Origin of the sequence: Uliginosibacterium flavum (assembly GCF_040566545.1) — a bacterium.
Taxonomy (GTDB): domain Bacteria; phylum Pseudomonadota; class Gammaproteobacteria; order Burkholderiales; family Rhodocyclaceae; genus Uliginosibacterium; species Uliginosibacterium flavum.
Map to the genome: position 1 here is coordinate 1 of NZ_JBEWZI010000025.1, position 52,384 is coordinate 52,384.

The window sequence follows — 52,384 nt, forward strand, 5'->3', positions numbered from 1 at the left end:
GCTCAGTGGTTTTTCGACAACTCCACTTTGGCACTTCGATGCCGTTGCAGGTAGGGGCGTCCATGTCATTACCCTACACAAACCCCCTCCCATCCTGCCTCTCCACGCACCCTGCTCGAATAACCAATCCAGACGCGGTTCTTCAGCCTGCCGGGGTAAGCGGCGCTAGCAGTTAGATATGCACTTCCAGCCCGCCAGCGCTGCAGCTGCGGGCGACCATGCGTCCGCGTGAGCTTCGATGGCGCGCGGGGCAATGCTCAGGCCGAGGCCTTCGCCGCCTGCTCGTCCCGTCAGGGCCCCGCACTCCCGGCGACGAGGCTCGGTTGAGTCAGGCCGACGAAAGTTTGGACGCGCGCAGACTTGCGTGTCAGGATGTTCCGTCCTGCCATCCGCTGACGAGGAATCCCCATGCAAACACTCTTCCATTGTCCCGGCACCTGCTCGCTGGCTTCGCTGATCGCCCTTGAATACGCGGGCGCCGACTATACGGTTCACAAAGTTGATTTATCGCGCAACGAGCAGCGCAGTGCGGACTTTCTGGTGCTCAATCCCAATGGCCGCGTACCGGCCCTGAAAAGCGAGCGCGGCGTGATCACCGAGACGCCGGCCATCCTGCTCTATATCGCGCAGAGCTATCCCGCTGCGGCACTGGCGCCGCTGGCCGATCCCTTTGCACTGGCCCAGGTGCAAGCCTTCAACAGCTATATCTGCTCGACTTTGCACGTGGCCCATGCCCACCGTTTCCGCGGCAGCCGCTGGGCTGACGACCCGGCCGCCATTGAGGCAATGCAGCGCAAGGTGCCGCAGAGCGTGGGCGCCTGCTTTGCGCTGATCGAAGCGCAATTGCGACCTGATGCCTGGGTTTTCGGCGACCAGCCGGGCATCAGCGACTTCTATCTGTTTACCGTAGCGCAATGGCTGGAAGGCGACGGCGTGGATCCTGCTGCCTATCCCAAAGTCATCGCGCTGCGCGAACGCGTCCGCGCTTTGCCTGCCGCGCAGAAGGCTCTGGCGGTCTGAGGGTCTGAGGCGGGGCAAGCGCGCTGCTTTTCAGGCTGCGATGAAAAGCATCCGTGCCGCGCGGATAGTGAAGAAACCCGTGGCGCAGCCCCGAAGGCCTGCCTGAAGAAGTCTGCCAGATGGACCTCTTCAGGCAGGCGCGGTTTTCCGTTGCACCGATTGAATCCCGGGCGGAGTGAAACATGGCGGTGTCAGCATCCCGTCCAGTGTCCGTCCGCGTGATTACGCCGCCAGGCCGGCAAAGGCCTAAACTTCCGGTTTCATGTTAGCTGCAGGAGTTCCCGGGCATGTTCTACGGAGTGACGGATATCTGGACCTACGCGCTCGGCGCACTATTCATCATCCTGCTACCGGGGCCGAATTCGCTGTACGTCATGGCGGTGGCCTCGCGCGAAGGCGTGGCGGCGGGCTATCGCGGCGCCTGCGGGATCTTCCTGGGCGACACTGTGTTGATGATCCTCTCGGCGGCCGGCGCAGCCTCGCTGCTGAAAACGCATCCGGCACTGTTCATGATCGTGAAGTACGCGGGGGCCGCCTACCTCGGCTGGGTCGGGCTGAGTCTGCTGCGTCAGGCGCTGGCAAACTGGCGCGGACAAGCTGGCGGCTGCGGCGCGCCGCTGGCCGAGGCCTCAAAGCCCTTCCGTCGCGCGCTGCTCATCAGCCTGATGAACCCGAAGGCCATCCTTTTCTTCGTCTCCTTCTTCATCCAGTTCGTCGATCCGCAGGCCGCGCAACCGGCGCTGGCCTTCCTGATTCTGGGCGTGATCGTGCAGGTGCTCAGCGCCCTGTATCTGTCGGCGCTGATCTTCGCCGGCGCCTATCTGGCGGCGCAGTTCCGCCGCCGCCAGCGTCTGGCCGCAGCGGGCACGGCCAGCGTGGGCGGAGTGTTCTTGGGCTTTGGCGTGAAGCTGGCCACGGCCAGTTTGGGGTGAGTGGCGCCGACACCCTTCCATCGTTCATGCCACGACTTAAATTGGCGACCATATTGGATATGTCATAACGGGCAAAGAGCGAGGGCTTTGCCGTCTCGGCGAAACGTTTGAATGCCAGAACTACCCGGCTTTCAACGGCAATCAGGGCAACTCAATGCGGGGTAACGCGCTGCGTTTTACGTGGTAAAGCCAAGCGACTCCCGCTACGCTGAATTGAGTTTTGTATGCATTGCTGGTGTGCAAAGGATGCCTTGAATGAGGAAGCACTTTCCCTGTCTTCACGTCTTGCACGCAGTGAGCAAGCTCAGCGTATGTCTGGCCTTGTTGCTTCCCCTGGCTGCCGAGGCAGCTCAGGCGGGGAAAAAGGGCCAGCTGGTTCTGGTCGCCGCGAACAGCATGCCGACAGCCTATTTCGACAATGGGCAGCTGACCGGTGTGCTGGTGGACGTTATCAGCGAGGCCTTTTTACGCGCGGGATATACGGTCACTATCAAACTGGAACCTTGGGCGCGCTGTATCGAAGATGCGCGTCAGGGCGAGGTCGACGGCATATTCTCCATTTTCAAGACGCCGGAACGCCAAGCCTTCCTTGATTACACCTCACAACCCATCATCACCCAGACGGTTTCGTTCTTTGTCCTGAAAAACGCCCCAATCCGCTTCGATGGAAACTTTGCCTCAATTTCCCATCAATCCATCGCTTTCATTAACCAGACGAGTTACGGCCCGCGTCTGGATGAGGCCTTGAAGAAAAACGTGTTTGCCAAGCAGCATCATGCCAATTCAGCCGAAAGTGTGGTCAGAATGCTCATGGCCGGGCGTGTGGAAGTCATTCCTTCCTATCGTCATGTGGTGCTGTTTACCGCGAAATCGCTGGGCGCACAGGACCAGATCCGGGAACTGTCACCGGAAGTCGAATCCATCCCAAGCTACCTGGCCTTCAACCGCAAGCGAGATTACAGACAGGTGATGGCGGATTACGACAAGGCGCTGAAGTCAATGCAGCAGGACGGTAGCTATGACCGGATTTTTGATCGCTACCTGCGCTAGACGAGTTCAGTCCCCAGACAGCGCGACCAACGTGGCCGGAGTATTCCTGAGCTTTGGCGTGAAAGCTGGCGCTGGCGAGCCTGGGGTCAGCAGCTTGAAGGCATGCGCCTGACGAGTGATCCCGATCGCCGCCAGAGAATGCAGGGTTTCGATGAGTGCAGCGCATTGAAACTTCACCAGCCTCCCCCATATCAGGGTGAAGAGTGCTTGCCCGGCCGTCTGGCTGGGGAATCTTTTGGCGGATTCGCGTTCTGACAATTCTCTTTCCCCTGCACGCGGCCAGCCAAGCTGGCGGCAAGGATCATCCACCATGGTTTCACCCCTTTATATCCGTATCGCGTCTTCACGCTCGCGCGCCCCGTCCAGCTTCCTGACTCGGGTAGTGGCCGGGCTGTTCACGCTGCTACTCATCGTGGCCTTCGTGATGTTCTCTGTGGTCGCGCTCGGCGTGCTGCTGGTCGGCGGCGCCGTTTTTCTGGGCTATTTGTGGTGGAAGACCCGCTCCCTGCGTCGTGCCCTGCGCGAGCGGCCGCCGATGCAGCAGGAGCCCTTTGCGCAGCGCAGACCGGCTGAAAGTTCCGATGACATGGTGATCGAAGGCGAGAGCATCCGCGAAGTGCCCGAGCATGAGGTAGGTGCCCGGCACCGGTGAACGCAGGGAGAGTTTGCGAAGCAAGCCACCACGCCTCGTCGATTGCCAACAGTGGGTTGTCGCTGCGCTCCGAACCCACCCTACGAAAAGGCCTCGCGTTATGCGAGGCCTTTGTCATTCCAAACAACCCAACTCAATCCCAGCTCAGCGCCCCACCCGTTTGATATTCCGTCACGCGGGTTTCGAAAAAATTCTTCTCCTTGCGCAGGTTGGCCTGCTCGTCCAGCCAGGGCAGCACGTTCTCCGCGCCGGGAAAGGGCTCGGCCAGGCCCAGCTGGCGTGCGCGGCGGTTGGCGACGAAGCGGAACTGGGCTGAGTGCAGCTCTGCGTTGTAGCCCAGAATCGGCTCGCGAAGAATGTATTTCGCATACTCAGATTCGGCGGCTTCGGCGTCTTCCCACAGCTGTTTGACCTGTACCGGGTCGAGGGTGAGGTTTTCTTCCTTGAGCAGTTCGCGCACCACGCGGATGCCGAAGGCGCAGTGCAGCACTTCGTCGCGCATGATGTATTGCAGCTGCTCGGCGGTGCCTTTCATGAGCCCCCGGCGCTGCAGGGCGAAGATCGGCGTGAAGCCGTTGTAGAACCAGCAGCCTTCGAAAATGCCAGCGAAGAACATGTAGGACAGCGCGAATTCGTGCAGGTTGTCGCGATTGCGCAGGTCGAAGTCCGAACGCATGACGCGCTCCATGCGCCGGTTCGCCAGCGCGATCTTGCCGTGAATGGCCGGCACGACACGGTAGCGGTTGTAGATCTCCTGCTGGTCGATGCCCAGGGTTTCGATGCAGTGCTGGTAGGTCCAGGTGTGCAGGGCTTCTTCATAGACCTGGCGGGCCTGATAGATCTGCAGTTCGGGCGCGCTCATCTTTTCCATCACCGCCAGGCCGATGTTGCGCATGGCGAGGATGTCGGAGGTGGTCAGGTAGGCCAGCACGTTTTCGAACACATGGCGTTCGGCCGGCGTGAGCTTGTGCTGGTAGTCGTGCACGTCCTGCGCCATCGACACTTCCAGCGGCGTCCAGTGGTTCTTGTTGGCGTTGAGGAAGAATTCCCAGGCCCAGGGATACTTGAAAGGGGCGAGCTGGTTGATGTCGGCCTTGCCGTTGACGATGCGTTTGTCCTGCGCATTGATCGGCGCCAGCGCGGCACCGGCTGTGGCGGCGCTGAGCGTCGTCGCAAAGGCCGTGCTTGCAGGAGCCGCACCGGACGGACTTGCTGGCAGGGCATGCTCGGCGAGCCGCGCGGCGCGGACTTCTTCATTGCCGATGCCTGCAGAGGCAAGCGCAGAGCGGTTCTCTGGCAAGGTGGCGGTAGGCGTGGCCGGGCTGTCCCAGTCGTCGAAGTTGAGGTTGGCGCTCATTGACAAGACTCGCAATCCGGATTGTCGATGGAGCAGAACTTGGGCGCGGCTTCAATCGGCGCGCTGGTTTTTTCCATGGCAGTGGCCCCCAGGGTGCGCAGGTAGTAAGTGGTTTTCAGGCCGCGTACCCAAGCGAGTTTGTAGACTTCATCCAGCTTCTTGCCGGACGGCGCGGCAAGGAAGAGGTTCAGCGACTGCGCCTGATCGATCCACTTCTGGCGGCGCGAGGCAGCTTCGATCAGCCAGCTCGGGTCGATCTCGAAGGAGGTGGCGTAGCGTGCATTGATCTCGGCCGGGATGCGGTCGATGGCGGCCAGCGAGCCATCGAAATACTTCAGGTCGGCGATCATCACTTCGTCCCACAGGCCCAGCGCTTTCAGATCCTTCACCAGATCGGCATTGACCACGGTGAACTCGCCGGAGAGGTTGGATTTCACATACAGGTTCTGGTAATCCGGCTCGATGCAGGCCGACACGCCGATGATGTTGGAGATGGTGGCGGTCGGCGCGATGGCTACGCAATTGGAATTGCGCATGCCGTGCTGCTGGATGCGGGCTCTCAATGCGTCCCAGTCCAGCGTGCTGCTGCGGTCGACTTCCAGATAGCCGCCACGGGCTTCTTCGAGCAGGCGCAGCGAGTCCAGTGGCAGGATGCCCTGATCCCACAGGCTGCCACGGTAGCTGGAATACACGCCGCGCTCTTCGGCCAGCGCGCTGGAGGCGGCATAAGCCTGATAGCAGACGGCTTCCATCGAGCGGTCGGCGAATTCCACTGCGTCCATTGAGGCGAAAGCCAGACCCATGCGGTGCAGGCAGTCGCCATAACCCATGATGCCCAGGCCCACCGGACGGTGGCGCAGGTTGGAATTGCGCGCCTTGGGAGTGGCGTAAAAATTGATGTCGACCACGTTATCCAGCATGCGCATGGCGCTGCGGATGGTGCGCGCCAGTTTGGCCTGATCAATGATCCACTGGCCATCCACCTGTACGAGGTGCGCCGGCAGATTGACCGAGCCGAGGTTGCACACGGCGGTCTCGGTGTCCGACGTATTCAGCGTGATCTCGGTACACAGATTGGAACTATGCACGACACCGGCATGCTGTTGCGGCGAACGCAGGTTGCAGGCATCCTTGAAGGTGACCCAGGGATGGCCGGTTTCAAAGAGCATGGTCAGCATCTTGCGCCACAGTTGTACGGCGGGAATGCGCTTATGCAGCTTGAGTTCGCCGCGATCGGCCTTGGCCTCGTAGGCGAGGTAGGCGGTCTCGAAAGCCTTGCCGAATTTCTCGTGCAGGTCTGGTGTGTCGTTCGGCGAGAACAGGCTCCACTGGCCGCCTTCCATCACGCGGCGCATGAACAGGTCCGGAATCCAGTTGGCGGTGTTCATGTCGTGGGTGCGGCGGCGCTCGTCGCCGGTGTTCTTGCGCAGCTCAAGGAATTCTTCGATATCGAGGTGCCAACTTTCCAGATAGGCGCACACCGCGCCCTTGCGCTTGCCGCCCTGATTCACGGCCAGTGCGGTGTCGTTCACCACCTTCAGGAAGGGAATCACGCCCTGGCTTTTGCCATTGGTGCCCTTGATGCGCGCGCCCAGCGAGCGCACCGGGGTCCAGTCGTTGCCAAGACCTCCGGCATACTTCTGCAGCAGGGCGTTTTCCTTGACGGCCTGGTAGATGCCTTCCAGATCGTCCTCCACCGTGGTCAGGTAGCAGGAGGAAAGCTGCGAGTGGCGCGTGCCGCTGTTGAACAGCGTCGGCGTGCTGCTCATGAAATCGAAGCTGGAGAGCAGATGGTAGAACTCGATGGCGCGGTCTTCGCGGTCGATCTCGTTGAGCGCCAGGCCCATCGCCACGCGCATGAAGAAGGTCTGCGGCAGCTCGATGCGCACGTCTTCGATGTGCAGGAAGTAGCGGTCGTAGAGGGTCTGCAGGCCGAGGTAGTCGAACTGCAGGTCGCGATCGGCGGTGAGTGCGGCGGCGAGCTTCTCCAAGTCGTAATCCTTCATGCGCGCATCGAGCAGCTCGGCTTCCACGCCGCGCTTGATCAGCTTGGGAAAGGCCTCGGCGTAGCGCGTGGCCATGTCGGCGTGGTCCAGCTCTTCGCCCAGCACTTCGAGGCGCAGGCTGCGCTGCAGCAGGCGGGCGGCGACCTTGGAGTAGTCCGGTTCGCGTTCGATCAGGGTGCGCGCCGAGAGCACCAGCGACTGGCGCACGGCGGCCATCGGCACGCCGTCGTAGAGGTTGTGCAGGGCGTGTTCCAGCACGCTGTCGGCCGACACGTCGGTCAGGCCGAGGCAGGCTTCGCGGCACTGGGCGAGCAGCGCGGCACGGTCCAGCGGCAGGCGGCGCTCGCCATCGAGCACGTGCATCACCGGTGCGTCGGCCGCGGCTTCGGCTTCCTCCGGGGCAGTGGCGGCACGTTCGGCGCTGCGTTTTTCGCGGTACAGCACATAGGCGCGGGCCACATCGTGTTCGCCGGAGCGCATCAAGGCCAGCTCGACCTGATCCTGGATGTCTTCGATATGCAGGGTGCCGCCGGCCGGCAGGCGCCGTGTGAAGGCCTGCACCACCGACTCGGTGAGGCGTGCGACCAGATCACGCTGGCGCGCCGAGGCTGCGCCCTGACTGCCTTCCACGGCGAGGAAGGCCTTGCCCAGCGCGGTGGCGATCTTGTCCGGGCTGAAGCGCACGACGGCGCTGTTGCGGCGGATCACCTCGAAGGCGTTGGCCAAATCGGCGGTTTGCGGTGTGGAAGGCGCGGCGGGCGTGACAAGGCTGTCGACAAGCATGGCGGGTTCTCTCTCGTTGGTTTTTGTTGTGAGGAGAGACGCGCCGGCCGGCCCGCGGGGGCGCAATTCACAGGGAAAGCGCTGCCGCGATCCGCCCAAGGCACCCCGCCTCTGGCTGAACATATTCGTGCGACGGCAGGTCTCCTGGCTGGCGGATCAGCATTGCCAGCGGACCTTCCCGGATCTTTCGTCCAGTGGTCAGCGTGCTGGCAACTCATCGCCTTCAGTTGCGGGGGCAGCTCCGGATGGGGCGTTTCATGCGCCTTGCCGGATTCCCTTTTCATCCCTTGCGGGGAACCGTCACGGGGCGAACTTTAACCCGGCGGAATTGGCGCTGACAAGCAAAACAAGACCTGTATATAGGTGTGGTTTTGCTTTTTCCTACTATATCTAGTTGTTTTCAGAATTTCGGCGCCGTGCCGGAAAACTTGCCGATGCGCTGCTGCAGGGCTTCGATGCCGGCGCTCAAGTCGGCCAGTTCCTGCTGGAAGGCTGCGTGTTCGGCGCTGCTGACGATTAGCTGTGCCTCGTCGCGGATCAGGCTGAGGGTGGTGTTGCCAACTTTCTGCGCCGCATTCAGCGCGCTGCTGTGGAGCGTGTGCGCGCCCTGGGCGATGCGGCTGGCGACGACATCACCCAGATACGGAGCAAGCCAGGCGGCCAGATCCGGGCGCAGGTGTTTGAGCAGTTTGGCGAGGGTCTCGGCGAAAGCCGCGTTGCCCTCGATGTGGGCGTGCTGACTGAGGTTTTCCGGGCCGTCGAGCAGGCTGGCGAGCGCTTCGGGCGGCACCCGGATCGTCACTGCTGTGGCGTCGTCGTCTTTGGCGCTGACGAGACGCAGATCGTCGCTGATGGTGAAGCGCAGGCGCGCACCGGCCAGCTCCAGCAGGGCGGTCTGGCCGACATGCGGGCGCAGCAACTCGGCAGCCCAGGCTTCGGCGGCGAGCAGGCGGTTGATGAAAAACTGGGGCAGGTCAGCGAACATCAAGGCTCCGGGTGATCGAGAAACAACAAGGCCGCCGGATTTTAGCCCGGCGGCCTTGTTGTGGGTGAGTGAAGGTTCAGAGCCTGAGCGTTATTCTCAATGGTGCGATCTATCTTCGTAGGTGCGACTTCAGTCGCACGCCACGCGTGGGTGGCCGACTGAAGTCGGCCCAACAAAAACCTTGCTTCGACGATACAAGGATCTGGCCGAAAATTTACACCCAGCCGTTCAGTTGTACTGCTGAATGCCGGACAGCACCCAGCCGCGATTGCCGTCGACCGGCTTGGAGAGGTGCCACAGTTCCGAGAAGGGCTGCGGGGCAGCGCCTTCTTCTTCGCGCAGGCTGCCGGAGCAGTGCACGCTGGCGATGTACTGGCCGTTTTCCTCGACAACTTCCACAACATCGACATCGAGCATGATCACGTCGGTGCGCTGCGTCTTGCCGCCACGCTCGTCAATGGCCAGCTTGATCTCGGCGAACATTTCCGGCGAGGTGAAATCGCGGATGTCGCTCAGATTGCAGGCATCGTTGGCGGCCTGCAGGCGGATGAAGTTCAGCTTGGCCTGACGCGTAAAAGTTTCTGCATCAAAGCCGGCTGGAAAGCGGCTGGCAGCGTCGCTCTGCGAAGCACCACCGCCAAAAGCGGCTTGCGGCGCGGCTTCGCGGGCATAGGCATTGGGAACGCCCGCCAATGCTGGTTCTGCAGTCTGGTTTCGACTCATGAATTTGCGGATCAGCATGAAGGCAACCAGACCGCCGATCACCAGCAGCATGATGCCGGCGAAATCACCGCCCATGCCGAAGTGCGAGAGCAGAGAGGCCAGACCGATTGCGGCGGCGATGCCGGCGAGTGGGCCAGCAAATTTACGCCAGCCGCTCTGGGCTGGGGCGGCGGGGGTATTCGGGGCGGCAGCCGGGCGCGCAGCTTGCTGCGGCTGGGTGGCCTGACGCGGAGCGATGGAGCGTTGGCTGCCGATGGAGCGGCCACCGCCAATGCGCGCGGCTTCGGCGGCATTGATGGTAAGGGTCAGCGTCGAGGTCAGGACAACGACGGCCAGGAGCAGTTTTTTCAGCATGGTTTGTTTCCTCAAGTCGCGCAAAATGTGCGGCAGGGGATTAGATGGTGTTAGGCGTGAAAGGTTTCAAGGGCGGCATGAAATGTTTGGCGATGCAGGTCGAGCGGTAGATCGTTCCCGCGCTCCGCGTGGGAACGCCTCTATCGGCGCTCTGCGCCTGGGTTTTACCGCTCGTCTCACCCGCAAAACCGGACGCAGGAGCGTCCAGAACGACGTTCCCAAGCAGAGCGTGGGAACGATCTGTGCCGGGCCACAAAACCGGGCTGCGTCAGGCCGCTCGACAAGCTCAGAGCTTGTAGCCGCGATGCAGCGCAACCGCGCCTGCCGCCAGATTGAAAAATTCCACGCGCTTGAGGCCGGCGGTCTCCAGCATGCCAGCCAGGGTCGGCTGATCGGGGTGCATGCGGATCGATTCGGCCAGATACTGATAGCTGGCCGCATCATTGGCGATCTTCTTGCCCAGCCAGGGCAGGACCTTGAAGGAGTACACGTCGTAGGCCTTGGACAGTGGTTTCCAGATGTGCGAGAACTCCAGCACCATCAGGCGGCCACCGGGCTTGAGGACGCGGCGCATCTCGGCCAGCGCAACGTCCTTGTGGGTCATGTTGCGCAGGCCGAAGGCGACGGTGACCAGATCGAAATGGTTGTCCGGGAAAGGCAGTTTTTCGGCATCGCACTGCGCCACCGGCAGCAGGAAACCCTTGTCGATGGTGCGATCACGGCCGACGCTGAGCATGGCGTGATTGATGTCGGTGAGCCAGACCTGACCGGTCTTGCCGGCGCGTTTGGCGAAGGCCAGCGACAGGTCGGCGGTGCCGCCAGCCACGTCCAGCACGCGCTCGCCCGGGCGCACATTCGCCAGCTCGATGGTGAAGGCTTTCCACAGGCGGTGCATGCCGGCGGACATCAAATCGTTCATCACGTCGTACTTCTGCGCGACGGAAGAAAAGACGCCGCGCACGCGGCTGGCTTTTTCATCTTCGGCAACCTGTTCGAAGCCGAAGTGGGTGATTTTGTCGTTCATGTCCGGACTTTCAGTGATTGCCGCAGGCTTTGGCGGCAGGCTTGGGACGCAGGGCTTCGGGAATCGGCGCGGCCGGATCGCGACTGGCGCCGGCATCCTGCAGGCGACGCAGGTATTCGCCCCACAGGCTTTCGTGTTCGCACGCCAGCTGATACAGGTAATCCCAGGAATACAGGCCGCTGTCGTGACCGTCGGAGAAGATCAACTTGACCGCGTAATTGCCGACCGGTTCGATCTCGCGCAGCTCGACATCCTGTTTGCCGAATTGCAGCACTTCCTGGCCGCGGCCATGCCCGCGCACCTCGGCGGATGGCGAATACACGCGTAGCAGCTCGTGGCTGAGGTTTGCCGTGACGCCATCTTCAAAGCTGATTTCAAGCGTGCGCGCCCGCTGGTGCAAGGTGATCGCGGTGGGAATCGGCGTATCGGGGTTCAGGCCAGCCATGGTGGGTGCGAAGGATGCGTTGGGGGAAGCGCGATTATCCTTGAAAAGCAGTTCTGAGTACCGAGTTCTGAGTGCTGAGTGGGGCGGCTTGTAGAGCCGCGCCCGTATTGCTTCTGCGGACAGGCATGCTGAAGAGGTAATGCGGGTGCGGCTCTTGGGGAGGGTGACGTAGGAGCTAGCGCAGCTGGCGATTGGACGCGTGGATCGCCAGCTGCGCTAGCTCCTACGGGCATGCTTGCAGAACCACGCCCGTATTGCTTTTGTGGGTAGGGGTGTTGGAAAGGCCTGACAGGCGCGGCTCTCGGGACGCACGTACTCAGTCCTCATTGCTCAGTACTTCGCCCTTCGATGTATTGCACAATAGTTACCTGTCACAAAATCGTCACGCTTCGGCAATAGACTGTGCTCCACTGACCGATATAGGTGATTCAAATGGCTGCAAACATTCTGCTGGTGGAAGACGAGCCGGCGATCCAGGAGTTGATCGCTGCAAATCTGACGCGCGCCGGACATATGGTGATGCGGGCGGCGGATGCCGAAACAGGCCAGCGCATCGTGCGCGAGGCTTTGCCGGATCTGATTTTGCTGGACTGGATGCTGCCCGGCATGTCGGGCGTGGAGTTCGCCCGGCGTTTGCGCGCCGATGAGCGCACCCGTGGCATCCCGATCATCATGCTGACCGCGCGCAGCGAGGAACAGGACAAGGTGCTGGGTCTGGAAACCGGTGCCGATGATTACATCACCAAGCCTTTCTCGCCGCGCGAGCTGGTGGCGCGCATCAAGGCGGTGCTGCGCCGGCGCGCGCCACAGGCGACCGAGGATGCGGTGGAAATGGGCGGACTGCGTCTCGACCCGGCGACGCACCGCGTCAGCGCGGGCGGCGAGGCCGTGACCTTGGGGCCGACAGAATTTCGTTTGCTGCATTTTCTGATGACCCATGCCGAACGGGTACACTCACGTTCGCAGCTGCTGGATCAGGTGTGGGGCGATCACGTTTTCGTGGAAGAGCGCACCGTGGATGTGCACATCCGCCGCCTGCGCAGCGCGCTGGAGCCGAGTCTGCATGATCGTCTGGTGCAAACGGTGCGCGGCAGCGGTTATCGTTTCTCGACCGAGATCGAAGCCGCCGCAGCTAACTGAATCGGGAGCAGGCTAAATTCTTTCGAGTCGTTATATCTGGCTGGCCTCCGCGGCCACGCTGCTGACCCTGCTGTGCATTGCCGGGCTGTGTTGGGCGGTCTTCGATCTGGAGACGGGCCTGGCCGTGCTGTGCGTATTGCTCTTCGGCCTGGCGCTGCATTATCTGCGCAACATGGTCAGGGTGGTGCGCTGGGCGCAGCAACCACTGGGCACGCCGGTGCCAGTGTCGACCGGCGTATGGGATTACATTTTCGCCAACCTCAGCCGACGCTCGCGCGTGGCGCTGGAGCAGCGCGAGCAGTTGGCACGCAGCCTGGCGCGCTTTCGCGAAGCCAGTCAGGCCATGCCGGATGGCGTGATTTACCTCTCGCGTCACCACACCATCGAGTGGATGAATGCGGCAGCAGCCGAGTATTTCGGTCTGAATCCGGAGCGCGATCTGGGCCGGGCAATCACGACCCTGGTGCGCGAGCCGGACTTCGTGCGTTTCATGAAAGAGCGCGATGGCGACCTTGCGCCCGAGCCCCTGATTCTGCACAGCCAGCGTCAGGATGGCTTGAGCCTGGCGATCCAGCGCGTGCCCTTTGGCGAAGATCTGGAAATGCTGCTGGCACGTGATATCACCCAGCTGGAGCGGCTGGATGCGATGCGCCGCGACTTCGTGGCGAATGTATCGCACGAACTGAAAACGCCGCTCACCGTGGTGAACGGCTTCGTTGAAACTTTACTGGACGCCGGTGACGAGATCGGACCGGCGGATCGGCAGCGCTATCTGGGCATGGCGCTGGATCAGTCATTACGCATGCAGCATCTGATCGAGGATCTGCTGACCCTGTCGGCGCTGCAAGCCGGATCGGAGCCGGACGAGGATGAGCCGGTCAATGTACAGGCGCTGCTGGGCACGGTGTTGCACGAAGCGCAGGTGTTATCCGGTGGGCGGCATCAGATCAGCCTGGATCCCGGTACGCCGGCCAGCCTGTTGGGCAGCCAGAAGGAGTTGCACAGTGCCTTCTCGAATCTGGCCAGCAATGCCGTGCGCTACACGCCCGAGGGCGGCAACATTCACTTGCGCTGGGGTGTGAAGGAAGATGGCGGAGCTGAATTCGCAGTAGAAGACAGCGGCATCGGCATCGGCGCCGAGCATATCGGGCGCCTGACCGAGCGTTTCTATCGAGTGGATCGTGGCCGCTCGCGCGAGACCGGCGGCACGGGCCTCGGCCTGGCCATCGTCAAGCACATCCTGACGCGTCATCAGGCGCATCTGGATGTGCGCAGCGAACCCGGCAAAGGGAGCTGTTTTACCGCACGATTTTCGGCGAAGCGATTGCTTCTTCGCGCGCAAAGCTGATCCGGTCGAAATTCGCGCCGCGTGTCAGCAGGTGCGTCATGCGCGCCTTCCACAGGCTTTCGCCCTGCACTTCCAGCTGGCGACCCGATACATACCAGCCGGCCGGGATGATCAGACTCGGTTCGGTTTTCAGGGACGGCACGCCCGGAATCAGGAAACCCAGACGGAAACGCTCGCGCACATTGGAACGCTCCGGCACGATCAGGCGCACCGGCAGCACAATCGGCGGGCCGGGCATCAGCGAAATGCCCGCGCACAGACAGCCATCCTGTTGAAATTGCAGCCAGCTGATTTCCGCCAGCAGCATGCGTTCATTGGGGTGCGGGCGCACCCCAATGAGCTGGCGGTGATCTATGCGTGACTCGCCCTCCTGGCGCATCAGGCGGAAACCGGCCACAGACTGATCCAGTACACCCCAGGACTCCTGGATATATCCCAGGGCCAGCGCACGCGCCTCCAGCTGCTCATCGGAGGGGTCGGACTCCTCTGCCCGCTCGCCCAGCGTGAGCATGGCTTCAGTGCGGGTGAAATCGTTGTAGTGGATCTGCTGGTCTTCCGGCTGCTCGAACTTCTTGCCGGTCAGAAAATAGGCCACCGCAACCGGATCGGTGCACACCTGCACCTGACCGTGAATCAGCCGGCGCGGGAACTTGCGTCCCGATGAAGCCAGACCCCAGGGGCGGTATAGCGAGACCAACAGACGCGCGCAGGCCGGCTGCACGCAGTCCTCACCCAAGCCCAGCGAGGCCGCGCTGACGCCGGTTTTAAGCTGAGCGACGACGGCCTGGATATGGCTGGCGAGTTTACTGGTATCCAGACTGCGCACCGTTGCGCCGGGTGGCACGGAGACTGCCGGACGCAGGCCGTGATCGGCGTCGGATTCGAGCAGATACAGATTGACGCTTTCGCGCACCGCGCCTTCCTGCAGCGTGCAGTAGGGCGCGAAGCGTTGAGCCCAGCGCACCACCCAGATGAATTCGCGCGGGGTGCGGCTGTAGGGGCTGGCCGCATCGGTCAGGAGCATGGCGACGTAGCATTCCAGCGGACTCTGCGCGCCCCATGTTTCGTTCAGCGCATCCGGCACGCGCGTCTGCGCCACGCCGGCGCGTTCGGCCGACAAATAGAGTTTGTGCAGATCCAGCCACAGGTTTTCGGGCATTTCCTGACGGGCCCGAAAATATTCCGTCATCGCCAGGGTGTGATAACGCAGGCGGCGCTGCAGCAGCAGGCTGCGGTGCTCGTTGAGCCCATCACCGCCTTCGAGCGCGTAGCGTTGCGCGACAAAGCCGTAATTGGTGGCCATCAGCGACCACAAGCGCACCACCTGACGCAGGGTTTCCTCCTCGACGCCGGAGGGGGGCAACGGACGTGAAGCATAGCGTTTCGCAACCTCGCCAAGCACGTAATCGAGAGTTGGACGCGCTTCTTCCAGCACCTGAAGCTGCCCTTGCGGAGGCGGCGAGGCTACGGCCATGCCTTCGAGCAAGCAAGCCAGCGTACGGCCGGATTCCTCCAGATCCGTCACGCTGATACTCTGAAGCATTGCGTGACACTGTGCAGGATGGTTGAAATCCACGCTACTGTGAGCCTTCAAGGGCATGAAGTTCATATGCTGCCCATCCTGAAAAATATGCGATGTTTGCCTGCCGTGCGCCGAACCGGGCGCCTTGGACAGAATGATTGTTCAGTATGGTTGACGGCCAGCGCCTGGATAAATGAAGCCGCGCTCTGCTGCCCGTAAGGGCGCGCAAACGCAGGCCTGTCCTGCCATGTGACTCATCATGCCCCCGAAAAGCGGAGTGAGGCTGTGAATTAGTTCACAGTCAGGAGTAAGAGCTGAGGAAGTCGGCGTTACAGAGAGCCGCTACCCGCTTGCCTGAGCGGACTGGCAGGCTGCAGAAGCAGGCTGCGCGCGGCTCTACAGAGGGGTGGCGCCGCAAAAGGCGCTGAAGGCCTTGTCGAGTACGCTGCGCGGCAGATCGTTAACGATGAAGACCAGCCGGCTGCGATGGTCTTCGTCTGGCCAGGCGGCCAGCCAGGTGTCCGGATAGCGTTCGTGCTGCACGGCGTGGATCACTCGTGGCGCCGCTTCGCCCTGCACCGCGACGAGACCCTTGATGCGCAAGATCTGCGCGCCGACGACCGATTGCAGGGTGTCCAGCGCACGACTGAAATCACCCCAGGCGAAGGGCGCATCGAAATGCAGCACGTAGGTGCTGACGCTGGCGTTGTGCAGGGGTTCGGGCGCGGCGCCGAACACGCTGTGGCGGGCTTGCAGGCGCAGCTGTTCGCGAATTGCGGCTTCACCCAGCCAGCGCGCTACGTCTGGCGTCTTGCCTTCGGGCGCGTACAGACTCATTCCGCTGAGCAGGCCCGGCGGCAATTTCCCGGTTTCGGCCTGCCACAGCTCGGCGGCCGGGTTCAGCAGTTGCACGCGCTCCTCGGCCTCGGCAATCATCAGGCTGTCGGCCAGATCGCACTTGGTCAGTACGATGCGATCGGCCATCGCCACCTGTTTCACGGCTTCCGGGTGCTGAGCCAGTTGCCAGTGCACATGGCGCACGTCGACAGTGCTGACCACGCCTTCGAGGCGGAAACGCTCGGCGAGGAAGAAATCCTTGAGCAGGGTATGGATCACCGGCGCCGGATCGGCCAGTCCGGTGGTTTCGATCACCACGCGGTCCAGCGCACCGATCTCGCGACGCAGGCGGCGCATGAACAGATCGCGCAGGCTGCGTGACAGATCGCCGCGCACGGTGCAGCACAGGCAGCCAGACTCGAGCAGGGTGATGTCTTCCGACACCTGTTCAACCAGCAGATGGTCCAGCCCGACTGCGCCGACCTCGTTGATCAGCACCGCAGCGCCGGCCATGGACGGGTCGCGCAGGATGACGTTGAGCAGGGTGGTCTTGCCACTGCCCAGAAAACCGGTCAGCAGGGTGACCGGAATGCGCCGATCAATGTCCATGGCCCAGCGTGCTGATGGCGATCACCGCAATGCCGGCGAGCATGGCGCCGGTCTGCCACATCGACGTATGACGATGGCCTTCGCGGCGCAGCATCGGCAGCAGGTCGCAGATGGCGATGTACAGAAAGCTCGCCGCCGCGATGGTCAGGATGTAGGGCAGCAGGCTCTGCATCTGGCTCAGAGCGAAATAGCCGAGCAGGCCACCGGCAATCGCGGTGAGGCTGGAGATGCCGTTGAACAGCAGCGCCCGTTTTGTCGACATGCCTGCCGCGCGCAGGATGGCGAAATCGCCTGCCTCTTGTGGCACCTCGTGCGTCACTACCGCAAAGGTGGTGCTCCAGCCCAGCGTCGGGCTGACCATGAAGGCTGCGGCGATCAGCACACCATCGACGAAATTGTGAAAGCTGTCACCCACCAGCACCGACACCACGGTGTGGCGATCAATGCCGCCAGCGTGATGATGGTGATGACCGCCGCTCGGGCAATGATGATCGTGCCCCTCTTCGTCGACGTGGGCGTGCCGCCACAGGGCGATGCGCTCCAGTCCGTAGAAACCGAGCAAACCGGCGAGCAGCGTGGCGAACAGGGTGTGCGCCTCGACGCCGGATTCGAAGGCCTCTGGCAGCACATCAAGCAAGGCCACGGCCAACAGCACGCCGGTGGCAAAACCCACCAGACGCGGCAGCCAGCGCTGCGGGAAGCCGGCGATCAGCAGCGCGGCCGCCAGCAAACTGAGGATGCCACCGGCCAGCGTGGCCAGCAGGATATAAAACAATGTCATGAGTGATCCTTGTCGTCACAGCGGGCACATTGCCCGGTAATGCAGTATTCGACGGTCTTGCCGGAAAAGCCGGCGGGCAGGGTCGGCGCGGGCACCGGAATATCGGCCAGACAGAACACCTTGCCGCAGCCCTCGCAGCGAAAGTGCGCGTGCTCCTTGTGCGCCGCGTTGGCGGGCGAGGTCAGACTGAAACGAAAGACGCGATCCGTATCGGTGACGCGGTGGCCCAGGCCTGTTTCGACCAGCCAGTCCAGCACCCGATACAGAGTCACGCGGTCAAAACCGGTTGCCAGCGCCTCCTCGATTTCGCGATGACTCAGCGCCTGTTCCGCACTTTCAAGCAGGCGCAGAACGGCAATGCGCGCCGGCGTGGCACGCGCGCCGAGGGCGTGAATGCGTTCAATCTGGGGAGAAGTGTTGGTTTGCGCGGCAGGCATGGCACGGATTGGAACATAAGCGCCCGCCTGTTGCAACTTGGTTGCACGTGGGCTGCCTGCGGCAGAGTGCTGAGTAACGAGGACTGAGTGCTGAGTAAACCCGGGTTCGGGCAGGAGTGGGGCAATGAGCGGTTTCCGCCGCCCTGATCAAGTCGAGGGCATGCTTGCAGAGCCCGGCGGGCACTAGTTCTTCGGCATGCCTGCCCGAAGAGCCTTGGCGGGAGCGCCTCTTCAAGCATGCCCACTCAGTCCTCAGCACTCATTGCTCAGCACATCGCTGCAGGCGATATCAGCCCAGCGCCGTGTCCAGCACCATCATCAGCGCGAAACCGGCCATCAGGCCCAGCGTGGCCGGGGTCTGGTGACCGTTGCGATGGGTTTCCGGAATCACCTCGTGCGAGACCACGAAGATCATCGCGCCAGCGGCCAGACCCAGACCGATCGGATACGCCAGCGCGAACCCGCCCGCCAGACCGAGGCCCAGCAGCGCGCCCAGTGGCTCCATCAAACCCGACGCGGCCGCCAGCAGCACCGCCTGCAGATTGCGCATGCCTGTCGCGCGCAGCGCCATCACCACCGCCAGACCTTCCGGGATGTCCTGGATCGCAATGGCCGTGGCCAGTGGCAGGCCGACCGCCAGATCGCCCTGCGCAAAACTCACCCCCATGGCCATGCCCTCGGGCAGGTTGTGCAGGGTGATCGCCAGCACGAACAGCCACACCCGGTTGAGCCGCTCGGCGCCCGGGCCGCAGTCGCCACAACTCTCGTGGGTGTGCGGCACGAACTGATCCATGCCCAGCATCAGCATCACGCCCAGCGCCAGACCCAACACCACTGTCAGCGCACCGAGCAGGCCGCTGCCGGTCAGGCCTTTGGCCGCTTCAATGCCCGGCAGGATCAGCGAGAAAGAGCTGGCCGCCAGCATCATCCCGGCGGCAAAGCCGAGCATGCTGTCTTCGGCTTTCTGCCCGACATTGCGCAGCACGATTCCGGCCGATGCGCCCAGCGCCGTGGCGCCAAACCCGGCCGCACCGGCCAGCAGGCCGTGAGTCAGGCCGCTGCTGACTCCGCCGGCCGCAAGGCTGGCAAGGCTTTGCAGCAACAGGGTCAGCAAAGCCAGCAGCGACAGCCCGAGGCCGCTTGCGGCCAGAGGATGCAGGCGCGCCTGAGCGATCCAGGCGTCGAGAATGCTGGGGTTTGCGGTGCTGACCTGATTCATGGCAAAAACTCTCGTGATCGGATGAGGCAGATTCTGGCCTGAAATGCCACAGAGCGGGGCTATCGTGATCATTGATTGCCTATTGCCCTGCCTGTACAGCCGCACCCCGCCTTCCTCTCCAGCCTGCCGGCCCTGACAGCCTTGCTGCACGCGACTTCCCGGGCATCGCCTGAATATGTTTCAAATCCACGAATACCGCACACATTCATCAAAAACAGCAATTCCGATCAAGCGTGGCGCAGTGCTTCTCCCTAACGTGTTACCGGTCACCATGCGTTGTGTGTGGGTGGGTAATAATATCGAGGAGCAAAAAATGAAAAAATTTACAGCCTTGCTGTCGGCAGCCCTGCTGTCGGCGTTGCTGGTCGCCTGTGGCGGCGGCGGAGGTGGGTCGAGCGACAGCTCCGGCGCGACGGGCGTCAGTTCAAGCAGCAGTAGCTCAAGTTCCAGCAGTTCAAGCAGCTCGGGTTCAAGCAGTTCGAGTTCGAGCAGCTCCAGTTCGAGCGGCGGCACGGCAGCCGTCACCATCCACATGGTGGGTGATTCAACCATGACGACCTATGCCGCAGACCGTCGCCCGCAGATGGGTTGGGGCGAACGCATCGGGCTGCACTTCAACAGCAATGTCACGATCAAGAACTGGGCCGCAGGCGGCCGCAGCTCGCGCAGCTTTTATTACGAATCCGCGATGTGGCCAACGGCCAAGGCAGCGATCCTGCCGGGCGATTACGTGATCATTCAGTTCGGTCACAACGATCAGAAATATGGTCCTGACGATGCGACGACACCCAGCGCGGACACTTCAACCGGCCCTTACTCCAAGTACGGTACTTATGCCGTCTGTAGTGACCCGGCAATCACCGATGGCGAAGCCTGCACGGGCGGTAGCGATGTGGTCGACACGGCGGCGGCCAAGGACGAACACTCCTACTATCAGTTCCTCAAACGTTATGTCGCTGAAGTGCGCGCCAAGGGTGCCACCCCGATCCTGATGACACCGATGGTGCGTCGCGAGATGGCAAGTGGTGCAATTACCATCGCCGGGGCGCACGACTACAGCGCCACCAAGAAAGGCGCGGAAGCGAATCCCCGTGGAAATTACCCCGCAGCAATGAAATCCGTGGCCACCAAGTATGACGTGCCACTGATTGATATCACCGCCGAAACCAAGGCTCTCGTCGAAATTTTCGGTAGCGATGCCGCCGCCGCATCCTTGTATGTCGCAGGTGATTCCACCCACCCGCAGATCATGTTTGCAGCACTGATTGCCAAGAAAGCCAGCGATGGCATGAAGGCTGACAGCCGCCTCGGCGCCCTCAGCAGCTACATGATTGCGGCGCCGAGCACGCTTGCCGACGCTTATCCCGTAGCGTTTGGCCCAGTGACCGTGGGCGCGAGCAGCAGCAAGACGACCGCCATTGCCGCTTTCGACCTCAGCCCGGCCATTGGCAACCTGAATGTAAGCGCCCCGGCCAATTTCCAAATTTCAACGGATAACGCCACCTGGAGCCAATCCCTGGATGTTGCCTATACCGGCGGCGCGGTGACCAAGGTGCTCTATGCCCGCTTTGCGCCAACGGCCGAGCAGACATACAGCGGCGCTTTCAACGTGGCTTTGGCTGGCAGTGCTGTGGCCAGCGTAACGGTCACCGGCAACGGCACGGCCGCCATCACTGACTATGCCAATTGGTTCGCGGCAGGTTCGGGCACGAGTGCAATCGTCACTGGCCGCCTGAATGGTTCGGCTGCCAACGCTGTTGGCCTGACCGCTGCGACGGCGCCTGACGCGGTCGCCTGGGCAGTGAATGGCCAAAGCGTTGCGGTACAGCGCTACATCGTGGATACCTGGATTGCCAATGATCCGGCCAAATATGTGGAATTCACCACCACGCCCACCGCAGCGTTGAACATCACCAGCTTCTCGATGTACTTTGCTTCGTACGGCGGCTCAAACCTGCGCGCGGATATGGCCTACTCGTTGAACGCGGATTTCAGCAGTCCGGTGACGCTCAATGCTACGACGCCGCTGACCTCCGCGAAGGAAATCCTGACCCAGGCCAAGTACAGCGTAGCGTCTATTCCGCTGGCGGCAGGCGCGACGATCTACGTGCGGGTATTCCCATGGCAGAAAACCGCTACAGGCGCGACCAAAGGCATTGCCCTCTACAACGTGACGGTCGGCGGCATCGGCCAGTAAGCGCTGTTGCTGCGCTAGCAAGGCCAGAACGCAAGTTCTGGCCTTTTTTCGTGCCTGCCCGTAGAGCCGCATCGGGCGGACTTCTACAGGCATGCCCTGTGGACAGGAGCGCCCCTAGCGGCTTTCCAGCCGGCATGGATTTCACTCACCTGTGACCCACCTCAAAATTTTGCGCGCTCAATCTCTCAGCCGCAGGCTAAGATGCAGGCAGTGCGCTAACGCTAAAAACAAGGAGACCTTGAATGTCCTACACGTCCGATCTGGTTCTTGAAATGAACACCCTGTTGCGCTTTGATCTGGCAACAGACCAGCAAGGCATCAAGATCCACACTACAGCCGATATCGGTGTGATCGGCGCCACCCAGCGCCTGTTCGCGAAGGGCCTGATTACCCAGGTCGATGGCGGCTACCTGACCAGCCTCGGCCGCGATGCTGCGGAACACGCCCAGACCTTGTTGAGCATTCTGACCACGGTTCCGGCACGTGCCATTCCGGTCGGATCGGAAGTGCGCGCAGCCTGATTTCCCCGGTTAACGCAAAACGCCGCAAGCATCGCTGCTTGCGGCGTTTTGCGTTAACCGGCGATGGATTACAGTTTTCGCTCGCTCGGCAGGGCGAAGTAAAACCACTCATTGCCGGCCAGCGATTTCGGATTCGGGAAGACGATGAAGCCGGCGCCGGGCGCAGTGACTGGCGTGCCGTCATGACGCGTGCCGATAAGTTCGCCGGCCTGCACCGGATCGAAGCTCTTCCACTCGCGGGTGAAGCTATCTGCCGGATGCAGGCGGTCGATCACTTCCGCGAGACGCAGCAGTTCCGGCGCTGGATGTGGCACTGGCACCGGCGCGTCGATCAGGCCAAGCAGCGCCAGGGTGTTGTGGATCGCCTGGTACGCCACCTGCGGTGCAGCCGGGTCTTCATGCTGACCGCATTCCAGCGTAATCGAGTAGCCGCCGTGGGCGCGCATGTATTCGGTGGTGCCGACGCCATAGCTCGGGTCGGTGGACAGCATCTGCGCGCGCAGGCTGGCGTCGCCGTAAGCCAGACGCTTCGCTACGCCGCGCGCATAGGTGTCGAGCCAGCCTTCAACGATGCGGCGCACACCCAGACGCACGGCCAGCGTCTGTTCCTTGTCGGCCTGGGAAAAAGGCTCCAGCGTGCCCGAGTTGTTCTGCGGGCCGAGCATGGCGAAAGGCTCGCCGGCGGTGTGGAAGGAATGCAGATCTAGCAGCGCGTCGTGCGCTTCGAGCAGCGGACACAGCGCGTTGGCGATGCGGTCTTCGTAGTCGAGCGGTGTGGCGTTCGGGCGCAGATTGCGGTTCAGATTGCGATCGCCCATGCGCTGCTTCAGGTGATAGGCCAGCGGATTGGTGATCGGCACGAAAGTGACCTGACCACACTGCAGCGTCAGTGCGCCGCTGTCGAATTCCGCGATGATCCGTTCGATGCCGCGCGTGCCACACACCTCGTTGCCATGCACCGCGCCCAGCACCAGCAGTTTTGGCCCTGGCTCCAGGCCGGCAAAACTGTGTACGCGTAGCGCGGTGGTGGAAGGCTGGGTATGCATGGGGTAAGTCATGATGGCTCCGGGACAGGGAACGAGGACTGGGCGCGTATTGTCGCAGAAGCCTGCAGATTCCAGCGCTGCGCTTCACAAATCCTGGCGCACCCCGTCGCCTCGCGTCTCACTGCGCTGTGCGCAGCGCCGGCTCGGCGGAAATCTCGGCAACCCAGTTGATGGCTTCGATCTGGCGTGCACTGACCTTGCTGGTGGTCAGGCCGAGCATCAGAGCGTATTTGATGATTTCCGAGGCGACACCGCGCTCGCAGGCGTCGGCCAGCGACAGGTACATGCCGTAGGGGCCTTCGCGTTTGAGCAGGGCCGTGTTCATCACTTCGGATAGGCGCAGCGGCTTGATCGCCTCGGCCAGCGGCACTTTCAGGGCCACATCAAGCATCGAGAAGAGGCCCAGCACGAACAGTTTTTCGCATTGCTCGGGCGGCAGGCGATAGGCGCCGATCAATTCAAGAAAGCGCCCACGGGTCAGGGCAACTTCAGTCAGGGCGGTGTCGCCGAGGCCACCGCCGGAGAGCAGGAGCAGGGTCAGCCAGCGATCGAGCTGATCCTGCCCAAGGATCAACAGGCCTTGTTCGATGGAGGAAATGTGCTGATTCAGGCCATGCGCAGCAGCATTCACATAGCGCAGCAGACGGTAGGACATAGCCATATCCTGCTTGAGCACCTGGGCTACGGCGCGCAGATTGGTTTCCTCGCGGATCTGATTGATCAGCCTGGCGACATTGAGCATCTGCGGTGACAGTATGTTGCCGCTCCAGTCTTCGCGGCGCGTCACGAAACTGCCGGAGAAGCGCGTGCAACGCAGCTTGCGGGCCATTTCGTAATCGTCGACGGTGCCCACATCCCAGGCGCCGAGTTTGAGGCCGGTGTATTGATCGCGTGCGGCCTTGAGCAGGTCGTTGAGCTCGAAGGGCGTACGCATGGCCAGACGCAAGGTGGCGCCATTGGCGATTTCGGCCAGGCTGGTGAACCAGGGCGTGCCGATGCAATCGTCCAGCCAGACTTCGTGACCGGCATCCTGCATCGTCGCTATTGCATCACGCGTGTCGGCATGCGCCTTGTGGTGGCTGTCTTCCGGCCAAAGCAGCACGCAGGCCTTGGGCGGCAATTTGCCGGTACCCAGACGCATCAGGCTCGCTTCGGACAACTGCACCCAGGCCTGACGCTGGCGCATCGGGATGCTGCGCAGGCTGGCCAACTGGTCAATCAGCATGCTGTCGAGAAAGCGCCGCATGCTGCTGCGTTGGGTGGCGACCTTGTTACGCAATTCGCCGCGAATGAAGAATTCGATACCGCGTACGGCAAGGCCTTCGTCCAGCACTTCGCGGTGCACCAGTACCGGGTCGGCTGGCGCAGGTTCAGAGGCGTCGGCTGGAGAGACAATGTGAACTTCACTCTCCGGGATGCCGGGCGGCGGATCAAGGTCCAGAGCGGCTTCCACGGCAGCAGGCGTGGAGGCCGGCTTCGGACGCGGCTTCGCAGGCATCTCGTCGTCGTGCCACCAGCTTTTGAATGCAGAGATCAGGGTGCCGAACATGGATGACAGGTCGCGCCGTAAAAGGGTACGTCCTGTTCTACGGCAGGAATGGGCTGGGGTTTAGCGCGCTACGCGCGCAGTTCTGAGCAATGAGTGCTGAGTGCTGAGTGGGCATACTTGTAGAGTCCCGCCCAGCAATGTTCTTCGGGCAGGTAGCTGAGCGCGAATCTCGGAGAGGGTGGCGTAGGAGCTAGCGAAGCTGGCGATTTGCCGACGTGGATCGCCAGCTTCGCTAGCTCCCCCGATCAAGTCGAGGGCAGGCTCCCCACTCAGTCCTCAGTCCTCAACACTCATTGCTCAGTCCTCTGCCGCAGGCAGCGGCGGCTATAGCCCCGGATCGCTGTCCCGCTTCGTCCCCGCCAGCGCGGCATCCACCACGTGCCGGGTCAGTTGCGGGGCGAACATTTCGATGAAGGCATAGGCGTAGCCACGCAGCCAGGTGTTTTTCGGCAGACCGATGCGAGTGGTGGAGGATTCGAACAGATGTGACGCATCCAGCGCACCAAGCTCCCGATCCACCAATGGATCGAAGGCCATGCTGGCGATGATGCCGATGCCCAGATCCATGTTGACGTAGGTCTTGATCACGTCCGAATCGATGGCCGTCAGCACCACATTCGGTTTCAGGCCGCGCGCCAGAAAGGCCTTGTTGGTCAGGCTGCGCCCGGCAAAGGCCGAGTCGTAGGTAATGATCGGGAAGCGGCTGATCGCCTCCAGCGTCAGCGGGGCCTCGCGCAGGATCGGGTGGCCCTTGCGTGCAATCACGCTGCGGTTCCATTGCTTGCAGGGCAGCAGGATCAGCTCGGGCAGGTCGGCGGCGGCCTCCGTGGCGATGGCCAGATCGGCTTCGCCTGCCAGCACCTGTTCGCACATCTGGCGCGGATTGCCTTGGTGGATGTGCAGTTGCACCTTGGGATAGCGGCGCATGAATTCGCCCACCACCTTGGGCAGGGCATAGCGCGCCTGGGTGTGGGTGGTGGCAATCACCAGCCGGCCGCTGTCCTCGTTCTGGAAATCCTGCCCCACCTGACGCAGGTTGTCGGCCTCGCGCAGCATGCGCTCGGCAATCGCCATGACTTGGCGCCCGGGTTCGGTGATCGCCGTCAGACGCTTGCCGTGACGCACGAAGATCTCGATGCCAAGCTCCTCTTCCAGCAGGCGCAGCTGTTTCGAAACACCGGGCTGAGAGGTAAACAATGCCTCGGCAGCGTCTGAAATCGAGAGCTTCTGTTTGCTGATCTCCAGCACATAGCGCATTTGTTGCAGGTTCATGGCAAGCAATCCGCAGGGGGCGAAGGACTCTATATTATCAAAAGTTCTAAGCGTATCAATCCGGACGGTTGTTTGCGGATAAGCCTGCTTATAAGATTCAAGCTCATCAGGATCTGCCCCTGACAATAATAGAGAGAAGCTTCATGGACTGGATGTATCCCCTGGCCGGATTTGCCGTAGGTGCCATCGTTGGCTTGACCGGTGTGGGCGGCGGTTCGCTGATGACGCCTCTGCTGGTGCTGCTGTTTGGCGTGTCGCCTTCGGTCGCCGTCGGCACTGATCTGCTCTACGCCGCAGTCACCAAGGCGGGCGGCACGGTCGCGCACAGCCTCAAGGGCACGGTGGATTGGGCGATTACCCGCGCGCTGGCCTACGGTTCGATTCCAGCGGCCGGCCTGACGCTGTGGCTGGTGCACCGCTTTCTGCCGGGCGGCCTCGGTGGTGCCGCAGGCCTGATTTCTTTTGCCCTGGGGATTGCCTTGATGCTGACCGCCATTTCACTGGTTTTCCGCAAGAAACTGCAGGCTTTTGCCCAGCGCCACGCGCCGGGCACGCCAAACCCGCGACGCACCTTCTGGCTCACCGTTTTGACCGGAGCGATCCTCGGTGCACTCGTATCGATCTCCTCCGTGGGCGCGGGCGCCTTGGGTGTGACGGCCTTGTTCTTCCTGTATCCTTCGCTGCCCGCGCACCGCATCGTTGGGTCGGATATTGCCCATGCCGTGCCCCTGACCCTCGTGGCCGGGATTGGTCACTGGATGCTGGGCAGTGTGGATTGGTACCTGCTGGGCAGTCTGCTGATTGGCTCGCTCCCCGGCATCTGGATCGGCAGTCATGTTTCGGCGAAAGTACCAGAGAGAGTCCTGCGCCCGATTCTGGCTGGCATGCTGGTGTTGATCGGCGGCAAGCTGATCTTCGCCTGAGAATAGCCCCCCCAAGAGAGAACACGATGTACAAGTACGATCAATACGACCAGCAACTCGTCAATGAGCGTGTCGCCCAATACCGCGACCAGACCCGCCGTTACCTTGCCGGCGAGCTGTCGGAAGACGAGTTCAAGCCGCTGCGCCTGCAGAACGGCCTCTACATCCAGCGCTATGCGCCGATGCTGCGCGTGGCGGTGCCCTATGGCCTGCTCAACGCCACACAGATCCGCAAGATCGCCCATATCGCGCGTGAATACGACAAGGGCTACGCTCACGTGTCCACGCGTCAGAATTTCCAGTTCAACTGGCCCGAGCTGAAGCGCGTGCCGGACATCCTCGCCGAACTGGCGACGGTCGAGATGCACGCCATCCAGACTTCCGGCAACTGCATCCGCAACGTGACCACCGACCAGTTCGCCGGCATCGCCCCGGACGAAGTCGTGGATCCGCGCCCGCTGGCCGAAATCGTTCGCCAGTGGAGCACCTTCCACCCCGAATTCGCCCTCCTGCCGCGCAAGTTCAAGTTCGCCGTGAGCGGATCGAGCAACGACCGCGCCGTGGTGCAGATGCATGACATCGGTCTGGAGTTCTATCGTGGCGCGGCGGGCGAACTGCTGATCAAGGTCTGGGTTGGCGGCGGTCTGGGCCGCACGCCAATTCTCGGTGATGTGATCGAAGCGGCCCTGCCCTGGCAACATCTGCTGACGTATTGCGACGCGATCATCCGCGTGTACAACCGCTATGGCCGCCGCGACAACGCCTACAAGGCGCGGATCAAGATTCTGGTCAAGGCGCTGGGCATCGAAGCCTTCAAGCAGCAGGTCGAAGCCGAGTGGGCGCACCACAAGGATGGCCCGAACACCCTGACCCAGGCCGAGCTGGACCGCGTGGGCAAATTCTTCACTGCGCCGGCCTACGAAACCCTGAGCAATACCGATGCGATGATCGACGCCAAGGCGGCTGAAGAAAAAGCCTTTGCCAACTGGATCAAGCGCAATGTGCACGGCCACAAAGTGCCGGGCTACCGCGCCGTGACCCTGTCGCTGAAACCCACCGGTATTGCCCCGGGCGACGTCACCGACAAGCAGCTCGATGTGGTGGCCGATCTGGCCGACCAGTACAGCTTCGGTGAGCTGCGCAATTCACACGAGCAGAACATCATCCTTTCGGACGTGAAGCTGGGCAATCTGTATGCGCTGTGGCAAGAAGCCAAGGCCGCAGGTCTGGCCACGCCGAACATTGGCCTGATCACCGACATCATCTGCTGCCCCGGCGGCGATTTCTGCGATCTGGCCAACGCCAAGAGTATCCCGATTGCCGAATCCATCCAGCAGCTGTTTGACGATCTGGATTACCAGCACGACATCGGCGATCTGGAACTGAATATCTCGGGCTGCATGAATTCCTGCGGTCACCATCACGTCGGTCACATCGGTGTGCTGGGCGTGGATAAGAACGAGAGCGAGTGGTATCAGATCAGCATCGGCGGCAAGCAGGGCAATGACGCCAGCCTCGGCTCGGTGATCGGCCCGTCCTTCGCCGCCGACGAAGTGGCCGGCGTGGTCAAGCGTTTGATCGATGTCTATGTCGATAACCGTACGCCGGAAGAGCGTTTCATCGACACCGTGCGCCGTCTGGGTGTGGCCCCGTTCAAGGAACGCGTGTATGCCGATCGCCAGCCGGGCAAGCAGAAAGTGGAGGCCTGAGCCATGAGCAATCTGATCAAACTGAACGCCGGCGCGGCCAGCATTGTGGCTGAGGACAGCTGGCAGCTCGTGCGTTTGCCGGCCGTGCAGGAAGAAGTCAAAAAACTCGCCGGCAAGGTCGTGCTGTTCAAGCTGACCGGCGTCGACAGCGCCAGCGCCGAGCAGATCGCCGCGACTGTTGTGCCAGCGGGCAAGGTGCTGCTGCCGCTTTCCGTATGGCTGGCGCGCAAGGCCGAATTCGCTGCGCGCCTCGCCGCCGGTGAAGTCGGCGTGTGGCTGGAAACCCACGAGCTGGTCGAAACCCTGGCGGAAGATCAGCCGGATCTGAACGTGTTCCCGCTGATTGCCGTGTTCATCGAGCGTTTCGCCGATGGCCGCGCGTATTCCAGCGCCGCGCTGCTGCGCACGCGTTTTGGCTTCAAGAATGAACTGCGTGCGCTCGGCGACGTGCTGCGCGACCAGCTCTTCTTCCTCAAGCGCTGCGGCTTTGATGCGTTCGAGATTCGTGCGGATCGCTCGGCCGAAGATGCGCTGGCTTCGCTCAAGGATTTCAGCGAGCCCTATCAGGGCGCGACGGTGATCGATCAACCGCTGTGGCGCCGTCACGCACGAGCGTAGGGCGTCAATAAGCGAAGCGCATTGCGCCGGTTGTAAGCATGCGGACGCGCAGCGTCCGGAAATTTGATGGATCGGCGGGTTACGCCTTCGGCTAACCCACCCTACGAAAGACGACGGAGCCATGAGCGAAACGGTTTCATTCCTAAAGCCGAAAGCAACGAACCCGGCCACGAATCCGGTGGTCGACGAAGTCGTGCGCGCCAACATCGCCGTCAAGCGTGCCAACGCACTCGAATTGCTGCATGCGATTGCCGAAGAGCACGGTGAGGTGACGTTCGCGAACAGCTTCGGCGCCGAAGACATGGTTCTCACCGACCTGATCCTCGCCGAAGCGTTGCCGATCGAGATCTTCTCGCTCGACACCGGCCGCCTGCCTGCCGAGACCTACGCGCTGATGGGCGAAGTCGAGAAGCGTTACGACGCCAGGCTGAAGGTGTATTTCCCGGATGCCACCGCGGTTGAGACTTACGTTCGCAGCCAGGGCATCAATGCCTTTTACGAATCGGTTGAGCTGCGCAAACAATGCTGCGCGATCCGCAAGGTCGAGCCGCTCAAGCGCGCCCTGGCCGGCAAACAGGCCTGGATCACCGGCATGCGTGCGGCCCAGAGCGCCACGCGCACCGAGCTACCGGTGCGTCAGTTCGATGAAGCCAATGGGCTGGCGAAGTACAATCCGCTTTCCGACTGGAGTGAGCAGGAGGTGTGGGCGTATATCCGCATCCACGGCCTGCCGTACAACGCGCTCCACGATCAGTTCTACCCCAGCATCGGCTGCGCGCCTTGTACGCGTGCCATTGCCGTTGGCGAAGATGTGCGCGCCGGGCGCTGGTGGTGGGAGGATCCGGCCAATAAGGAATGCGGTCTCCACAAGAAATGAACGCCCGTCACCCCTGTGTGGCGGTGTGGCAAGTTTTCAGTATCCAAGATAGAAATCATGAATAAACAAACCCTGTCTCACCTCGACTGGCTCGAAGCCGAGGCCATCCACATCATGCGCGAGGTCGCCGGCCAGTGCGAACGCCCGGTGCTGCTGTTCTCCGGCGGCAAAGATTCCTTGTGCATGCTGCGTGTGGCCGAGAAGGCATTCCGCCCCGGCAAGTTCCCCTTCCCGCTGCTGCATATCGACACCGGTCACAACTATCAGGAAGTCATCGACTTCCGCGACCAGCGCGCCGCCGAGCTGGGTGAGCGCCTGATCGTGCGCTCGGTTGAAGACTCGATGAAACGAGGCACCGTGGTGCTGAAGACGCCGGACGAGTCGCGCAACAAGCATCAGGCCGTGACCCTGCTCGAAGCGATTGCCGAATTTGAATTCGACTGTGCGATCGGCGGCGCCCGCCGCGATGAAGAAAAAGCCCGCGCCAAAGAGCGCGTGATGAGCTTCCGCGACGAATTCGGTTCCTGGGACCCAAAGAACCAGCGCCCCGAGCTGTGGAGCCTGTACAACGCCCGCGTGCATCGCGGCGAAAACATCCGCGCCTTCCCGATCAGCAACTGGACCGAGATGGATGTGTGGCAATACATCGAGCGCGAAAAGCTCGAACTGCCCTCGATCTACTTCGCCCACAATCGCCCGGTGGTGATGCGCCAGGGCGCCATCGTGCCGATCAACGTGCCGGTGGCTGGCGGCGAATTGCTCAACCAGCCCAAGGCCGGTGAAGAGATCATCGACATGCAGGTGCGCTTCCGCACCGTCGGTGACATTCCCTGTACCGCCCCGGTGATTTCGGATGCCGATTCGGTCGAGAAAATTGTCATCGAAACCGCCACCACCACGATTACTGAGCGCGGCGCCACGCGCCTCGATGATCAGACTTCCGAAGCCTCGATGGAACAGCGGAAGAAAGAAGGGTATTTCTGAGATGTCTGCACACGAAAACATTACCGATAACGGCCTGCTGCGCTTCATGACCTGCGGCAGTGTGGATGACGGCAAGAGCACCCTGATCGGGCGCCTGCTGTATGACACCAAGACCATCCTCGCCGACACGCTCAATGCCATCGAGAAGACCTCGGCCAAGCGCGGCATGGAAGCCGTCGACCTGTCGCTCCTTACCGACGGCCTGCAGGCCGAGCGCGAGCAAGGCATCACCATCGACGTGGCCTACCGCTACTTTTCCACCGGCACGCGCAAGTACATCATTGCCGACGCACCGGGCCACGAGCAGTACACCCGCAACATGGTGACCGCTGCCTCCACCGCCGATCTGGCCATCATCCTGATCGACGCGCGCCGTGGCGTGCTGACGCAAACCCGTCGTCATAGCTATCTGGCCCATCTGGTGAACATCCCCCACGTGGTGGTGGCCGTAAACAAGATGGATCTGATCGATTTCGATCAGGCCAAATTCGACGCCATCGTTGCCGACTACAAAGCCTTCATCGCCAAGATGGGCCTGTTCAACGACGGTCGAGACATCCAGTTCATCCCGATGTCCGCGCTGAATGGCGACAATCTGGTGGACCGCTCGGAGAGCATGAACTGGTATCAGGGCCCGACCCTGCTCGATTTGCTCGAAGCTGCCCCAGCCGCGCACGCTGGCCGCCATGAAGCCTTCCGTTTCCCGGTGCAGCTGGTGTGCCGTCCGCAGGATTCCGCCAACCCGGATCTGCACGACTACCGCGGCTTCCAGGGCCGTATCGAGTCCGGCACGGTCAAGGTCGGCGATCTGCTCACCGCCCTGCCCAATGGCCGCGAGAGCCGTGTCAAAGCCGTGCAGATCGGTGGCGAAGATATCCCTGAAGGCCTCACCGAACAGTCCGTGACCATCCTGCTTGAAGATGAAATCGACATCTCGCGCGGCGACATGCTGGTCAAGAGCGGTGAAGTGCCCGCGCAACAGAAGGAAATCGAAGCCATGCTGTGCTGGCTCTCCGAAACCCCGCTGTCGCCGGCCCGCACCTACCTGATCCGCCACACCACGCGCAGCACCAAGGCCAAGCTCACCGGCGTGGCCTTCAAGGTCGACGTGAATTCGCAGGAGCATGTGGACGCCACGACCCTGGCCATGAACGACATCGCCAAGGTCGGCTTCAAGCTGGCGCATCCGTTGTTCGCCGATGCCTATAGCGTGAATCGCGGCACCGGTGCTTTCATCGTGATTGACGAGAGCAACAACAATACCGTTGGCGCCGGGATGATTTTGTAAGTCGCAAGTCGGGAGTTTGGGCGGGCTTTGAGCACCTGCCCGAAGAGCCTCTCCCCGCTTGCCTCTTGGCCATGCCATGCCGAAGACGTCCGCCCCGTGCGGCGCTTCAGGCAGCCGCCCAAAAGCCCGCGATTGCGGGCTTTTCAAATGCAGCAAAAACAGGAGGCATGGAAGATGAGTGCGATGCAAATTGGCCGGGCTCTTGTGCTGCTCATCTTCGCATTGATGCTGAGCGGATGCGCGTCCAGGGGCGCGACGCCGATTGCTGCGCTCCGTTACGAAAACCCGGCCAAGCCCGTCGACGGTGGAAAAAAGCTGCTGATTTTTCTGCGCGGCATTGGCGGCGACCACACCATCTTCAAGAACAAGGGATTGGTGGATCAGGTGATCGAGCGCGGCCTGCCCTTCGACATGGTCGCGCCCGACGCGCACTTCGGTTACTACAAGGAAGAAACGCTGGGGCGACGCCTGTATGAGGACATCATCCTGCCCGCGCGGCAGCAGGGCTACACGGAAATCTGGGTCGCCGGCACGTCCATGGGCGGGCTTGGCGCCCTGTTCCTGCAGATCGAACACCCGGATGCCGTCGACGGAATCATTCTGCTGAGCCCGTTTCTCGGCTGGGACGCGACCGTGAACGAGATTCGCGACGCTGGCGGCCTGGCCCGCTGGGAGCCCGGTCCGCATACCGTGGAAGACTGGCAGCGCTACCTGTGGAGCTGGATCAAACAGCACAGGGAACAAGGCAAGCGCGTTCCGCCGATCTATCTGGGGTACGGAGCGTCCGACTTTTTCGCCAATTCTCAGGATCTGCTGGCGGGCGCACTTCCCGTAGGGCGTACGACGATCATCGAGGGCGGGCATACCTATGGCACGCTGCGCCGGCTGTGGGGCACATTCCTCGACAAACTTGAACCGGAACTGCGGCGCTGACCGGAGCCCTGAGTTTTGGTCGACGACTGGCATGAGTGATTCGCGGCTGAAGCCGCTCCTCGCTCTACCCTACGAAACGCCATGCTGAAGAAGTGCTACTGTATTGGCTCTGCGGAAGGCATGCACCAAGAAGCCCGCCCGGAGCGGCTCTTCAACCATCGATAAAAAGCAAAAAAGCCAAGCTACAGAGCTTGGCTTTTTGTTATTGAATCAAGGCTTGGCGCCTGGTTCAGATGGAGCGGGCGGTGAGAATCGAACTCACGGCTCTAGCTTGGGAAGCTAGGGTATTGCCATTATACGACGCCCGCTCGGGCTGTCCGCGACGGCAGGACAGGGCGCGATTGTATCGGCCCGGAGCCTGTGGGCGCAAGCTCTGGCTAAGGGGCATGACTTTGAAAGTTGCTTGAGCGCCCGTTTCCCTCTTCCCCCGCCTCGCCCCCAAATGGGCGAGGCGGGCTTCGAGAAGTCACTTCGTGACTTTTGCGCTAAATACCGCGTGTTAAACTCGCCCCTCCCCGCAGGCACCAGCCCTGTCTCAAAAAGCGGATTCCATCTTGCACATTTCTCTCAATGGCGAAGCCCGCCAGTTGCCGCCGGGCACCACCGTGTCGGGCCTGCTCGAAATTCTTGAGTTGCTGGGCAAGCGCGTGGCGATCGAACGCAATGGCGAAATCGTACCCAAGGGCTTGCACGCCACGACCGCCTTGGCCGAGGGCGATGCGCTCGAAATCGTCGTTGCCGTCGGTGGCGGCTGATTCATTCTTTTTCAGGACTGCAGACATGAACGACCCCTTAGTGATCGCTGGCCGCGAATATTCATCCCGCCTGCTGGTAGGCACCGGCAAGTACAAGGATTTTGACGAGACGCGCCGGGCGATTGATGCCTCGGGCGCGCAGATCGTTACCGTCGCGGTGCGCCGCGTGAATCTCGGCCAGAACGCCAACGAGCCAAACCTGCTCGACGCGCTGCCGATGAAGGATTTCACCTATCTGCCGAACACCGCCGGCTGTTATTCCGCTGATGACGCCGTGCGCACGCTGCGTCTGGCGCGCGAGCTGCTCGATGGCCACGATCTGGTCAAGCTTGAAGTGCTGGGCGACGCGACCACGCTGTTCCCGAACATGCCCGAGACCCTGAAAGCGGCCGAAACCTTGGTGCGCGACGGCTTCAAGGTCATGGTTTACTGCTCGGACGATCCGATCCAGGCGAAGATGCTGGAGGAAATCGGCTGCGTCGCGGTGATGCCGCTGGCGTCCCTGATCGGCTCCGGCATGGGCATCCTGAATCCGTGGAACCTGAAGCTGATCATCGAGCAATCGAAGGTGCCGGTGATCGTCGACGCCGGCGTCGGTACAGCTTCGGATGCCGCGATTGCGATGGAGCTGGGCTGCGATGGCGTGCTGATGAATACGGCAATTGCCAAGGCGAATGACCCGGTACTGATGGCCGGCGCCATGAAGAAAGCGGTCGAAGCCGGCCGCGAAGCCTTCCGCGCCGGGCGCATGCCGAGAAAACTCTATTCGGCCACGCCGAGTTCGCCCACCAGCGGACTGATCGGGAGTTGATCCGCAGCATGAGTGAAGATATCAACAAGCCTGACGAAGCCAATAGCGGCGAGCCGACCGGCCGCTTCTCCCGTCAGGCCATTCGCAGTTTTGTACTGCGTCAGGGCCGCATGTCCGATGCGCAGAAGCGCTATCTGGACGAGCTGCTGCCGCGTTTCACGATTCCTTATGCGGTGGCTCCGGTGGATTACGCCGCCACCTTCGGGCGCATCGCGCCAGTGGTACTGGAAATCGGCTGCGGCATGGGTGACACGACAGCGGCGATTGCGACCGCCTTGCCGAATACCGACTTCATCGGCATCGAGGTGCACGGACCCGGCGTGGGCAATCTGTGCAAGCTGATCGACGAGCAGAAAATCAGCAATCTGCGCGTGATGCAGCACGACGCCACCGAGGTGGTGCGCGACATGCTGGCACCCGATTCGCTGGCCGGCATCCACGTCTACTTCCCCGATCCCTGGCCGAAGAAGCGTCATCACAAGCGCCGCATCCTGCAGCCGGCCTTCGTCGCCGAGCTGGCGTCGCGCCTCGCGCCCGGCGGCTACCTGCACTGCGCGACAGACTGGGAGGAGTACGCCCAGTTCATGCTCGAAACGCTGTCGGCCGAACCGCTGCTGCAGAACACGGCCGTCGATTACGCGCCCAAACCGGATTACCGCCCGCTGACCAAGTTCGAGGCGCGTGGGCTGCGGCTGGGGCATGGTGTGTGGGATCTGGTCTTCAAGCGCATTTGAGGCCGCAAAAAATGATTCTGGCGTCGTTATGCCTCCTTGCCGTGCCAACTGCACTGTCAGCGTCGGCACGCCTCGCCAGAAACGTTTCACTTCATTTTGCTGCGACCTCGTGATGAGCGCCCCGCTCGCCCTGCCGCCCACGCGCATCCTCGGCATCGATCCGGGCTTGCGCATCACCGGCTTCGGGGTGATCGAGCGTATCGGCAGCAAGCTGCAGTACGTGGCCAGCGGCTGTATCCGCACGCCGGGGGACGGCTCGCTACCGGAGCGTTTGAAGGTGATTCTGGCCGGGGTGCAGGAGGTGGTGGACACCTATCATCCGGCCGAAGCCGCGGTGGAGATCGTCTTCGTGAACGTCAATCCGCAATCCACGCTACTGCTCGGACAGGCGCGCGGGGCGGCGATCTGCGGGCTGGTCAGCCGCGATCTGCCGGTGGCCGAATACACCGCGCTGCAGGTCAAGCAGGCGGTGGTCGGTTACGGCAAGGCCGGCAAGGAACAGGTGCAGCATATGGTCAAACGCCTGCTGCAACTGGAAGGCGATCCGCAGGCCGATGCGGCGGATGCGCTGGCGGTGGCAATTTCGCATGCCAACAATGGCAGCGCGGCGGGCGGGCTGATGGCGCTGACCAAGACGACGCGCAAGCGTGGCGTGCGACTGACAGCTTTGCCAGAGCGCAAGTGAGTGCTTGCTGCCTGTGACGTAGGAGCTAGCGCAGCTGGCGATCCACGCTGGCAAATCGCCAGCTGCGCTAGCTCCTACGGGCCTGCTTGTAGCGCCGCGCCCGACAAGCTTCTTCAGGTAGATGTCGCGTAGAGGCAATCCAGACGGTCATCTTCAGGATGGAAGGCTGCAGATGCAATACAGGCGCGGCTCTGCAGGCATTCCACAAATCAGCCTCGTCCCAGAATCCGGTCGATCACGGCATCCGTGCGCGCGGCGCTTTCGCCGCTGCTCGGGCACTCGCCGCGTCCCAGCAAGGCATCGACCACGCTCTGAATCAGTGGCTGTTGCACGTGGGCCGGATTGGCAATGTGAAAGTGTTCTTCACCGGCTGCAGTGATCAGGCTGACGGGCGCGTCGTCGAAGGTGGAGAAGACGATACGTCCGCTGGCGCCGACGATCTCGCAGCGATCCAGCTTGTCGCCGGCCGCGAAGCACCAGGCGCCGCTACCCAGCACCCCGCCGGCAAAGCGGAAGCTGGCGCTGACCGTATCTTCTGTCGCAAGCGCGGCGCTGTGACTGGTCGCCACGCCGTGCACTTCGGTGATGGGGCCGAACAGATAGTCGAGGAAATCGAGCTGGTGTGAGCCCATGTCCACGAAGCGTCCACCGCCCGAGATGGCCGGATCGACGCGCCAGGGCTGGCTGGCCGGGTCAAGATCCTCCGGCGCTGGCGGTTGGTGTAATTGCAGATTCACGTAGCGCACGGCTCCGATGGCATCGCTCAGCAGCAGTTCGCGAATTTTCTGGAAGCGCGGCATGGCGCGGCGGTAATAGGCGCTGAACAGCGGCAGCTGGCGCTGCGCGAAGGCCTGCAACATGCGCAGGCTTTCGGCATGGTTCAGGGCCATCGGTTTTTCGACGTAGCAGGGTTTGCCGGCGGCGGCGCAGAGCAGCGCCAGTGGCAGGTGTGCGCCCGGAGGGGTGGCGACGTAGACCGCATCGACTTCGGGATCGTCGATCAAGGCCTGTGCGTTGTCATACCAGCGCGGCACGCCATGGCGTCTGGCGTAGTCGGCTGCCAACTCGGGATTGCGGCGCATAACCGCGACCAGACGCGAGCCCTCGGCCTTCTGGAAGGCGGGGCCACTTTTGACTTCGGTCACTTCCCCGCAACCGAGGATGCCCCAACGGATTTCATTCATTCTGATTCAAACCTCTCTGGTCATATTGTTGTCGTCCTTGAGAACGGAGATATCCACCGGGATGCGCAACACGAATTCTGCGCCGCCACCGCTACGATTGCGCGCAAAGATCTGACCTTTGTGAGCACTGGCGACTTCGCGGCAAATGGCCAGCCCCAGACCCGTGCCGCCCGCATTGCTGCGCGTCTTGCTGCTCTGGACAAATTTGTCGAAAACGGCCTCCAGCTCTTCCTCCGGGATACCCGGCCCCCGGTCGGCAACGATAACCTCTACCGCAGCCAGTGGCGTGCTTATGCCGCCATCCAGATCGATGACTCCGGGCTGCACGCTCAAACTGATTTCACTGCCCTCCGGCGAGAATTTGATGGCGTTCGAGAGCAGATTGCGCAGCACCATGGCGAGCAGTTTGGCGTCGGCACAGGCGTGCGTAGGCTCCTCGTGAGAGAGGCGAACTTGCAGGTTCTGTTGGGCGGCAAGGGCTTCGAACTCGTTAAAGGCGTCGTGCGCAATGGCCGCCACGTCCAGCATCAGCAGCTTGATCTCCATGCGCCCTGCTTCGAGTTTGGCCAGATCCAGCAAATCATCGAGCAGGCTCATAAGACGCTCCGCGCTGGTCACGATGCGATCAAAGTAACCGATCATGCGCGCATCGCCGCTTTGCGGAGCGCGCTGCTGACCGATGCGGGCGAAACTCAGAATGCCGTGCATGGGTGTGCGCAACTCGTGCGACATATTGGTGAGGAACAGGGACTTGGCTGCATTGGCGCGCTCGGCAGCTTCCTTGGCGATGAACAGGCGTGCTTCCGCCAGGCGCCAGGGAGTGACGTCAAAATTTGCCCCGACGATGACAGCATTGCCTTCGTCGTCCAGGCAGCTGCCCTTGGCTATCACCCGGTAGCGTGGCTGACCAGTCACCGGGTGCGGACGGAACTCTTCCTTGAGAATGTGGTTGCCCTGCAGGGCCGATTCATCTTCCGCGAACACCAACTTCTGCATGTGGGGCGTCAGGGACGACAGACTGCCGACCAGCTCTTCACGCGACTTGCCACGGTCGGCGACGAAGGCCTGGTTGACGATCAGGTAGCGGCTATTGGCATCCTTCACATATACCGGCTGCGGAATCACATCGATCAGGCGCTGCACGTATTGCTTGATGCGTTCGCTGCGATTGGTTTCGCGCTGCAGGGTAGCGGCCAGTTCGCGCTCGGCCAGGCGCCAGCGCGTCACATCGAAATTGGCGCCGACGATGACCGGCTCTCCATCGCTGTTCAGGCAGCGTCCCTTGGTCACGATGCGATAGCTTTCCGCGCCGGTCGAGGAAATGATGGTGTGATCTTCTTTCAGCACGTTCTCGCCGGACAGTACGCGCTGATCCTCTTCTGTCACCGAGCGTGCGGTCTGTGGATCGGGCGCCAGTTCCATGGCGGTTTGACCGATGATTTCCTTACGATCCTGTTGGCGTTGGTTGGCAAAAGCTTCGTTGATCAGTACGTAATGGCCCACTGCATCTTTCACGTAGACCGGCTGGGGAATGACGTCGATCAAGCGCTGCACGTATTGCTGGATGCGTTCGCTGCGCTCGGTTTCACGCTGCAGGGCAGCGGCCAATTCGCGCTCGGCCAGACGCCAGCGCGTCACATCGAAGGTGGACACGACAATCACATTCTGGCCGGTGGCGTCCTCGCAACTGGCTTTGGAGACGACGCGGAAGCGCTCGCCGCCGCTCACCGGATTGGGCTTGTACTCCTCCTTGAGGATCACCTCACCTGCCAGCACCCGCGCGTCTTCTTCGCTGGTCAGGCGCATCACCTCCTCGCCACTGATTTGCAGAGTGACTGAGTCACGCCCCGGCAAATCGACTTTTTCGAGATGCCGTTCGCTGGCGAAAGCTTCATTCACCAGCAGGAAGTGGCTGCTCGCATCCTTCACATAAACCGGGTAAGGAATCACATCAATCAGACGCTGGATGTACTGCAAGGTGCGTACGTGGCTGTGCTGCTCGCGCTCCAGCGCCTCGGTCAGCTCGCGCTCGGCCTGATACCAGCGGGTGACATTGAAATTGGCCACCACGATCACCGGTTCGCCATCGGCATTCAGACAACAACCTTTGGAAATGATGCGATGACGCTCTTCACCCGTCACCGGATTGGGCTGATGCTCCTCCTTGTACACCACCTCGCCGGCCAGTACGGCAGCATCTTCAGCCGACACGCTGGCACTTACCTCGGGATGACTCTGGGCGATCCATTCCCAGGAACGCAGACCGACAATTTCCTCCTTGGCGTGCCCCATCTCGCGTGCCTGGGCGGTATTGATCATCAGGTAACGACTCTGCGCATCCTTGACGGCAACCGGCTGCGGAATCAGATCGATCAGGCGCTGAATGAAGTCCTGGGTGCGCTCGCGACGCTCCACCTCGCGTTGCAGGGCGGCCTGCAATTCGCGTTCCGCGTTGCGCAAGGTGGTGATGTCGATGTGAGTGCCGACCAACACCGTCCGGCCTGAAGGGTCAATGCAAGGGCCCTTGGCAAACAGCCGGTCACGCCATTCGCCGGTCTGTTTATGCAAGGTGCGCTCTTCCTTGCTGATAATCAGACCATCCCGGATGACCGCTTGATCCTCCTTGCTCACGTTCAGTACCACCGCAGAATGTGGCGCTTCACTCTTAAACGAAGTCTTGCCGATCAGCTCCGGGACGCTGCAGCCGTAATAGTCCGCCATTGACTGGTTGGCCATCAGGAATCGGCTGTCCGCATCCTTGACGAACACCGGGTGCGGAATCACGTCGATCAGGCGCTGGATGTAGGCTTGGGTGCGCTCACGCAACTCCGTTTCGCGCTCAAGTGCGTCCTTGAATTTTTGCTCGGCCTGATGCCAGCGCGTCACATCGAAGCTGGCAACAACGATCACCGGCTCGCCTTCGGCATTCAGGCAAGCGGCTTTGGAAATGATGCGATGACGCTCTTCGCCGGTCAGCAGATAGGGACGATGTTCTTCCTTGCGCACCAGCTTGCCGGCCAGCACCTCAAGATCTTCAGCGCGCACGCTGACCGCGGCCTCGGGATCGTTCTCGCCAATTCTCACCAGCGAATCCATGCCGGGGATCTGCGCCTTGGATACATTGAAATCGCGGGCAAAAGCATCATTCACCATCAGGTAACGACTGCCAGCATCTTTCACATATACCGGCTCAGGAATCACGTCGATCAGACGCTGGACAAACTCCTGGGTGCGTTCGCGGCGCAGCACTTCACGCACCAGCGCGGCCTGCAGATCGGCTTCGACACGGCGAATGCCTGTGACATCCGTGAGCGAGACGATCAATACGCGTTGATTATCGACATTCCGGCCAACGATTTTGTGACTGATGAAGTGCTGAGGTTCACGATCCAGACCAAAAATGATGCTCTCGCCGTGATGCAGAATACCGTCGGCCTGCTCGAAATGGGCGCGTTCATCAGCCTCAAGCGGCTCAGCTATCGCGCCTTCCAGCACATCGTTCAGCCTCAGGCTGGTGATCTCTTCGCGCGGCCGGCCAATCAGCTCTGTGGCGGCCTGATTCACCATCACGTAACGCAGATTTTCATCCTTGATCAGCACTGGATTGGGCAGCACGTCAAAAATCAGCTGCAGGAAGTCCGTCAGCCGCGATTGCTGCTCCAGCGCCTGCTGCACCTTGCGCTCGGCCTGACGCCAGGGCGTGACATCGAAATTGGCGCCAACAATCACTGGCAAGCCATCGGCATCCAGGCAGGATCCCTTGGTGATCAGGCGGAAGCGTTCCTCGCCGGTGTACATGTGCGGCAGGCACTCTTCCTTGCTGATTGTTTCGCCGGCCAGCACACGCAGATCTTCGTCGGCAATCCGGCCTGACAGATTCTGGTCAGCGGCCAAAGCATAGGAATTCTGGCCCATCAAATCTTCGCGCGAACGCCGGCGCTCCGTGCAGAACGCGTCATTGACCAGCAAATAGTGGCTCTGCGCATCCTTCACGTAAACCGGCTGCGGAATCACATTGATCAGGCGTTGCACATATTGCTGCGTGCGCTCGCGCCGCAGCACTTCACGCTCAAGCGCTTCTTGCAGCGCCGACTCGGTTTGACGCCAGTGGGTGACATCGAAATAGGTGCCCACCACCACGGGCGTGCCGTGAGCATCAAGACAAGCGCCTTTGGTGATCAGCAAATGGCGGGTTTCACCGCGCCAGACGTGGTGATTGATAACCTCCTTGAACACCACGCTGCCGGCCAGAACCTCGCGGTCCTCGGCCAGCATGGCGGCTGTGTGCTCGGTTTCCCTGCGCACTTCGGTAGGCGTGCGCCCGATGATTTCAGCAACCGGCGTATCCAGCGCTTTGGCATAAGCGCTGTTGGCCAGCAGGTAGCACCCTTGGGCATCGCGCACATAGACCGGGTGCGGAATCACGTCGATCAGGCTTTGCACGAATGCATGTGCGCGGGCAAGATCGCCGGGCGCTTCCGGGCGGGTCTGAAGCCGGGCTTGCAGCGCCCGATTCTGCCGCCACAGCACGAAACTGCTGAGCGCTCCGCTGGCGACAAGTGCCCATGCCGGCTCAAAACCCGAAAAATGACTGGCGAGCGCCAGCAGCAGCCCCGCTATCGTGATTCCCTGCCACGCAAACCGCTGCATTGTCGTGTCCGCTTCCGAGCTGAGTTTTCTGCCCGAAGCTTACCGCGCATTGCTCCGGGCTCAAGCAAACAGACGTCAAAAAGCCGCCCGCAGGCGGCTTTTTGATGCACAAATGCAGCTTACTGCTTGGCCGCGTCTTTGGCTGGAGCCTTGGCGGCCGGTTTGGCTGCGGCCTTGGCTTGCGGCTTGGCGGCCGGCTTGGTCACCGACAGCAGCTCGACCTCGAAACTCAGGGTTGAATTCGGCGGGATCGGGCCGCCACCGTTTTCACCATAAGCAATTGCGGCCGGGCAGGTCAGCTTGGCCTTGCCGCCCACCTTCATCTTGGCGACGCCTTCGGTCCAGCACTTGATCACGCCATTGAGCGGGAATTCAGCCGGCTCACCGCGTTTGTAGGAGCTGTCGAATTCCTTGCCGTCGATGAACGTGCCACGATAGTTCACCTTGACGATGTCAGTCGCGGTCGGGCTGGCGCCAGAACCTTCCTTGAGAGAAAGGTAAATCAGGCCGGATTCGGTCTTCACCGCGCCGCTTTCCTTGGCCGCTTTGTCCGTGAATTCCTTGCCGGCTGCATTGGCTTTTTCCATGATCACCGCACGGCGCGACTGTGCCAGCACCTGGATCTTCGGGCCGTAAGTGTCGATTTCCACAGCTGGCTTGTTGCCCCCTACGACGTCGCTCATGCCCTTCTTGATCATCTCAAGTTCGGCAGGCGTAGCGTTGAAAGAGCTGGTGACCTGCTGACCCAGCACGGTGCCGAGTGCGTAAAAAGTCTTCTGGTCTTCGGTCATGTCGGCAGCGTAAACAGCCGGCACGATCAGGGCTGCGGCCAGCACAAAAGCGAATTTCTTCATCGATTTTCCTTTGAGGTGAGCGAGTATTCCGCGCCTGGAGTTTTGGCGGAAAGCAGGAGGATACGGGATTTGCCAGCTTGCTGCCTGCGGCAGAGTACTGAGCAATGAGGACTGAGTGATGAGCGGGCATGCTTGTAGAGCCGCGCCCGACAATCTTCTTCGGGCAGGGGTGCGGCAAAGGCAGTATGGGCAAGGCTCTTCGGGATGGTTATGAGCTACGCAAGCGGGCGCAAAGCATTGAGCGCCACACCGACCGCCGCCACGCGGGCCTGGTGCAGGCGTTCGGGGATCTGGCGTTTGTCGCTCAGCGCGCTGGCAATCGCCCCGGCATCGACACTGGTAAAGGCGGCGAGCAGGGCTTGCCACAGCGGCGTGTGCGTGTCTTCGCGGGTTTCGTAACCAGGGCGGCCGTGGAAATCGCAGGCGCTGGCTGCGAGCAAGCCGGCGAAGCGTTCCGGCCGGCGTAGCGCATCGCAGCGTTCAAATATTCTGGTAATTGTATCGGCGCGCATCTCGTCGATTTTGTGGATGTTGCCGTGCTCGCGTGCGGTCAGCACGGCCAGTTCGCGGCAATCCACCGGCACTTTGAGACGCGCGCAGGCCGCTTCGACCAGCGGCACGCCCAGCGCTTCGTGGCCGTAGTGATGCGGCCAGTTTTCCGACGGTGTGACGCCCTTGCCCAGATCATGCATCAAGGCGGCCCAACGTACGACGAGTGGCTGATTGCGCGCCGCCGCCTGATCTATGACCAGCAACTGATGAATCCCGGCGTCGATTTCCGGATGATATTTTTCGGGCTGCGGTACGCCGAAAAGCGCATCCAGCTCGGGCAGGATGCGCGCCAGTGCGCCGCACGCGCGCAGCACTTCGATCATGCGCGAAGGTTTGGCGTACATCAGGCCACGCGCCAGCTCCTGCCACACACGCTCGGGCACCAGATGATCGACTTCGCCGGCCTCGACCATCGCGCGCATCAGCTCCAGGGTTTCCGGGGCCAGAGTGAAATCGCCAAAACGCGCGGCGAAGCGGGCCACACGCAGGATGCGTACGGGATCTTCGGCAAAGGCCGGGCTGACGTGGCGGAAGACGCGATCCGCTACGTCACGCTGGCCACCGTACGGATCGGTCAATGTGCCATCTTCAGCCTGAGCAATGGCATTGATGGTCAGGTCGCGCCGGATCAGATCCTCTTCCAGCGTGACGGCCGCATCGGTATGGAAGACGAAGCCCTTGTAGCCGGGCGCCGTCTTGCGTTCGGTGCGCGCCAGGGCGTATTCCTCGTGGGTTTTTGGATGCAGGAAGACCGGAAAATCCTTGCCCACGGGCTTGAAACCGGCGGCCAGCAGATCTTCCGGCGTGGCGCCAGTGACGACCCAGTCACGGTCCTGCACCGGCAAGCCGAGCAGGCGGTCGCGCACCGCCCCGCCGACGATCCAGGTTTGCCAGTGGACTTTGTTCATTTTTTCACCACACCTGCCAGCTTGGAGGCAGGAGGTGCGGAGGGTTCGTAACGCACATCCGGGCGCAGCAAGGGGCCTTTCAGGCGCAGCCTCAAGGGCTTGGCGCGCAGATCGACCAGATCCTTGGCGGCCATGCTGTTGATGCCCGGCAGCAGGCTGGCCTGCAAAGTAAAATCCATCTCTTCCTTGAGTAGATCCGCACTGCCGCTGCCAGCCAGGGCGAGCCAGCTGCTGCGGCTCTGGATGGCATCGGTCTGCAGTTTGCCGCCGGCCAGTACGAAGCGGCTGCCGATGCTGCCCAGTTCGGTCGTTTCGGCCTCGGCCGGACGGCGCGCAGATTGTTTGCCAGCCACAATTGCCGGACGGAACTCGCGCAGGCTGCGCACCAGATCAACGCCGCGAATGGCACTGTTGACCAGATTCCAGCGCACTGCACCGTTCAGTTCGGCCAGCGGCGACGCGTCTGCCTTGAGAGCACTGACCACTTTGTAGGTGCCACTCAGGCGGCCGCTCAACGGGATCGACAAGCCACCGTCGAGGGCCAGACGCTCAAGCCCCAGATTACTGAACTCGCCTTGCAGACTGATGCGCCCACTCGCACTCTCCGCGCTGAAATCACCGCTCAGCTGACCGTCATACAGACTGGTATTGAAGCCGTTGGCGCTGAACACTCCTTTGTCGATATTGAACGGCGTTTGCAGAGTGTCCAGCTGCAAGCCAGCCAGACGCAGCTGCTTGAAGTTCAGTTTGCCGTTCAACGCGATCTTGTTGAAGACAGGCAGGCTTAGAGAAGGCGGCTTGACGCCGGGGCGCGCTTCGGCGAACAGACGGTCAAGATCAAGGTGGCTGCTGCTCAAATCGACGCGTCCGGCCACCGGCCAGAGTTGCTGCAACTGGGCCTGCACACTCAGCGGATCTTCGCCCAGCAGCCCTTCCAGCGTCGCCTCGAGCCCGCCATTGGCGCGCCATTGCGCCTGCCCGGCGACGCTCATGCGTGCCGCCGGCGTGTGCAGGCGCGGATGCTGTACGGAAAATTCGCCTCGCAGCGTGCTCAGACGTAAGGCACTCGTGCGCAGATCCGCATCCAGCCTGGCCTTGAACTTGCCCTGGCTGCCATGCTCATTGCCGGCCTTGGCCTGCCAGTTCAGGCTTGACTCATCACTGCGAAAACCGTTTTCCGTTTCGCTGAGCAGCGGCACATTCAGCTCGAATTCTGTTTGCTCACCGACGGCACGCAAGCTCAAGCGCGCCTCCAGCTTCTCGCCCTGCACGCGCCAGTCCTGCCAGCCCAGACGCGGTGCGTTGGCCTCCCCATTCAAGGACTGCTGGCCGGCCGCCCCTTGCAGCTTGATGCCGAGTTTATCGAGATGGCCTTGCGCACCCCAATCACGCCAGCTCAAACGCGCGCTGTCGATTTGCGCACTCGCGCCCTGCAAGCCACGCGCATTACCTTCCAGCTGCAGAACCAGATTCTCCAGACTGCCGGCGGCCAGACTGTCGCCCGGTGCATAGCGCCCGCCCAGCTTGAAATGGAAGTCGTTGTCATTGGCCGCATCCAGCCACTGACCCTGTCCGCTCAAGCGGGCCGCTGCACTGCCATCCAGCCCGACAAGGCTGGCCGAAAAATCACGCCATTCAAATTTCAGCGCATTGCGACCATCATCAACGCGCAGCTTTGCCCCGCTCAACCGGATCGACTCCAGGCGCGACTGCCAGGGCGTTACGGGCGCATCTGCCGCCGGTGCCTGCAGCAATTTGCCCAGATTCCAGTCCCCGGTGCGGGCGCGGCTCAGGCGCATATCCACGTTGTGCAGGCTGAGGCTGAGGATTTCATGGCGACGCAGCAGCAAAGGCAGGGGCGCAAGCTCCAGACGCAGCTCCTCGGCCGTCGCGAAAATCTCGTTGCGCCCGGCTTCCGACAGACTCACGCTGCGCAAAACCAGCATCGGCTGTGGCCAGATGTGCAGCTGCGGCTCAGCCCCGAGCACCAGCGTGCGCTGGTAACGATCCTTGAAATGCTGGCTGAACCCGCCCGCCGTGCGCTCAGCATCAAAGCTGACCCACGCCAGGAAAGCCAGGGCCGCCACCAGGGCGACGAAGCCGCCCAGAAGAAAGCCCAGCACACGCAATACCACTGGCAATCGAATTTTCACGCCGGCTACTCCGGATGAAGGATCGGCGATCATACCCTAGGGGGAATTTCGAGTGCCTGACGCAGGTCGGAAGACAAGTGAACCAAGGCCTGCCTGCAGAGCCACGCCTGACAAGCCTCTACAGCAGGCCTGCCTGTACACGCCCGTCCCGCGAGGCTCTGCGGGCAAGGCATTTTGTAATGTGCCGCCTTCCAATCCAATCATCCGGACAGTTGCCCGCTGCATGGATTTTGCGCGACACTGCCGGCCATGCCCACCTTCCGGCGGGCCTCAACAACAATTCAATCAGAGGGAGTCCAGCATGAGTTTCGTCAGTGAATTCAAGGAGTTTGCACTCAAGGGCAATGTCGTCGATCTGGCCGTCGGCGTAATCATCGGCGGCGCCTTCGGCAAGATCGTCGACTCCGTCGTCAATGACCTGATCATGCCGCTGGTCGGTTCGGTGGTCGGCAAGATCGACTTCTCGAATCTTTACGTGGTGCTCGGCAGCATCCCGGCGGGCGTGGAGAACAACCTTGCGACCCTGAAGAAAGCCGGCATCCCGGTGCTGGCCTACGGCAACTTCATCACCATCGCCCTGAATTTCGCGATCCTCGCCTTCGTGATCTTCATGATGATCAAACAGATCAACCGCCTCAAGCGCGAAGCCCCCGCCGCGCCGGCTGCCGAACCCGTCACGCCGGAAGACGTGGTGCTGCTGCGCGAGATTCGCGATTCGTTGAAGAAGTAACAAAGCGGGAAATGGGGACTGGGAACTCGGAACTGGGGACTTGGAAAGCAGCCCTGTACGTAGTCGTCGTCCGGTTCAATCCCAGCAAAAAGGCCGCAAATGCGGCCTTTGTGTTTTTCCCAGTCCCGAGTTCCCAGTCCCCAGTCCCAGCTTTACGCCGCATGCGGCGTTTCCGCTTCGCTGGCCTCGCTGGCTTCCACGCGCTCCAGCCGATAGCCGAAGTTGTAGGTGGGCAGCAGACGGAAGCCGTTTTCCGGCCCCAGATGCAGCTTGCTGCGCACGCGCGAGATGTGGGTATCCACGGTGCGGGTAGCCAGGTCGGGGTTGCGCCCCCACACGGCTTCGAGCAGATGGCCGCGCGAGAGCAGACGGCCAAGATTGCGGAACATGAAGGCGGCTAGGTCGAATTCCTTTTCGGTCAGATCCAGCACTTCGCCGTGCAGCAGGATGCGTTTCTGCGCGTGATCGACCAGATAAGGCGGCAGATCCATGCTGGCTTCTGCTTCGCGTGGTTTGCTCCGGCGCAGCACCGCTTCGATACGTGACATGAGCACGCGCTGACTGACCGGTTTGATGATGAAATCGTCGGCGCCCGCAGCCAACCCGGTGACGATATCGTCTTCGGTATCGCGCGAGGTGATGAAAATCGCCGGGGTGTGATCGCGCCGTTCACTGCGCAACCAGCGCAGGAATTCTTCGCCGGAGATGTCCGGCATCATCCAGTCGAGCAGATACAGATCCACGCTCTCGCGGTTGCAGAAGCGTTGCAGCTCGCGTGTCAGCATGAAACTGTGCACGTCGTGGCCGGCGTTGCGCAGCCAGGCACAGACCAGCGTCGATTGGGTCAGGTTGTCTTCCAGCAGGACGATTCGCATACCGGTCTCCGGTAAATTGTTATTTTATGATTCTTCACCAGTGCTATCACGGCATCCTGGTGTCGGGACTTTAGCCGGCCCGAGCTGTCGTGACAGGCAAGGATTCCGGGCAGTGCATGAGCCCCCTCGGTCACAACTGAGCGGCCTCGCAGCAGGATCATGAACCGCTTCTTAGCCGGCCCGACCCGCCACAAACGGATTGCTGTCGATCTCCTCGCCCAGCGTGGACATCGGCCCGTGGCCGGGGATGAATTCTACGTCACGGCCCAGTGGCCACAGCTTGAGGCGGATCGAATCAATCAGTTGTTGATGATTGCCGCGCGGAAAATCGGTGCGCCCGATCGAGCCGGCGAACAGCACGTCACCTACCAGCGCCAGTTGTGCGCTGCGGCTGTAAAACACGATATGGCCAGGCGTGTGACCGGGCGTATAGATCACCTCCAGCACTTCCTCGCCGACGCTGACCGTCTCACCCTCTTCCAGCCATTGATCCGGCTGAAACAGCGGCACCGGCGGGAAGCCGAACATGCGGCACTGCTCGCCCAACGCATCGATCCAGAAAGCGTCTTCGCGCTGCGGCCCGATGATCTTCACGCCAGCGGCCTTGGCCAGATCGGCGCTGCCGCCGACGTGATCAAGGTGGCCGTGGGTCAGCAGGATCTTGCTCAACGTCACGCCCTCGGCAGCAATCGCGGCCTGAATGCGCGCCACATCACCACCGGGATCGACAACCGCCGCCTGCATGGTTTTCGAACACCAGATCAGGCTGCAATTCTGCTGGAACGGGGTGACGGGAATGATCTTGTAGTGCAGGGCCATGGGAATTCCTGTGACGGGGGCTATTCAGGGTTCAGGCAATCAGGGAAAGTTAATTGCAAGGGCATGCAAGAGCCGCGCCTGGCAAGCCTCTTCAGCCTGCCATGCCGGACAGCAAGGCTGGGGGCGGCTCTTCAGGCTGGGATGCTGCAAGTTTATTCTTCTCTGTCGCAAACAATTCAGACTTCGTTACAAACGTGCGCTGCGGCCACCATCCACCGCCAGGATCTGGCCGGTGACATAACTCGCATCAAGCAGCAGGAAGCGCACGGCGTGGGCGATTTCGTCAGCCCGGCCGGTGCGCTGCAAAGGCGTGTGGGCGACGATGCCCGCGCGCTGTGCAGCGGAAAACTGGCCGTCCTCGGGCCATTCGATGGCGCCGGGGGCGATGCCGTTGACGCGTACGCGCGGCGCCAGCTCGATCGCCAGCGAGCGGGTCAGGCCTTGCAGCCCGGCCTTGGCCACTGAATACACGGGGTAGCCTTCGAGCGGACGGTCGGCGTGGATGTCGACGATATTCACCACCGCCCCGCCGCTGGCGGCCAGATGCGGCGCGGCGGCCTGAGTCAGGAACAGCGGCGCCTTGAGGTTGGAGCCGATCAGATCCAGCCAGGCCGCTTCATCGATGCTGCCCAGCGCGGTCGGGAAGAAGCTCGAAGCATTATTCACCAGCCCATCGAGGCGGCCGAAACGCGCAATCACCTCTGCGACCAGTGCCGGCAGCGCGGCGCAATCCAGCAAATCCGCCTGCAGCACGCAGCTTGAATCCGGGCGCAGGGCGTTCAGCTCGGCCGAAAGTGCCTGAGCTGCCGCCAGCGAGACGTGGCAGTGGATCGCCACGCGGCAACCAGCCGCATGCAGGTCGCGCACGATGGCGGCGCCAACGCGCTTGGCGCCACCGGTGACCAGGATGGCAGGGGAATCAGGACTGGGCAGGCTCACGATGCGTCAGGACTCCCAGATCACATAGACGCCAGCCTGTTCCGAATACTGCAGCATGGCCAGCAAGGGCGCGGCCCGCTGCGCCAGACGGATCACCGGATCAGGGGGCAGTTTGCCGGATTCGCGCCGCGCCTCTTCCGCCTCTTCGCTTTCATCCTCGTCGGGATTGTCGGCCTTGTCCTGCTCGATGGCGGCGCGCAGGCTGGCAATGGCGTCAGGCAACTGGGCCACGGTAATGATGCCGCGCGGTTCTGCCGGATCCTTACCGATGGTCTCCAGCATCATCTGGCCGACCTGGCCAAACATGATGACGTCGCCGTCTGCATCGGATTTGAAAGTAATCAGCATTGCCACCCCCTGAATTGCCGGAAGGCGCAAAGATAGCCGGTTTTGGACTTGCGTGCAGCCTTACGCACTCAGTTCCTGATGGAATCAATCGCACTTCCCGCTAGGCTGATCGATCAGTACCGGCCAGACGTATTTGAACACTTCCGGATTGCTGCAGCGGGCCGAGCATTTCGAGTAGGAAATGGTCAGCTGCTTGCCCTGCGTCCAGATGCGCACAGTGCAGCCATCGTTGTGCCGCAGCTCGATTGAGGGTGCGCGCGCGACCTGACGGAAACCCGAACCTTCGAAGCTGCAACTGCCGCCGTGCAGTGGCACCGCAATCTGGGTGCTGAGCGCCTTCACTTCATTGTTGGCGATTTCGACCAGGGTCGAGCCGTTGTAACCGGTTTCGTTGCGGAATGAGCAGCGCTGCTTGATGTTGATGGCTTTGGGCGCTTGTTGCACCTGCGCGGAGAGCCGCGCCCGATCTATCTTTGAAAGCAGGCTACCCGGCTTGCCGCGCGGGAGCTCGGTCTTCACGGTGGTATCGCCAGGATCCTTGCCGGGCGCGGCGTCCGGAGCAGGCGTCGGGGCCGGCGTGGGCTTGACGGCGACCGGCTCGACCGGCGCCGGGCTGCTGCAGCCTGCGAACAGGATCACACTCAAGATCAGCGCCAGAACTTTCATTTCAGCTCCTCCGGAATCCCGCCAGCAACAGACCGGCGCCAATGAACAGACTGCCGAAACCACGATTAAGCCAGCGGATGTGCGCCGGATCGTGCAAGGCGCGCAAGACACGAGCGGCCAATAAAGTGTAGGCGCTCATCACCACCGAGTCGGTGAACAGCAAGGTCAGCGCGCAGATCGCGTATTGCGGCCACTGCGGCTGCAGCGGGTCGATGAACTGCGGCAACACGGCGAGCATGAAGACGATGCCCTTGGGATTGCTGGCATTGATCAGGAAAGCGCGCAGCAGCATGCCGAAACGGTCATGTGCGTGTTCTGTGCCCGGCTCCATCGGCACGGCCGGCGCGCGCCATTGCTGGATGCCCAACCAGATCAGGTAAGCCACGCCACCCCATTTGATTGCAGCAAACAGCGTGTGCGAAGCGGCCAGCACCGCCCCCAGCCCGGCGGCACAGATGCCGACCAGCAGCAATACGCCCAATTGCAGACCGAAGATGTTCCATACCGCGCGGCGGTAGCCGTGGCGTTGCCCGGCAGCCATGCACGACAGTGCCCCCGGCCCCGGCGAGAGGCTGATGATCCAGGCGGCAACGAAGAAGGCGAGCCAAGTGTGGAGGGTCATTTGTGCAAGGCAGGAATAGCCAGAAACTTCATTTTGAAGCAGTCGCGCAGCTCTTCGAAGTCGCCCTGCTGCGCGGCGGGCAGCGCCCGCCACAGGGTGCGCAAACTGGCGTGAGCGGCAGCGGGTACGGGGTGCAGCGCGGCTGAACGGATGATCACCATGAAGGGCGCCAGCGGCGAGGGGTAGAGGCGCACGCCGGCACCCAGCAACGGCAGAGCCGCGCGGAATTCAGCGACGGCAAAGGCCGCTCGCAGCGAGTTGTGATAATCGGTGGTGAACAACGCGCCCTGCTCGGCGGCACTGCGATGAGCCATGAAATGCATCGTGGCTGCACGTTTGAGGCGGCCGAAATCCGACAGATAGACGCGCCCGCCGGGCTTGAGGATGCGCCGGACCTCGGCGAAGCAACGCGCCAGCGCCGCCGCATCGGGCAGGTGATGCAATGAGAACGTGGACATCACCACGTCCGCGGAAGCGTCGGCCAGCGCCGTGAGTTGCGTGATGTCACCCAGAGCGAGGCGCACATTGCTCAAACCCAGCGTCGCGATATGCGTTTGCGCGTCGGCCAACATGCTCGGCGCCAGATCGACACCGAGGAAGTCCGCCTGCGGATTCAGCCGCGCCACCTGCGCCAGCTGCGTCGCCGGGCCGCAGGCCAGATCGACCACCGCATCGCCGGGGCGAATCAGCTCGCACAGCTGCACGCTGTTAAGCAGATAGATCTGGCCGATCACTCCATCCTCCCGCCCGGCACGGGCAAAAGCCGCCACCTGCGCCGGATCGTCCATCAACATGGATGGCTCCGGCTCGCGCGGCGGCGTGGTGCGGGAGAAGGCTTCGCAGACGAGGTGCTTGAGGAGGGTCAGGTCGGGCATGGTGTTTGAGTGCTGAGTGCTGAGTGCTGAGTGCTGAGTGCTGAGTGCTGAGTGCTGAGTGCTGAGTGCTGAGTGCTGAGTGC

Annotated in this window: 47 protein-coding genes, 1 tRNA gene and 1 riboswitch; of the genes, 20 read left to right on the forward strand and 28 right to left on the reverse strand. The window is 62.0% G+C overall.

The window, feature by feature from the left end:
* Window positions 1-408: 408 nt before the first annotated feature.
* The 3 genes from ABXR19_RS17320 to ABXR19_RS17330 all read left to right on the forward strand — a co-directional run bounded on the left by ABXR19_RS17320 (window position 409) and on the right by ABXR19_RS17330 (window position 3,002).
* Window positions 409-1,020: a glutathione S-transferase family protein gene (locus tag ABXR19_RS17320; protein WP_354602409.1), complete on the forward strand. Its 612-nt coding sequence runs from the start codon at window positions 409-411 to the stop codon at window positions 1,018-1,020.
* Between the two features lie 287 nt (window positions 1,021-1,307).
* Window positions 1,308-1,952, forward strand: coding sequence for a leucine efflux protein LeuE (gene leuE, locus ABXR19_RS17325; RefSeq protein ID WP_354602410.1), 645 nt, complete (start codon window positions 1,308-1,310; stop codon window positions 1,950-1,952).
* Window positions 1,953-2,207: 255 nt separating this feature from the next.
* Complete coding sequence (locus ABXR19_RS17330; protein ID WP_354602411.1) at window positions 2,208-3,002, forward strand: substrate-binding periplasmic protein; 795 nt, start codon at window positions 2,208-2,210, stop codon at window positions 3,000-3,002.
* 6 nt (window positions 3,003-3,008) lie between these two features.
* Here ABXR19_RS17330 and ABXR19_RS17335 read toward each other — a convergent pair whose 3' ends face one another.
* Window positions 3,009-3,314, reverse strand: coding sequence for a hypothetical protein (locus ABXR19_RS17335; protein ID WP_354602412.1), 306 nt, complete (start codon window positions 3,312-3,314; stop codon window positions 3,009-3,011).
* On the opposite strand from ABXR19_RS17335, the gene ABXR19_RS17340 reads away from it, so the two are divergent.
* Window positions 3,313-3,654 (forward strand): hypothetical protein, encoded by a 342-nt coding sequence (locus ABXR19_RS17340; protein WP_354602413.1) that lies wholly within the window; start codon window positions 3,313-3,315, stop codon window positions 3,652-3,654. The genes ABXR19_RS17335 and ABXR19_RS17340 overlap by 2 nt on opposite strands.
* Before the next feature lie 133 nt (window positions 3,655-3,787).
* On the opposite strand, the gene ABXR19_RS17345 is transcribed toward ABXR19_RS17340, so the two are convergent.
* From ABXR19_RS17345 to ABXR19_RS17370, 6 genes are all read right to left on the reverse strand, one after another.
* Window positions 3,788-5,011 (reverse strand): ribonucleotide-diphosphate reductase subunit beta, encoded by a 1,224-nt coding sequence (locus ABXR19_RS17345; RefSeq protein ID WP_354602414.1) that lies wholly within the window; start codon window positions 5,009-5,011, stop codon window positions 3,788-3,790.
* Window positions 5,008-7,800, reverse strand: a complete 2,793-nt coding sequence (locus ABXR19_RS17350) for a ribonucleoside-diphosphate reductase subunit alpha (RefSeq protein WP_354602415.1) — start codon at window positions 7,798-7,800, stop codon at window positions 5,008-5,010. The genes ABXR19_RS17345 and ABXR19_RS17350 overlap by 4 nt, the downstream gene beginning before the upstream one ends.
* 117 nt (window positions 7,801-7,917) lie before the next feature.
* Window positions 7,918-8,117: riboswitch (cobalamin riboswitch) on the reverse strand.
* Between the two features lie 83 nt (window positions 8,118-8,200).
* The gene (locus tag ABXR19_RS17355) at window positions 8,201-8,785 is read right to left on the reverse strand and encodes a ubiquinone biosynthesis accessory factor UbiJ (protein WP_354602416.1); all 585 of its coding nucleotides are present in this window, start codon (window positions 8,783-8,785) and stop codon (window positions 8,201-8,203) included.
* A gap of 228 nt (window positions 8,786-9,013) precedes the next feature.
* Window positions 9,014-9,862, reverse strand: coding sequence for a Tim44 domain-containing protein (locus ABXR19_RS17360; protein ID WP_354602417.1), 849 nt, complete (start codon window positions 9,860-9,862; stop codon window positions 9,014-9,016).
* Window positions 9,863-10,148: 286 nt separating this feature from the next.
* Complete coding sequence (ubiE, locus tag ABXR19_RS17365; RefSeq protein WP_354602418.1) at window positions 10,149-10,886, reverse strand: bifunctional demethylmenaquinone methyltransferase/2-methoxy-6-polyprenyl-1,4-benzoquinol methylase UbiE; 738 nt, start codon at window positions 10,884-10,886, stop codon at window positions 10,149-10,151.
* A 10-nt stretch (window positions 10,887-10,896) separates the two neighbouring features.
* A complete protein-coding gene (locus ABXR19_RS17370) occupies window positions 10,897-11,331 on the reverse strand; it encodes a gamma-butyrobetaine hydroxylase family protein (protein ID WP_354602419.1) in 435 nt (144 codons plus the stop codon).
* Window positions 11,332-11,763: 432 nt separating this feature from the next.
* Between ABXR19_RS17370 and phoB the strand changes: the two genes are divergently transcribed.
* Window positions 11,764-12,471: a phosphate regulon transcriptional regulator PhoB gene (gene phoB / locus ABXR19_RS17375; protein WP_354602420.1), complete on the forward strand. Its 708-nt coding sequence runs from the start codon at window positions 11,764-11,766 to the stop codon at window positions 12,469-12,471.
* A 40-nt stretch (window positions 12,472-12,511) separates the two neighbouring features.
* Entirely contained in the window at window positions 12,512-13,819 is a 1,308-nt protein-coding gene (gene phoR / locus ABXR19_RS17380) for a phosphate regulon sensor histidine kinase PhoR (protein WP_354602452.1), read from the forward strand.
* Here phoR and ABXR19_RS17385 read toward each other — a convergent pair.
* The 5 genes from ABXR19_RS17385 to ABXR19_RS17405 form a co-directional block, all read right to left on the reverse strand.
* On the reverse strand, window positions 13,770-15,362 hold the full coding sequence (locus ABXR19_RS17385) for a cyclic-di-GMP receptor FimW-related protein (RefSeq protein ID WP_354602421.1): 1,593 nt from the start codon (window positions 15,360-15,362) through the stop codon (window positions 13,770-13,772). The genes phoR and ABXR19_RS17385 overlap by 50 nt on opposite strands.
* Before the next feature lie 375 nt (window positions 15,363-15,737).
* A complete protein-coding gene (locus ABXR19_RS17390; protein ID WP_354602422.1) occupies window positions 15,738-16,787 on the reverse strand; it encodes a CobW family GTP-binding protein in 1,050 nt (349 codons plus the stop codon).
* Window positions 16,777-17,568, reverse strand: coding sequence for a ZIP family metal transporter (locus tag ABXR19_RS17395; protein WP_354602423.1), 792 nt, complete (start codon window positions 17,566-17,568; stop codon window positions 16,777-16,779). The genes ABXR19_RS17390 and ABXR19_RS17395 overlap by 11 nt, the downstream gene beginning before the upstream one ends.
* Window positions 17,565-18,005 (reverse strand): Fur family transcriptional regulator, encoded by a 441-nt coding sequence (locus ABXR19_RS17400; protein ID WP_354602424.1) that lies wholly within the window; start codon window positions 18,003-18,005, stop codon window positions 17,565-17,567. The genes ABXR19_RS17395 and ABXR19_RS17400 overlap by 4 nt, the downstream gene beginning before the upstream one ends.
* A gap of 289 nt (window positions 18,006-18,294) precedes the next feature.
* Window positions 18,295-19,224, reverse strand: coding sequence for a ZIP family metal transporter (locus tag ABXR19_RS17405; protein ID WP_354602425.1), 930 nt, complete (start codon window positions 19,222-19,224; stop codon window positions 18,295-18,297).
* 313 nt (window positions 19,225-19,537) lie between these two features.
* On the opposite strand from ABXR19_RS17405, the gene ABXR19_RS17410 reads away from it, so the two are divergent.
* Both ABXR19_RS17410 and ABXR19_RS17415 read left to right on the forward strand, forming a co-directional pair.
* Window positions 19,538-21,421 carry a GDSL-type esterase/lipase family protein gene (locus ABXR19_RS17410; protein ID WP_354602426.1) on the forward strand — a complete coding sequence of 628 codons (1,884 nt, stop codon included), beginning with the start codon at window positions 19,538-19,540 and terminating at the stop codon, window positions 21,419-21,421.
* A gap of 242 nt (window positions 21,422-21,663) precedes the next feature.
* Entirely contained in the window at window positions 21,664-21,942 is a 279-nt protein-coding gene (locus ABXR19_RS17415; protein ID WP_354602427.1) for a TIGR02647 family protein, read from the forward strand.
* A gap of 68 nt (window positions 21,943-22,010) precedes the next feature.
* Here the strand turns inward: ABXR19_RS17415 and ABXR19_RS17420 are convergent, their stop codons facing one another.
* The 3 genes from ABXR19_RS17420 to ABXR19_RS17430 form a co-directional block, all read right to left on the reverse strand.
* On the reverse strand, window positions 22,011-23,000 hold the full coding sequence (locus tag ABXR19_RS17420; RefSeq protein ID WP_354602428.1) for a M14 family metallopeptidase: 990 nt from the start codon (window positions 22,998-23,000) through the stop codon (window positions 22,011-22,013).
* A gap of 106 nt (window positions 23,001-23,106) precedes the next feature.
* The gene (locus ABXR19_RS17425) at window positions 23,107-24,537 is read right to left on the reverse strand and encodes an EAL and HDOD domain-containing protein (RefSeq protein WP_354602429.1); all 1,431 of its coding nucleotides are present in this window, start codon (window positions 24,535-24,537) and stop codon (window positions 23,107-23,109) included.
* A 324-nt stretch (window positions 24,538-24,861) separates the two neighbouring features.
* Window positions 24,862-25,809 carry a CysB family HTH-type transcriptional regulator gene (locus ABXR19_RS17430; protein WP_354602430.1) on the reverse strand — a complete coding sequence of 316 codons (948 nt, stop codon included), beginning with the start codon at window positions 25,807-25,809 and terminating at the stop codon, window positions 24,862-24,864.
* A 143-nt stretch (window positions 25,810-25,952) separates the two neighbouring features.
* Here ABXR19_RS17430 and ABXR19_RS17435 point away from each other — a divergent pair, with 143 nt between their 5' ends.
* From ABXR19_RS17435 to ABXR19_RS17465, 7 genes are all read left to right on the forward strand, one after another.
* A complete protein-coding gene (locus tag ABXR19_RS17435) occupies window positions 25,953-26,732 on the forward strand; it encodes a sulfite exporter TauE/SafE family protein (protein WP_354602431.1) in 780 nt (259 codons plus the stop codon).
* 26 nt (window positions 26,733-26,758) lie between these two features.
* Window positions 26,759-28,441, forward strand: a complete 1,683-nt coding sequence (locus tag ABXR19_RS17440; protein ID WP_354602432.1) for a nitrite/sulfite reductase — start codon at window positions 26,759-26,761, stop codon at window positions 28,439-28,441.
* A 3-nt stretch (window positions 28,442-28,444) separates the two neighbouring features.
* The gene (locus ABXR19_RS17445; RefSeq protein WP_354602433.1) at window positions 28,445-29,059 is read left to right on the forward strand and encodes a DUF934 domain-containing protein; all 615 of its coding nucleotides are present in this window, start codon (window positions 28,445-28,447) and stop codon (window positions 29,057-29,059) included.
* 121 nt (window positions 29,060-29,180) lie between these two features.
* Complete coding sequence (locus ABXR19_RS17450) at window positions 29,181-29,936, forward strand: phosphoadenylyl-sulfate reductase (protein ID WP_354602434.1); 756 nt, start codon at window positions 29,181-29,183, stop codon at window positions 29,934-29,936.
* Between the two features lie 57 nt (window positions 29,937-29,993).
* The gene (cysD, locus tag ABXR19_RS17455; protein WP_435594340.1) at window positions 29,994-30,920 is read left to right on the forward strand and encodes a sulfate adenylyltransferase subunit CysD; all 927 of its coding nucleotides are present in this window, start codon (window positions 29,994-29,996) and stop codon (window positions 30,918-30,920) included.
* Window position 30,921: 1 nt separating this feature from the next.
* Window positions 30,922-32,208, forward strand: coding sequence for a sulfate adenylyltransferase subunit 1 (locus ABXR19_RS17460; RefSeq protein ID WP_354602435.1), 1,287 nt, complete (start codon window positions 30,922-30,924; stop codon window positions 32,206-32,208).
* A 147-nt stretch (window positions 32,209-32,355) separates the two neighbouring features.
* A complete protein-coding gene (locus tag ABXR19_RS17465) occupies window positions 32,356-33,141 on the forward strand; it encodes an alpha/beta hydrolase-fold protein (protein ID WP_354602436.1) in 786 nt (261 codons plus the stop codon).
* A 234-nt stretch (window positions 33,142-33,375) separates the two neighbouring features.
* Here ABXR19_RS17465 and ABXR19_RS17470 read toward each other — a convergent pair.
* A tRNA-Gly gene (locus ABXR19_RS17470) sits at window positions 33,376-33,449 on the reverse strand.
* Window positions 33,450-33,692: 243 nt separating this feature from the next.
* Here ABXR19_RS17470 and thiS point away from each other — a divergent pair.
* The 4 genes from thiS to ruvC all read left to right on the forward strand — a co-directional run bounded on the left by thiS (window position 33,693) and on the right by ruvC (window position 36,126).
* Window positions 33,693-33,896, forward strand: coding sequence for a sulfur carrier protein ThiS (thiS, locus tag ABXR19_RS17475; protein WP_354602454.1), 204 nt, complete (start codon window positions 33,693-33,695; stop codon window positions 33,894-33,896).
* 25 nt (window positions 33,897-33,921) lie between these two features.
* Entirely contained in the window at window positions 33,922-34,707 is a 786-nt protein-coding gene (locus tag ABXR19_RS17480) for a thiazole synthase (protein ID WP_354602437.1), read from the forward strand.
* Between the two features lie 8 nt (window positions 34,708-34,715).
* A complete protein-coding gene (trmB, locus tag ABXR19_RS17485; RefSeq protein WP_354602438.1) occupies window positions 34,716-35,441 on the forward strand; it encodes a tRNA (guanosine(46)-N7)-methyltransferase TrmB in 726 nt (241 codons plus the stop codon).
* 112 nt (window positions 35,442-35,553) lie between these two features.
* Window positions 35,554-36,126: a crossover junction endodeoxyribonuclease RuvC gene (gene ruvC / locus ABXR19_RS17490; protein ID WP_354602439.1), complete on the forward strand. Its 573-nt coding sequence runs from the start codon at window positions 35,554-35,556 to the stop codon at window positions 36,124-36,126.
* 209 nt (window positions 36,127-36,335) lie between these two features.
* Here the strand turns inward: ruvC and ABXR19_RS17495 are convergent, their stop codons facing one another.
* From ABXR19_RS17495 to ABXR19_RS17515, 5 genes are all read right to left on the reverse strand, one after another.
* Window positions 36,336-37,310 (reverse strand): Gfo/Idh/MocA family protein, encoded by a 975-nt coding sequence (locus tag ABXR19_RS17495; RefSeq protein ID WP_354602440.1) that lies wholly within the window; start codon window positions 37,308-37,310, stop codon window positions 36,336-36,338.
* Window positions 37,311-37,316: 6 nt separating this feature from the next.
* The gene (locus ABXR19_RS17500; protein WP_354602441.1) at window positions 37,317-41,960 is read right to left on the reverse strand and encodes a PAS domain-containing sensor histidine kinase; all 4,644 of its coding nucleotides are present in this window, start codon (window positions 41,958-41,960) and stop codon (window positions 37,317-37,319) included.
* Window positions 41,961-42,079: 119 nt separating this feature from the next.
* A complete protein-coding gene (locus ABXR19_RS17505; protein WP_354602442.1) occupies window positions 42,080-42,814 on the reverse strand; it encodes an FKBP-type peptidyl-prolyl cis-trans isomerase in 735 nt (244 codons plus the stop codon).
* A gap of 215 nt (window positions 42,815-43,029) precedes the next feature.
* On the reverse strand, window positions 43,030-44,274 hold the full coding sequence (locus ABXR19_RS17510; RefSeq protein ID WP_354602443.1) for a multifunctional CCA addition/repair protein: 1,245 nt from the start codon (window positions 44,272-44,274) through the stop codon (window positions 43,030-43,032).
* Window positions 44,271-46,427: an AsmA family protein gene (locus ABXR19_RS17515; RefSeq protein ID WP_354602444.1), complete on the reverse strand. Its 2,157-nt coding sequence runs from the start codon at window positions 46,425-46,427 to the stop codon at window positions 44,271-44,273. The genes ABXR19_RS17510 and ABXR19_RS17515 overlap by 4 nt, the downstream gene beginning before the upstream one ends.
* A gap of 301 nt (window positions 46,428-46,728) precedes the next feature.
* Here ABXR19_RS17515 and mscL point away from each other — a divergent pair, with 301 nt between their 5' ends.
* A complete protein-coding gene (gene mscL, locus ABXR19_RS17520; protein WP_354602445.1) occupies window positions 46,729-47,157 on the forward strand; it encodes a large conductance mechanosensitive channel protein MscL in 429 nt (142 codons plus the stop codon).
* Between the two features lie 152 nt (window positions 47,158-47,309).
* Here the strand turns inward: mscL and ABXR19_RS17525 are convergent, their stop codons facing one another.
* From ABXR19_RS17525 to ABXR19_RS17555, 7 genes are all read right to left on the reverse strand, one after another.
* Complete coding sequence (locus ABXR19_RS17525; protein WP_354602446.1) at window positions 47,310-48,032, reverse strand: response regulator transcription factor; 723 nt, start codon at window positions 48,030-48,032, stop codon at window positions 47,310-47,312.
* A 171-nt stretch (window positions 48,033-48,203) separates the two neighbouring features.
* Window positions 48,204-48,851 carry an MBL fold metallo-hydrolase gene (locus ABXR19_RS17530; RefSeq protein ID WP_354602447.1) on the reverse strand — a complete coding sequence of 216 codons (648 nt, stop codon included), beginning with the start codon at window positions 48,849-48,851 and terminating at the stop codon, window positions 48,204-48,206.
* 186 nt (window positions 48,852-49,037) lie between these two features.
* Window positions 49,038-49,784, reverse strand: a complete 747-nt coding sequence (locus tag ABXR19_RS17535; RefSeq protein WP_354602455.1) for a pteridine reductase — start codon at window positions 49,782-49,784, stop codon at window positions 49,038-49,040.
* Between the two features lie 12 nt (window positions 49,785-49,796).
* Window positions 49,797-50,138: a DUF1840 domain-containing protein gene (locus tag ABXR19_RS17540; protein ID WP_354602448.1), complete on the reverse strand. Its 342-nt coding sequence runs from the start codon at window positions 50,136-50,138 to the stop codon at window positions 49,797-49,799.
* A gap of 84 nt (window positions 50,139-50,222) precedes the next feature.
* Window positions 50,223-50,804, reverse strand: a complete 582-nt coding sequence (locus ABXR19_RS17545) for a hypothetical protein (protein WP_354602449.1) — start codon at window positions 50,802-50,804, stop codon at window positions 50,223-50,225.
* A gap of 1 nt (window position 50,805) precedes the next feature.
* Window positions 50,806-51,426, reverse strand: coding sequence for a LysE family transporter (locus ABXR19_RS17550; RefSeq protein ID WP_354602450.1), 621 nt, complete (start codon window positions 51,424-51,426; stop codon window positions 50,806-50,808).
* The coding region (locus tag ABXR19_RS17555) for a class I SAM-dependent methyltransferase (protein ID WP_354602451.1) at window positions 51,423-52,384 on the reverse strand (962 nt) is incomplete at its 5' end. The genes ABXR19_RS17555 and ABXR19_RS17550, both read right to left, overlap by 4 nt.

Excerpts from the sequence above, each read along its gene's own strand:
- trmB (WP_354602438.1), top strand. The coding sequence starts at position 34,716 with ATGAGTGAAGATATCAACAAGCCTGACGAAGCCAATAGCGGCGAGCCG.
- ABXR19_RS17370 (WP_354602419.1), bottom strand. The coding sequence starts at position 11,331 with ATGGCTGGCCTGAACCCCGATACGCCGATTCCCACCGCGATCACCTTG.
- ABXR19_RS17340 (WP_354602413.1), top strand. The coding sequence starts at position 3,313 with ATGGTTTCACCCCTTTATATCCGTATCGCGTCTTCACGCTCGCGCGCC.
- ABXR19_RS17430 (WP_354602430.1), bottom strand. The coding sequence starts at position 25,809 with ATGAACCTGCAACAAATGCGCTATGTGCTGGAGATCAGCAAACAGAAG.
- ABXR19_RS17345 (WP_354602414.1), bottom strand. The coding sequence starts at position 5,011 with ATGAGCGCCAACCTCAACTTCGACGACTGGGACAGCCCGGCCACGCCT.
- ABXR19_RS17355 (WP_354602416.1), bottom strand. The coding sequence starts at position 8,785 with ATGTTCGCTGACCTGCCCCAGTTTTTCATCAACCGCCTGCTCGCCGCC.
- ruvC (WP_354602439.1), top strand. The coding sequence starts at position 35,554 with ATGAGCGCCCCGCTCGCCCTGCCGCCCACGCGCATCCTCGGCATCGAT.
- ABXR19_RS17390 (WP_354602422.1), bottom strand. The coding sequence starts at position 16,787 with ATGGACATTGATCGGCGCATTCCGGTCACCCTGCTGACCGGTTTTCTG.
- ABXR19_RS17320 (WP_354602409.1), top strand. The coding sequence starts at position 409 with ATGCAAACACTCTTCCATTGTCCCGGCACCTGCTCGCTGGCTTCGCTG.
- ABXR19_RS17500 (WP_354602441.1), bottom strand. The coding sequence starts at position 41,960 with ATGCAGCGGTTTGCGTGGCAGGGAATCACGATAGCGGGGCTGCTGCTG.
- leuE (WP_354602410.1), top strand. The coding sequence starts at position 1,308 with ATGTTCTACGGAGTGACGGATATCTGGACCTACGCGCTCGGCGCACTA.
- ABXR19_RS17510 (WP_354602443.1), bottom strand. The coding sequence starts at position 44,274 with ATGAACAAAGTCCACTGGCAAACCTGGATCGTCGGCGGGGCGGTGCGC.
- ABXR19_RS17350 (WP_354602415.1), bottom strand. The coding sequence starts at position 7,800 with ATGCTTGTCGACAGCCTTGTCACGCCCGCCGCGCCTTCCACACCGCAA.
- ABXR19_RS17445 (WP_354602433.1), top strand. The coding sequence starts at position 28,445 with ATGAGCAATCTGATCAAACTGAACGCCGGCGCGGCCAGCATTGTGGCT.
- ABXR19_RS17400 (WP_354602424.1), bottom strand. The coding sequence starts at position 18,005 with ATGCCTGCCGCGCAAACCAACACTTCTCCCCAGATTGAACGCATTCAC.
- ABXR19_RS17495 (WP_354602440.1), bottom strand. The coding sequence starts at position 37,310 with ATGAATGAAATCCGTTGGGGCATCCTCGGTTGCGGGGAAGTGACCGAA.
- ABXR19_RS17385 (WP_354602421.1), bottom strand. The coding sequence starts at position 15,362 with ATGCTTCAGAGTATCAGCGTGACGGATCTGGAGGAATCCGGCCGTACG.
- ABXR19_RS17360 (WP_354602417.1), bottom strand. The coding sequence starts at position 9,862 with ATGCTGAAAAAACTGCTCCTGGCCGTCGTTGTCCTGACCTCGACGCTG.
- ABXR19_RS17330 (WP_354602411.1), top strand. The coding sequence starts at position 2,208 with ATGAGGAAGCACTTTCCCTGTCTTCACGTCTTGCACGCAGTGAGCAAG.
- ABXR19_RS17525 (WP_354602446.1), bottom strand. The coding sequence starts at position 48,032 with ATGCGAATCGTCCTGCTGGAAGACAACCTGACCCAATCGACGCTGGTC.
- ABXR19_RS17540 (WP_354602448.1), bottom strand. The coding sequence starts at position 50,138 with ATGCTGATTACTTTCAAATCCGATGCAGACGGCGACGTCATCATGTTT.
- ABXR19_RS17505 (WP_354602442.1), bottom strand. The coding sequence starts at position 42,814 with ATGAAGAAATTCGCTTTTGTGCTGGCCGCAGCCCTGATCGTGCCGGCT.
- ABXR19_RS17465 (WP_354602436.1), top strand. The coding sequence starts at position 32,356 with ATGCAGCAAAAACAGGAGGCATGGAAGATGAGTGCGATGCAAATTGGC.
- ABXR19_RS17480 (WP_354602437.1), top strand. The coding sequence starts at position 33,922 with ATGAACGACCCCTTAGTGATCGCTGGCCGCGAATATTCATCCCGCCTG.
- ABXR19_RS17550 (WP_354602450.1), bottom strand. The coding sequence starts at position 51,426 with ATGACCCTCCACACTTGGCTCGCCTTCTTCGTTGCCGCCTGGATCATC.
- mscL (WP_354602445.1), top strand. The coding sequence starts at position 46,729 with ATGAGTTTCGTCAGTGAATTCAAGGAGTTTGCACTCAAGGGCAATGTC.
- ABXR19_RS17530 (WP_354602447.1), bottom strand. The coding sequence starts at position 48,851 with ATGGCCCTGCACTACAAGATCATTCCCGTCACCCCGTTCCAGCAGAAT.
- ABXR19_RS17395 (WP_354602423.1), bottom strand. The coding sequence starts at position 17,568 with ATGACATTGTTTTATATCCTGCTGGCCACGCTGGCCGGTGGCATCCTC.
- phoB (WP_354602420.1), top strand. The coding sequence starts at position 11,764 with ATGGCTGCAAACATTCTGCTGGTGGAAGACGAGCCGGCGATCCAGGAG.
- ABXR19_RS17545 (WP_354602449.1), bottom strand. The coding sequence starts at position 50,804 with ATGAAAGTTCTGGCGCTGATCTTGAGTGTGATCCTGTTCGCAGGCTGC.
- ABXR19_RS17335 (WP_354602412.1), bottom strand. The coding sequence starts at position 3,314 with ATGGTGGATGATCCTTGCCGCCAGCTTGGCTGGCCGCGTGCAGGGGAA.
- ABXR19_RS17415 (WP_354602427.1), top strand. The coding sequence starts at position 21,664 with ATGTCCTACACGTCCGATCTGGTTCTTGAAATGAACACCCTGTTGCGC.
- ABXR19_RS17420 (WP_354602428.1), bottom strand. The coding sequence starts at position 23,000 with ATGACTTACCCCATGCATACCCAGCCTTCCACCACCGCGCTACGCGTA.
- ABXR19_RS17450 (WP_354602434.1), top strand. The coding sequence starts at position 29,181 with ATGAGCGAAACGGTTTCATTCCTAAAGCCGAAAGCAACGAACCCGGCC.
- cysD (WP_435594340.1), top strand. The coding sequence starts at position 29,994 with ATGAATAAACAAACCCTGTCTCACCTCGACTGGCTCGAAGCCGAGGCC.
- ABXR19_RS17435 (WP_354602431.1), top strand. The coding sequence starts at position 25,953 with ATGGACTGGATGTATCCCCTGGCCGGATTTGCCGTAGGTGCCATCGTT.
- ABXR19_RS17405 (WP_354602425.1), bottom strand. The coding sequence starts at position 19,224 with ATGAATCAGGTCAGCACCGCAAACCCCAGCATTCTCGACGCCTGGATC.
- ABXR19_RS17425 (WP_354602429.1), bottom strand. The coding sequence starts at position 24,537 with ATGTTCGGCACCCTGATCTCTGCATTCAAAAGCTGGTGGCACGACGAC.
- ABXR19_RS17410 (WP_354602426.1), top strand. The coding sequence starts at position 19,538 with ATGAAAAAATTTACAGCCTTGCTGTCGGCAGCCCTGCTGTCGGCGTTG.
- ABXR19_RS17460 (WP_354602435.1), top strand. The coding sequence starts at position 30,922 with ATGTCTGCACACGAAAACATTACCGATAACGGCCTGCTGCGCTTCATG.
- ABXR19_RS17440 (WP_354602432.1), top strand. The coding sequence starts at position 26,759 with ATGTACAAGTACGATCAATACGACCAGCAACTCGTCAATGAGCGTGTC.
- ubiE (WP_354602418.1), bottom strand. The coding sequence starts at position 10,886 with ATGAACGACAAAATCACCCACTTCGGCTTCGAACAGGTTGCCGAAGAT.